Here is a 46,108-nt window from a genome sequence, read left to right as displayed (position 1 = left end):
CTCCTCGGCATCGTCATCGGCGTCGGCTCCGTCGTCGCCATGCTGGCGGTGGGCGAGGGGGCGACCAAGGACGTCATGGCGCGCATCAACGCGATGGGCAGCAATCTGCTGGTCATCCGCCCCGGCATGCCCAACCAGCGCGGTCCATCGGCCGGCGGCATCACCTCGCTGGTAGCCGAGGATGCGGCGGCGATCGAGGGTCTGGGCAATGTGCGGGCGGCCGTCCCGGAACAGAATGGCAGCGTCACGCTGCGTTTCGGCAATACCGACTATCAGACCCAGGTCACCGGTACCACCGACGGGCTGCCGATCATCCGCGACTGGGCCGTGACGCAGGGTTCGTTCTTCACCGATGCCGATACCGACGGCATTTCCGCCGTGATCGTGTTGGGCCAGACGGTGGTGAAGAACCTGTTCCCGACCGGAATCGATCCGGTGGGGCAGGTGATCCTCGTCAGCAACGTGCCGTTCGAGGTGATCGGTGTGATGGGGCCAAAGGGTGCCGCTTCTTTCGGCCAGGATATGGACGACAGCGCCTTCGTGCCCTTGAGCACGGCGAGCCTGCGCCTGTTCGGGCAGCGCAATCTGCGCTCGATCACCGTCTCGGTTGCCGACGAGACCCTGATGAACGATGTGCAGGCCAAGATCTCGGCGCTCCTCATCGAACGCCACCGGCTGGAAGATTTCCAGATCCGCAACATGGCGGCGATCGTCGAGGCGGCGTCGCAGACCGCCGGCACCATGACCATTCTGCTGGGTTCCATTGCCGCCATCTCGCTGGTGGTGGGCGGGATCGGCGTCATGAACATCATGTTGGTCAGCGTCACCGAGCGCACGCGCGAGATCGGCATCCGCATGGCGACGGGTGCCCGCACGCGCAACATCCTGCAGCAATTCCTGGTCGAGGCGGTGATCGTCTCGGCGCTGGGCGGGCTCATCGGCGTCGGCATCGGCATCGTCTCGGCACTCGTCATCGGTGCCTTCGGCATGAGCATCCAGTTTTCCGTTCCCACCATCATCCTCGCTTTCACCTGTGCCGCCGCCGTGGGCCTCATCTTCGGCCTGATGCCGGCGGTGAAGGCCGCTCACCTCAACCCTGTCGCCGCCTTGGCCAGCGACTGAGATCATCCGATGCGCCCATCACCCTTTCTGCTTCTGCTCCTCGCGCTCCTCAGCGGCTGCGATCTTCTCGCCGAGCCGACCGAGCCCAAGATCGTGTCGCCTGCCACCTGGGTATCTCCGCAGCCCAGTGTCACGACTGCCGACATCTGGCCGGCCGCCGATTGGTGGCACGGCTTCAAGAACGCCGAACTCGACAGCCTCATCGCCGCTGCCAAGGCCGACAATCTCGATATCGGGATGGCGGAGGCGCGCATCGAACAGGCCGAGGCGCAAAAGCGATCGGCCAGCTCCGGCTTGTGGCCGCAGCTCGGCCTCGGCTTCGATGCCTCGCGCCGGGGTCCGCTCGATGCCGACGCCGTGGCGGCCGAAAACAGCAGCGGCGGGGGTGGCGCAACCGCGCCGGCGCTCGACAGCAATTCCTTCGGCCTCTCATTGACCGCGTCCTATGAGGTGGATTTCTGGGGCCGGGTCCGCTCGCAGCGCAATGCCGCCGAGGCATCCTTGCTGGCCTCGCGCTTCGACCAACAGACGGTGGCGCTGACGGCCACCACGTCGGTCGCCACCACCTATCTGCAGATCCTGTCGCTGCGCGACCGCATCGCCATCGCCGACAACAATCTCGCCAATGCCCGCGACGTGCTGCGCGTGGTCGAGGCGAAGGCCCGGCTCGGTGCCGTCTCGCCGGCGGACCTTGCCCAGCAGAAGGGCGTGGTGGCGGCCCAGGAAGCGGCCCTCGCCCCCCTGGAACAGCAGGAGCGGGAGAATATCTATGCCCTCGCCTTGCTGCTGGGGCGCAATCCCGAGGACCTCGCCGTGAAAGCGCGCTCGCTGGATGAGGTCGCGGTGCCGCCGCTGGCGACCGGCCTGCCGTCGGAACTGCTCACCCGCCGCCCCGACATCGCCAAGGTCGAGGCGGATCTGGTCGCGGCGGACGCCAATGTGGTTGCGGCGCGGGCGGCGATGCTGCCCAGCGTCAATCTCTCTGGGGCGCTCAGTCTGGAGACCGCCGTGCTCTCGACACTGTTCGGCCCGGCCGGTGCCGCCTACAGCGTCGCCGGCAGCGTCATGCAGACGATCTTCGATGGCGGCAAGCTCGCCGCCGATGCGGATCTCGCCGAGGCTCAGCGCAAGGAACTGATCCTCAACTATCGCAGCGTCATCATCACGGCCTTTTCCGAGGTCGAGAATGCGCTGGCGGCGATCCATGCCCTCGACCGGCAGTTCGCCCTGCAGAAGGTCCAGGTGGACCAGGCCGAGATTGCCTTCCGCATCGTGCGCACCCGCTATCGTGGCGGCAGTGACGATCTCGTCACCCTACTCGATGCCCAGCGCACCCTGTTCGATGCCGAGGACAGCCTGGGGCAGCTGCGGCTCCAGCAGCTGCAGGCAATTGTCACCCTATATAAGGCGCTGGGCGGTGGCTGGCGTCTGCCGACACCGGCCGATGCCGTATGAAGCACGTGTGAGGTTCGGCCGAAAGAGTTGTTGAGAATAATTCTTATTATCGATAGTTTGCGGCGGGATTTGCTCCAAGCGGTGGGGCAAGGGGCTGCAAATGCACGATTTCGAGGCGCTTTTTCGGCGCCACAGCAAGGATTTGCGCAGGTTTCTGCGGCGCCGGCTGGCCTGTTCGGACACGGCCGCCGATCTGGCGCAGGAGGCGTTCTACCGGCTGATGCGCGCCGGTGGTGCCCCGGATTCGGCTGACGCGCGGGCCTATCTCTTCCGCATCGCCGCCAATCTCGCCACCGACCACCAGCGCCAAAGCCGCCGCCATGTGACGGGGGAAGGCGCCGAATTGACCCTGGCTTCCATGCCGGATCCAGGTCCTTCGGCCGAGCGGCGCGCGCTTTCCCGTGAGGAATGGCAGGTGCTGCTCGGCGCCATCAGCCGCTTGCCACCGCGGGGGCGCCAGGTCTTCCTGCTCCACAAAGAGCAGGGGCTCAGCCATGTAGAAATCGCACAAGCTCTTGGAATATCGAAGAATACAGTCATCGTTCACATGATGAGGGGGCTCGCCCAATGTCGCCGCGCCCTGGCCAAGCATCGCACGGTCGGCCTTTCGGAAAATATTCCGCACAGGCGTAAAATTCCCAGTAATGGTCAGCCTCATCCCATTCGTCTTACCAATGTCTGCAAATGCGAATGACTCGCGTTTGCTAGTAAGTGGATGGGGCGGATTTCATGGATCACGGGGCAAAGGTGCCGGCGCCTAGGCGGCGGCGCGCGTTCAATCTCAATGTGGCGTTGCTGGTGGGCGGGGCCGTCGCCGGGGCTGGTGTCGCCCAGGCGGACGAAGCGACGCCGGGCCAGAACTGGCAGCGGCGCCTGTCCGAAATTTCCGCCGGCGATGCCTTGCGCATGGAGACATTCGCCACCCAGATCGCCCAGGCCGGCACTGTTGCCGATTTCAATATCCCGGCGCAGCCGCTGGGCCAGGCGCTCGCCGCCTTTACCGACAAGACCGGTATCGCCGTCATCGCCGACGCGGCTCTGCTCGAGGGGGTCACGTCGGCCCCTGTCACCGGTTCCATGACGTCCGACGACGCGCTGCGCGCGCTGCTGGCGAATACGGGCATCAGCTATGTGCCGACCGGCAACAGTGCGGTGACGCTGCAGAAGGTTGCAGCCGGCGGCACCCAGGATTTGGCGCCGATCGATATCGAAGACCGTGCCGAGGCGGAACCGCTCAGCGACGGCTACAAGCCGCTACGCGCCGGTACCAGCAAAAACACGCAGCCGCTGCTCGACACGCCCAAGACCGTGGTCGTCATTCCCGAAAAGCAGATCGAGGATCGCGGCATCACCGACATGAAGCAGGCGCTGCGCACCGTGCCGGGCGTCACCATGAACCAGGGCGAAGGCGGCACACGCGGCACCAATTTCCGCATCCGCGGCTTCGACGGCAACCGCAGCGACAATTATGTCGATGGTGTACGCGACGCGACCGTGGGCAGCTTCAAGGACACGTTCAATTACGAGCAGATCGAGGTGAACAAGGGGCCGAGTTCGACCGTGGGCGGTCGCGGTTCGGCCTCCGGTGCGATCAATTCCGTTACCAAGGCGCCCAAGGCGGAAACTTTCTACGATCTCGACGGGACGCTCGGCACCGACAACACCAAGCGCGTCACGGTCGATCTCAACCAGGAGATTCCCGAGGAATATTCGGGGCTGGCCGGCACGGCCGTGCGCCTCAACGGCATGTGGCATGATTCCGATGTGGCGGAGCGTGACATCACGACCAGCGAGCGCTGGGGTGTTGCGCCTTCGATTGCCGTGGGTCTTGGCGAGCCCTTCACGGCGACACTCAATTACATGCATGCCGAATCCGACAACATACCGGATTACGGTCTGCCCACATTCCATAACGAAGTGCTCGATGTCGATCGCAGCAACTTCTACCACCAGAAAAATGTCGTTCAGGAAAACAGCAACGTTGACGTCGTGGGCCTCAAGCTGGAATACGAGGCGACAGACTGGCTGAAGCTCACCAACCAGACGCGTGCGCAGTGGAGCGACGTCTTCAGCATCGCCGGCCATGTCCGTGCCGAGCAGGGGACGACCACCTACTATCCTTTCGTCAACGTCAATCACGGCGCGCGCAAATACGAAGACGAATATTACAACAATCAGACCACGGCGGATCTCGACTTCGACACCGGCCCATTCTCGCATGAGATGCTGCTCGGTTTCGACATCAGCCGCGAAAAGCGCCACGTCCAATCTTATGCGATCCGTATGCTGGGCAAGGACGGCGTCTGGTATTCGACCGCGCCCAATGTGAGCGTCACCGATCCGGACAATGACTTTATCGTCGACTATGAACTGTCGGCGACGACCAGCACCTATTATACGGGCGACACAAAGGCGGTTTACGGCTACGACACGATCAGCTTCCTCGACGACATGTTCGAGGTGAATGGCGGCCTGCGCTACGAATGGCTGGATGCGCGGACGGTGCAGACCGTTGGCCCCGATCGGAGCAACAAGGGCGGGTATCTGAGCTGGCAGGCCGGCCTTGTCTTCAAGCCGGTCGAGAATGGCAGCATCTATTTCGGCTATGGCAGTTCGTTCACGCCGCAGGATGCCGACCTCTCGGTCTCGACGACCATCCCGACCGAACAGGCGAAGGCCTTGGAATCCGAAACCTTCGAGTTCGGGACCAAATGGGACCTGCTCAACGAGAAACTCTCGGTCACGGCAGCGATCTTCCAAACCGAAAAGGATGGTCAGCTCGTCAACAATGGCGATTCGACCAACCCGGACTATGCCGTCACCGGCAAGCAGCGCGTGCGCGGGGTTGAGCTCGGTGTCAACGGCGAGGTGATGGAAGGCTGGAACGTCGCCGGCGGCTACACTTACATGAAGGGCAAGATCCTGCAGGAGGCGAGCGCCAACGACGCCGCTGTCTTCCGCAACATGCCCGCTCACGCCTTCTCGTTGTGGACGACATACGATCTGCCTTGGTGGGACCGCGATGTCACCGTCGGCGGCGGCGTCACCTACATGGGTACCCGCAAATATGCCTTTGGCAATGCCGACGAGAAGAACATCGACAGTTACTGGCTGTTCGACCTGATGGCCCAATACCGCCTGACCGAGAACGTCCAGTTCCAGTTCAACCTCTACAACCTGACGAATGAATTCTACGTGGACCAAGTCGGCGGCGGCTTCGTAACGCCGGGCGCTGGGCGCACAGCTCTCTTCACCACCAGCCTGAAGTTCTGAGCGCCGAAAAATCGACTGTCGAGCAATGCCCCGGCCGAGCAATCGGCCGGGGTTAAGCCAGTTTAGGGAAGAAGACAAAATGCTTGTGAGAATACCGAATGTCCTGACACCGGCCGAGGTGGCCCATTGCCGCCAAAGACTCGAAGCGGCCGACTGGGTCGATGGTCGCGTCACGGCGGGTCAGGGCTCGGCCAAGGTCAAGCGCAACACGCAATTGCCGGAAGAAGGCGAGGTGGCTACCGAGCTCGGCGATCTCATCCTGACCGCGCTTGAAGCCAACCCGATGTTCGTCTCCGCGGCTCTGCCGTCGCGCGTCTTCCCGCCGCTCTTCAATCGCTATGGTCCCGGCGACGGGTTCGGCGCCCATGTCGACAATGCGATCCGGCAGGGGCTTGAGGCGGAGACGCGCATCCGCACCGATCTCTCCTGCACGCTCTTTTTCAGTGGGCCCGAGGAATATGACGGTGGCGAGCTCGCCATCGACGATACATATGGCACGCACCGGGTGAAGCTCGCGGCGGGCGACATGGTGCTCTATCCCTCGACCAGCCTTCATGCCGTGACGAATGTGACGCGCGGCTATCGCTATGCCTCCTTCTTCTGGCTGCAGAGCATGGTGCGCGAGGACGCGCAGCGCACGCTCCTGTTCGATCTCGACCGCGCTATCCAGGGCCTTGGCGCCGATCATCCCGAGCATGCCTCGGTCGTGCCCCTGACGGGCATCTATCACAACCTCCTCCGCCGCTGGGCCGAGATCTAACCGGGGACGCGCCGACATGAAACGCATGAGCTTTCGCCAATTGCTGCAGGAAATCCATCTGTGGCTGGCCCTGATCCTGTTCCTGCCGCTGGTGATCCTGGGGTTGACCGGTTCTCTCCTGGTCTATCACGACGATTTCGCGGACTGGTTCGGCAGCGCGGAGCCGCGCTATTCGCTGGCACAAGGGTCACCGGCACCGATCGGCGATCTCATTGCCGCAGCGAGCGCTGCGATGGGCGAAGGCGTGCGCCCATCGGCGGTGACGTTGCCGGCTGGCGGCAATGAACCAGCTACCATCCGCTTCGCCCGCGCCAATACCAACCAGGGTGGCCAGAATCAAGGTGGCCAGAATCAGGGTGGTCAGAATCAGGGTGGACAAAGCCAGGGTGCCCCAAATCAGGGACCGGCCATGATGATGGGTGGCGGCCAGGTGAAGATCGATCCGGTGAGCCTTGTCGTGCTCGAGGTACAGAAGGGCGGCAATCGCGGCGGCGGTGGAGGTGGCTTTTTCGGCGTCATGCATCAATTGCACGGCTCATTGATGATCCCGGGCCTCGGGCGCGACATCGTCGGCTGGCTCGGCGTGGTGATGCTGTTCCTGGGCGTAAGCGGTCTCATCATCTGGTGGCCGCGTCCGGGTCAGTGGCGCCAGCAGCTCACCATCAAGCGCGGCGCGACGACGCTGCGCTTCAACCGCGATCTCCACAACACGTTCGGCTTCTGGGGATTGGCCGTCTTCGTGATCGTCAGTTTCACGGGCCTTTACATCGTCTATCCGCAACCGATCAACGCGGTGGTGGGGCTGGTTTCGCCAGTGCGTGATCTGCGGCCCAATGCCGTGACGGTGAAACCGCTGCCCGGTGCGACGCCCCTCGACCTCACGGCGGCCACAGGCCTCGCCGATGCCGCCGTGCCGGCGGATCTCACGCTGCAAAGCTTTTTCCTGCCGCAGCGGCCGGACCAGCCCTATCGCCTGAGCTATGCGCGGGCCGAGCAGGATTCCGCCCTCTTTAACATCGTTGTCTTCGTCGACCCCTGGGCGGGCCAAGTGATCGAAGTGCGCGATCCGCACGAACTTTCGGCCGGCGATACGTTCGCCTTCTACCAGCGCCCGCTCCATTACGGTTTCGGCTGGGGCCCGGTGTGGCAGTTCCTGGTCTTTCTCTCCGGCCTGTTGCCGCTGCTCTTCTCGATCACGGGCATCACCATGTGGTGGATGAAGCGTCAGCGCCGGAAGCGCGCGGCGATGCCCGTCCGCCAGCCGGCGGAGTAAGGTATTAAATGATATTGAAAATCATTCGCATGTCGGTCATAAAATCCCAGCAGCGGTGCCGAGCTGGGCGCCGGCAACGTAACGTGCTGAAAAATATGAAAATCACCTGCCTTCTCATCGCCTGTGGCCTTAGTCTTGCGGCGCTTCCTGCCACTGCGCAGGAAGTGGCGCCGCCTCAGCCAGCGGCTCCCTTGGAGGCGGCCAGCCCAGCGCCGACGGTCCAAGCCGACGGCACGGCGGCAGCCGTGCCCACTCCGGCGCCGGAGATCGCGCCGAATCAGGCCGGCGAGCCCATCCTCCTCGGGCCGGACGGGCAACCGCTGCCGGCGGAAGCCGCGGCGATCCTGCCTCACGATCTGTCGCCCTGGGGCATGTTCATGCAGGCCGATTGGATCGTGAAGGGGGTCATGATCGGTTTGGCCCTGGCCTCGATCGTGACCTGGACCGTCTGGCTGGTGACGAGCCTTGAACTGATGGCGGCCAAGCGCCGGGCGCGGCATCTGCGCGCGCATCTTGCTGCGGCGCCGTCATTGGTGTCCGCCCTGGGTAACGCCCCGGCCGCCCAGCATGCGGGCGCCGAATTGATGGCGGCCGCCGCCCGCGAGGTTGACCTCTCCGCCGACCTCCCGGCCGACGGCATCAAGGAACGCATCGCCTCGCGCCTCGAGCGGATCGAGGCGGCAGCGGCGCGCTATGCGACGCGCGGCACCGGCATCCTTGCCACCATCGGTTCGACGGCACCCTTTGTCGGCCTCTTCGGCACGGTCTGGGGCATCATGAATGCCTTCATCGGCATCTCGAAGGCGCAGACCACCAACCTCGCCGTGGTGGCACCCGGCATTGCCGAGGCGCTGCTCGCGACCGCCATCGGTCTCGTCGCCGCCATCCCGGCGGTGGTCATCTACAACAAATTCTCGCGCTCGATCTCGGGCTACCGTGCGCTCCTTGCCGATATTTCGGCCGAACTGCTGCGCCTGGTGAGCCGCGATCTCGACCGCGCGCGGGCGGGCCAACCAGCCGCCTATCGCGACGCGGCGGAATAGGGGCGGGCGATGGCGGTCAAGCTCAGCCACGGCGACGACGATCTCGACGTCAATCACGACATCAACGTGACGCCGTTCATCGACGTCATCCTGGTGCTTCTCATCATCTTCATGGTGGCGGCACCGCTTTCGACCGTCGATGTCCAGGTCGATCTGCCTGCCTCGACCGCAACGCCCGCGCCGCGCCCCGACAAGCCGCTCTTCCTCACCATCGATCAGCAATTGGGCTTGAGCCTCGGCAACAACAAAGTGCCGCGCGAAACCTTCGCCGATGCCCTCGAAGCGATCACCAAAGGCGACAAGGAGACGCGCATCTTCCTCCGCGCCGATGAGGAGGTGGCCTATGGCGAGATCATGGTCGTCATGAACATGCTGCGCGAAGTGGGCTATCTGAAGATCGCCCTGGTCGGCCTCGAACAGGCGCCGGCGGCAACGCCGGCACCCTAAGCGGGGGGAATATCGATGTCGCTCGCCGTCCAATCGCTTTCCCCGGCACCCGGTCGCGAGGCACCCCGCTGGGCGCTGGCCGGCATGCTGATGGCCGGCCTCCATGTCGGGGCGGCAGCGGCCGGGATCCTTTATTGGCATCGGCCACCGACCGAGATGATCCTGCCGCCGGCCACGATCATCGCCTTTGAACTGGCCCCGGCCCCCGTGGCACCACCACCCCCGCCGCGCGTCGAAGACATGCCGGAGATCGAACCGGTCATCGATCCGCCGCCGCCCATCACGGAGCTCGACATCATTCCGCCGGCACCGCCCGAGGTGAAAGTGGCTGTCGCCGTGCCGGAGAAGCCGAAGCCGGTGAAGAAAAAGAAGAAGCAGGAAAAAAAGAAAAAGAAGAAGATCGAGAAACCGGTCGAAGCGCCGGTTCCCCCGCAGGAATTCAAAACGGCGAGCGATGCGCCCTCAACCACGCAGGTCGAATCAGCACCCCAGCCGGTGACGGCCGCCGCACCCGTGGCAGCGGGCCCCACACCCGATGATGTCGCGCGCGTAAGCGAAGCCACGAACCGCTGGGAGCTTGCCTTCCGCAAGCATATCGAAAAGTACCGCCGCTATCCCAAATCCGCCCGGCGCAAGCATCAGGAAGGCTCGCCGGTCGTGAACTTCGTCTTCGACCGCTCGGGCGAGGTGATCGAGGTACGCGTCACCCGATCCTCGGGCGTCGACGTGTTGGATGATGAAGCGATCGCCACCTTCCAGCGCGCCTCGCCCCTGCCACCCCTCCCGCCGGAAATCGAAGGCTCTCGCCTGCAGCGCACCATCGCGCTCAATTTCAGTCTGAAGTGAACGTTGGCGCGATGTCGCGATAGCTCGCCTCACTCGGTGGTCCGGCGGCGATGCGGGCACTTGGGTTTGGCGCGTTTCGCCATTGTGCGGAAAAGATGGTGAAGCCGATCGGATCGGTGGGAGATGTGCCGTCGCGGCAAATCGGGCGGGATGACAAAGCGGCCAACGCCTCTCCTTCGGCCAACGCCGTCTCCATCGCCTTCAACCTGTCTGCCGATGAGGGTGAAGCAAGCTGCGGGGCGCGCTTGGGATGGTTGGTGTGGCAGTAGCTGGTGGCGGAACTCTCAATACGGCGCACGCCATCCGCGTCGCATTCGAGCCCGAGCCAACCGCCCGGGTCGGCGACCAGGTAATGCAGACCGGAGGCATGCGCGATGCGGCGCAGGAATCCCTTGCCCCGGGCGAGGTCCGGTTCGTCGAGAAAGCCGCGAATGACGCAGAGCGCCGGCAGGCCATCATTGCGGTGTGGCAACTGCAACAACGTGTTGCAGCAGATGGAAAGGCCCTGGTCGTTGATGCCGGTCATGCCGATGGTCCCGGCGAGCGTCGCCACCAATGCCGATCCGCCCTTCGCCTCTGTCTGTTCGTAGCGCAAAATCACTTGCAGCCCGTCCATCCAGCCGGTGATATCCAGATTCTGTCCGGACCAGACGGCACCCTTGTCGTCGCGGAAAGCGAAGCTGGTGCAGGCTTCGGCCTGCTTCTCGGCGAAGAACCACCATTGCTCGTCGGTGAGATTCAACGCGAAGACGTCGTCGAAATCTTGCGCAGCACCCTCGGCGATCCCGCAGAGTTCCTCCCATAGATGCGGCGTCCAGCGACGGATAGCGGCGGCAAGTTGCGTCTCGCCCAACAGGCGCCGCTGTGCCTCGCGATAGGGCAATTTGGTCTGTTTCTCCGTCTCGCTGCGCCAAAGATCGATATGACGCGCGATGAGGGCGCGTGCGGTCTCTCCATGCGCTTGTCCGCGCGCTCTGGCGCTGCCGCGCAGGTCGAGAATGGGGCAATCTGCTTTCATCGGGTTGTCATTCGGAGGTTGCGCGCGCGTCGTTGCATTTCGGCGGTGAGGGCGAGGACCAGCGCCGAAATGAGGATCAGAACGACCGCTGCGGCCGCGATCGCGGGGCTGATCGATTCACGGACGCCGCTGAAGATCTGGCGCGGCAAAGTGCGCTGCTCGGCGGTCGTGAGAAAGCTCGCGATCACCACCTCGTCGAAGGAGATGAGGAAAGCGACCAGCGCGCCGGTGCAGATGCCGGGCGCCACCAGCGGCACCAGGATGCGGCGGAAGGCATAGATCGGCCCGGCCCCCATCGAGGCGGCGGCGCGCATCAGCCCGCGATCGAAGCTCTTCAGGTTTGCCATCACCGTTGTCACCACGACCGGTGCCGCCAGCCCCGCATGAGCGAGGATGAGCGCCAGGCGCGAACCGATCAATCCCATCGTCGCGTAGAAGCTGAAGCAGGCAACACCCATGATGACAATCGGCAGCACCAGCGGCACGGAAATGAGCGCGAGCATCAGCTGCTTGCCGGGGAACCGTCCCCAAGTGAGGCCGATCGCCGCCAGCGTGCCGAGAAGCGTGGCGATCAATGTCGAGGCGGCGCCGATGATGAGGGAGTTGAGAAAAGCCCCGGTCCAGCGCGGATCGGTGAACACGGTCTCATACCATTGCCCCGACCAACCCGGCACCGGCAGCGTCAGCAACGAGCCGCTGGTGAGCGAGATCGGCACCATGATGGCGATCGGCGCCAGGATGAACAGAAGCACCAATCCGGTGTGGATCGCCGCCAATTGTGCGCGCAGACGCGGCCAGAAATGTATCACGCCTTCCTCCGGCCGACTCTCTGGAACGCGACCCAGGCAAGCATCGCAACGCCGAGAATGAGGAGGAGCTGCACCGCGAGCGCCGCGGCGAGGCCCCAGTTCAACGTCTTGTTGGTGAAGGAGGCCACATAGGAACTGAGCATCTGATCCTGCGGCCCGCCGATCAATGCCGGCGTGATGTAGTAGCCGAGCGCGAAGACGAACACGATGCCGGCCCCGGTGACGATGCCGGGGGCGATGAGCGGCAGCTGGATGCGCCAGTAAGTCTGCCACCAATTGGCACCGAGCGAACCGGCCGCGCGCACCAACTCCTTGGGCAGCTTCACCACCACAGCGAGGATGGAGAGGATCATCAGCGGCAGCAGAACCTGGACCATGGCGATATAGAGGCTGCCGCGCGTATAGACGAGGTGCAGCGGCTGGTCGATGACATGGAGGAACTGCAGCGCCGTATTCACCGGGCCCTCACCCTGCAGAATGATGATCCACGAGACGGTGCGCACCAGCAGCGATGTCCACAGTGGAAAAAGAACCAGCGCCAGCAGGATGCCGGCATAGGGCGGCTTCGCTGCCGCCAGCACATGCGCGACCGGCAAGGCGAGAAGGGCACAGAGCAGCGTGACGTTCAGGCTGATGATGATCGTGCGCCAGATGGCGGCACGAAAGATGGCGCGGTCCGCCGTGACCGAGACGATCGCGCCCGCGCCGTCGCGTTCGAGATCGAGCGATTGCAGCAGATAGAAATCGGTGAATTGGGAATGGCCGGTCTTGAACAGCGACCACAAGCGCGGGTCGGCAAGGCCGGGGAGTTTCGCGAGCAGCGTCGTCTTGACGACCTCCGGCGGCATGTCGGCAGCCATCATCGGCGTTACCGTGCCGCTCTTGATGATGAGATTGCGGCTGCCGGTCAGTTGCTGGTTGAGGCTTTGAGCCAGCTGCCCCAAGGTCTGCCGCTCGGCTGCGGCGCGCGTGTCGGCGGCGAAAGCGGCAAAGGCCGGGCCATCGGGGAGTGTTGCGCCCGGCTGCCATTCCGCGAGGCTTGCCGCTGTCAACGGCAGGTTCTTGGCGATCGCCGAATTATCGATGGCCCGCGCGAGAAACTGTCCCACGGGCAGGACCACGGTGACGAGAACGAAAACCAGGAGCGGCAGCACCAGGATGAAGAGCCGTGCATCGGCGCTGCCGAGCAGCCGAGAGAGAAGCGGGCGCCGTAACCGCGGCGCCCGCCCCAGGCTCTTCAGGGAAGTTGAATAGTCCGACAATGATCGACGAACGGTTTACTGCGCGAGCCAGGCTTGGAAACGCTGCTCGAGCGCTTCCTTGTTCTCTGCCCAGAACTCGGTGTCGTAGACCGCTCCATGCGGGAGGTTTGCGGCCGATGTCGGCAACCGCTGCTGCTCGGCCTCAGTCAGAAATTCGGCCGCTTTCTTGTGTCCGACGCCATAGGCGTAATAGCGCGGAAAGCCCGCCTGATTTTCCGGCTTGGCAAAGAACTCCAGGAATTTCGTGGCCTCGGCCGCGTGCGGGGCACCCTTCACCAGGGCCCACATGTCGGTGCCGTAGAAGAAACCGGCATCCCAGGCGATAACGAAGTTGGTCTTGTTCTTCTCATTTTCGGATGTGACCCGGGCATTGTAGAGGTCGGTCATCACCACCTCGCCCGCCGACAGATTTTGCAGTGCCTTGGTCGAACTGGTCCACCAGACGACATTCGGCTTGATCTTGTCCAGCATGGCGAAGGCCTTGTCGACGCCACCCGGCTTCTTGAGCTCGGTATAGACATCGGCCGGCGCCACGCCTGCCGCCATCATCGCATTCTCCAGCGTGTATTGTGCCTGCCCGAGGAGGCCGCGCTTGCCGGGGAACTTCTCCACGTCCCAGAACTCGGCCCAGCTCTTCGGTCCGTCCTTGATCTTGTTCCCGTCATAGACCATGACCGTCGCCCAGGTATCCGAGGCGATGCCGCACGGGTGGATGGTGCCGGGAAGATACTCGTCCTTCTGCGCATAGATGGCTTCGGGCAGCTTTTCGAAAAGCCCTTCGGCGCAACCGACCTCGAGCCCCGGCGCCTCGGTGCTGACCAGATCATAGACGATGGAATTGCTTTCGATCTGTGCGCGCAGCTTGGCGATCTCGCCTTCCCATTCGTCCAGCACCACCTTGATGCCGGATTCCTTGGTGAAGGGCTGGAACACGCCTTTGTCATAGGCCTCGTTCCAGGAACCGCCCCAGCCGACGGCGGTGAAACTCTCTTCAGCAGCCGCCGTGCCGGTGCCGGCGGCCACGACGGCGACGATTGCGGCCGCTGCCCAGATTGCCTTCTCTGTCATGATAGCCTCCTGCTGTTTGAGTGTTTTGATTATTGATTTGATCAAATGCTATGGCGGTGATATCGCTCTGTCAATGCCCGCTGCATTGGCAATATCTGCGCGCTTGGACAAGATTGTGGTGCAGCCGGCAGATGCGCATGTGAATGTTTGATCAAATAGGTGAGAGATGATTGCTGCTTCCCTCGGCGCCAACATCGAGCTCGACACCGCCATCGCGGACTCGCGCCAGCGCTTCACCGCCGCCAATCCGGCAAGCCTTGCCCGGCATCAGGCGGCCAAGCAGTCGCTGCCCGGCGGCAATACGCGCGCCGTGCTCTATTACGAGCCCTTTCCGCTGGCGATGACGGGCGGCGAGGGGAACCGCCTCACCGATCTCGACGGCCACACCTATGTCGATTTTGTCAGCGAATACACGGCCGGCCTTTACGGCCACCGCAATAGCTTGATTGCCGACGCCATCCGCAAGGTGGCCGATTCAGGCTGGGTGCTCGGCGCCCCCAATCCATACGAGGCGCGCCTTGGCGAGGCGATCGTGGCGCGCTTTCCGGCGATCGAGCGCGTGCGCTTCTGCAATTCGGGAACCGAAGCCAATCTGATGGCGCTGTCCACCGCGCGCGCCGTCACCGGGCGCCCCGGCATCCTCGCTTTCGAGGGCGGCTATCACGGCGGCATCCTCACTTTCGCGCATGGTGGATCGCCGCTCAATGCGCCCTATCCTTTCGTCCTCGGTCATTACAACGATGTGGCCGGTACCGTTGCGCTCATCCGGCAGCATGCGCGCGAGCTCGCCGCCGTGATCCTGGAGCCGATGATGGGCGGGGGCGGCTGCATTCCGGCCCGTCCGGAATTCCTCGCCATGCTGCGCGAGGAGACGGCCAAGGCTGGCATCCTCCTCATTCTCGATGAAGTAATGACCTCGCGCCTTTCTTATCGGGGTTATCACGGCAAGGTCGGGCTGAAGCCGGACCTGGTGTCCCTGGGGAAATATATCGGCGGCGGCTGCTCCTTCGGCGCCTTCGGCGGCCGGGCGGACATTCTCGATCGCTTCGACCCATCGTCGCCCAACGCCTTCGGTCATGGCGGCACCTTTAACAACAACATCTTCAGCATGGCGGCGGGATTTACCGGCTTTACCCAGGTCTTGACCGAATCGGCACTCACGCAAATGAATGAACTCGGCGACCAGCTGCGCGGGACGATGAACGATCTGTTGCGCCAACGTGGCGTCGCCGGCACGGTGACGGGTGTCGGTTCGCTGATGAACCTGCATTTCATCGACGGTGAGGTATCCTCGCCGCACGATGTCGATGCTGCCGACCCGCGTTACCTGCATCTGTGGCAGATGGAGATGCTGTTGCGCGGGCAATATGTGACCCCGCGTGGTATGATGGCACTGTCGCTGCCGTTCACGCGCGGCGACATCGATCGGTTTACAGGTATTTTTGATGATTTCCTCGCCGAACACCGCACTATTCTGCCGATCCGGCGCTAAGTTGCTTTGATCATGCCCCGAAAGCAGGGACCCGCGAAGACATCCAGCTTGCGTGCCAAGGCCACCCTGCGGCCGGCGCGCAAGGATGTTCCGCACGGGTCCACTCATGAAGAGATCTATGGGCGGCTGAAGAGCGCCATCATGTCGGCCCATTACGTGCCGGGCGAACGGCTGGTGGTCGCCAAGCTCGCCAAATATTTCGGCACCAGTCCGATGCCTATTCGGGAAGCCCTGCGCCGGCTGGTGGCGGAGCAGGCGCTGGAGAACACGCCCAATCGCGGCGTCGCCGTGCCGGAAATGACCGCAGCGCGCCTGATGGATCTGCGCCGCATCCGCTGCGAGATCGAGGGCAAGGCGGCGGATTGGGCCGCGCTGACCATCACCAAGAGCGAGTTGAAGCATCTTGAGGCGACGCAGGCGCAAATGAACGACCTGGCGCAGAAGAGCGCGCCGGAAGGCTATCTGGACCTCAATCTCGACTTCCATTTCACCATTTATCGTGCCGCGCGCTCGACGCTGCTGCTGCCGATCATCGAAAGCCTGTGGATGCAGGCTGGTCCCTGCCTTTCCATGATGCGGACCGACGCTGCCATCGGGCTTGGCATGGATCATCACGAAGCCATGATCGCCGCCTTGCGCCGCGGCGACGGCGCCACCGCGCGCGATGCGGTGCAGAAGGATATTTCCGAAGCGGCCGACGTCATTCTCCGGCTGCTGCCGCAATGAAAAATTGAAGACCGGGACCGAAACCAACGAGGATCAGGGGCATGTCGAACGTGGAAACAAGTAAGAAATCAAGCAAGAGCCGTAAGGTCATCATCACCTGTGCCGTTACCGGTTCGGTGCATACGCCGACAATGACGCCCTACCTCCCGATCACGCCGGACGAGATCGCGCGCGAATCGATCGCCGCGGCCGAGGCGGGTGCCTCCGTCATCCATCTCCACGCCCGCGATCCGAAGGATGGTCGGCCGACCCCCAATCCGGACGTCTTCATGCAGTTCCTCCCGCGCATCAAGCAGAATTGCGATGCCGTCATCAACATCACGACCGGCGGATCGCTCGGCATGTCGATGGACGATCGGCTGGCGGCCCCCTTGCGGGCCAAGCCGGAACTCTGCTCGCTCAACATGGGGTCGATGAATTTCGGCATCTTCCATGCCGCGGACAAGATCACCCAGTGGAAGCACGATTGGGAAAAACCCTATGTCGAGAAGACATACGACAACATCGTCAGCAACACCTTCGCCCAGATCGAGCGCGTCATCAGGGAACTCGGCGAAGGCTGCGGCACGCGTTTCGAATGCGAATGCTACGATGTGGGGCATCTCTACACGCTGGCGCATTTCCTCGACCGCAAGCTGTTGACGCCACCGCTCTTCGTGCAAACCATCTTCGGCGTGCTGGGTGGCATCGGTCCGCACCCGGAGGACCTCGCCCATATGCGCCGCACGGCTGACCGCTTGTTCGGGTCGGACTATCAATGGTCGATCCTCGCGGCCGGCAAGCACCAGATGGGCCTTGCCACGATGGGCGCCACGATGGGTGCCAACGTCCGCGTGGGGCTGGAAGACAGCATCTATCTGGGGCCGGGGGAACTGGCCAAGAGCAATGCCGACCAGGTCCGCAAGATCCGGGCAATCCTCGAAAACCTCTCGCTCGAGGTGGCGACCCCGGCCGAGGCGCGGTTGATGCTGAAACTGAAGGGTGGCGATCAGGTCGCGTTCTAGAAACGTTGGTTTTTAGGAACATTGACCGGCAGCTGTGAAAATTCATCGCCCCTGCTGTTGAAAATCCGCAAATTGCGCGGGCGGCGTTCATGTTGTTAGCTGTGCCTCACAGAAAGCAGCCGGAACGACCGCCCATGCCGCCACGCAATGATCGCCACATGGCGCTGACCGCCGACATGGTCGCGTGCTGCGAGCGCTTCGTGCCCGAACCCGGCCCGCGCGAGAATTTCGTCTATTTCAGCGACACCGATTACGCCCGGGCGGCGGCCGATCTCGCGGCGCAAGCCGGGTCCGGGCCGCTCTGGATCTTCGCCTATGGCTCGCTCATCTGGAAACCGGCCTTCACCGTGGCTGAGGAACGGCACGGTACGGCCTTGGGCTGGCACCGGCGCTTTTCCATGAAGCTCACGCGCTGGCGGGGAACACCCGAGCAGCCGGGCCTCATGCTGGCCTTGGAGCCCGGTGGTTCATGTGCCGGCATGTTGCTGCGGCTCCCCGATAGAGGGCTGGTCGACGAACTGACTCTGGCCCTGAAGCGCGAGATCGACGGCCCGGACGACCTCACCTATACGCGCTGGGTCTCGGTGCGCAGCGGGACGGAAACGGTGCGGGCACTCACCTTCTGGGCGCAGCCGAAGTACTTCCATTTCCCGCAACACCCGACACTGGAAGAAACGGCCTATCTGCTGGCCCGCGCCTGCGGGCATATCGGCTCCGGCGCCGCCTATCTCTACAACACGGTCCGCATCCTCTCCGAACACGGGATCCACGATCGCAATCTGTGGCGTCTCCAGGAGCTGGTGGCCGAGGAAATCGCGGCGCGAAGTCCCGGATGATCGTCCGCGCGCACGGCCCCGCATTGTAACCGTCGCCGTCATTGGCTAAGACTCAGGGGCACACTCTGGAGAGAAGCCCAATGAATGCGCCGGTCCCGCAGCCCTTTCCCTTCGTCGCCGTCAGCGGCACGCCCTTTGAGCGGGGCCAGCAATATGGCAAGGCCGTGCCGGACCGGGTGAAGCGCAGCATCGGCCTCTATGCCGGAACGCTCGATGAACTGGGACTCACCGCCGACGAAAAAGCGCGTCTCATCGGTCAATTCGCGCGCGAGATCTCGGCCTTCGGCCAACATTATCTCGACGAGATGCGTGGGATCGCCGATGGTGCCGGCGTGGCGCTCGACGACATCATTCTCGTCAATGCTCGGACCGAGATCGTGGCCGAGGCGCGGCGCCTCAAGAACCGCCCGGAGGCCGAGGACGACGCGGTCGACGGCTGTACCGGTGCCATCATCCTGCCCGAACGCAGCGCCACCGGGCGTCTTATCCACGGCCAGAATTGGGACTGGCGCGCCGAATGCGCCGAGACCGCCATCGTCCTGCGGGTGAGCCGCGAGGATGGCCCCGATTTCATGACCTTCGTCGAAGCGGGTGGCCTCGCGCGCTGCGGCATGAATGCGGCTGGCATCGCCATCACCGCGAACTATCTGGAATCGGAGCGCGACTACAAGCAATCCGGCATTCCGCTCGTCCTCATCCGCCGCAAGGTGCTGGAGCAGCGCCATTACGCGATGGCGCTGCGCATTGTGGCGGCGACGCCCAAGGCCTGTTCCAACAACATGATGGTCAGCACGGCGGAAGGGTGGGGCATCGATTTCGAATGCGCGCCGGATGAAGTCTTCCCGCTCTATCCTGACAACGGGCTCATCGTGCATGCCAATCATTGGCTGAGCCCCGTGGCGCTTGCCAAGCTGAAGGATGTCGGGTTGCTCGGCGACAGCTTCTATCGCGACAAGCGCGTGGCCCAGTTGCTGGGTGGCGGCAAGATCTCACCGGACGATCTCAAGGCCGCTTTCTTCGACGATTTCGCCACCCCCTTTGCCGTCTGCCGCCCGGTCCTGCCCAACTCGGCTGGCGATCTTTCCGCCACCGTGGCAATGATCATCATGGATCCGGTCGCCGGCAGCATGGACGTGGCACCGCTGCCTGCTCATTGCCGCGACTTCACCCGCTACAGCCTCAAGGACGCGCCGGTGACCCTGGCGCGGGCCGCAGAATGAGCGAGCGTAAGCCGGCACCGACAGGCCCACGCCTGCGCGTGGTGATCGAACCCGAAGTCGCCATCGGTCCGGGCAAGGCCGATCTTCTCGAAGCCGTCCGCGACACCGGATCGATCTCAGCGGCGGGCCGCAAGCTCGGCATGAGCTATCGCCGCGCCTGGCTCCTCATCGACGAACTCAACCAGCATCTGGGGGCGCCCGTGGTCGAAGCCCAGACCGGCGGCGCCAAGGGTGGTGGTGCCTCGCTCACCGCAACCGGCGCCGAAGTGCTGACGCGCTATCGCAACATGGAAGCGGTCTGCCGCCAGGCCATCGCCGCCGACATGCAGGCCCTGCGCAACCTCATCCGCCGCAACCAGCGCCAGAAATAGGTATTGCAGCCTGCGGTCGCGCGATTTTTTCCCGTGCATTTTTCGGAGCGAATTTTCCGGGTGAATTTCCCGTCGACCCAGGTCTAAGCTTGCAACCGGCGGGAGACTTGACCGGGAAACGAGGTCGACATGCCGGCACGAACAGCGCGTGCACTCAATGTGCGGCAGTATGGGGACGGTCCCGATGTCCTTGTCCTCGCGCATGGCTTCGGCTGGAACCAATCGGTATGGGACCGCTATGTCGACATGCTCGCGCAAAGATACCGCGTCATCACTTACGACCTGGCCTGTGCCTACAGTGCGGATCCGTCCTTCTTCGACATGTCGCGACACCGCGAAATCGGCGGCTATATCGAGGATCTGATGCAGATCCTCGATCATCAGGCAGTGAAATCCTGCCGGTTCATCGGCCACTCGGTCAGCGGCATGATCGGGCTGCTCGCCTCGATCCGCCATCATGCCCGGTTCGATCAGGTCATCACCATCGCCGCATCGCCCTGCTATCTCAATCGCGAGGGATATCACGGCGGCTTCAGTGATGACGATTTGCGCAACCTACTCATCGCCGTGGACATGGATTATCGCAGCTGGGCCGAAGGCTATGCGCCCTATGCCGTGGATCGGCCGATGGGCGATGATGCAACCAGCAGTTTCCTGGATTGCCTTCTGGCCATGCGCAAGGATGTGACGTTGGCGACCGCGCAGATGATCCTCTATTGCGACTATCGCGATGCGATGGCCAGCGTCAGTGTGCCGACCGTGATCCTGCAGACGCAGATCGACCCTGCCGTGCCGCTGCCGGTCGCCATGTTTCTGCGCGACCATATCCGCGGCAGCCGGCTGGAGATCATCGAGGCAACCGGCCACATGCCTCATCTGACCTCCTACGAGATGGTGCGCGAGGCCCTCTGCCGGCATCTCGACATGGCGCCCGTACCGTAAAAACGTCAAATCACATGGAATAAACCGCAGGGCCGAATCAGGAAATTCACTGACGCTTATGGATGCTCCGGGCCGGGCAGCCATGCTAAGTTCCGCCCATGACTGGAATTCTCGTTCATGAACTGCCGACCGACGCGCTCGATGCCTTGCGCTGGGCGGCGGCGCTGCGGCCGGCGGGCGGGCTGTGTTTCCTCGACAGCGCTTTGTCGCATCGGGAGCTCGGCCGCTATTCGTTCGTCATGGCGGATCCGTTCCACCGTCTGGTTGCCAACGGCACGGCGCTTGCGCTGGACGGGCGCGAGGTCACGGGCGATCCCTTCGATCTCCTTGCCGACCTCATGGCGCGCTATGCACAGCAGAATTTGACGGGCCTGCCGCCATTCCAGGGTGGGCTTGCCGGTTCCTTCGGCTATGGGCTGCGCCATCATCTGGAAAAGCTGCCGCGCCACCGCCTCGATGATCAGCCGATCCCGGATCTCATTCTGGGTGCCTATGATCTTGTCGTCGCCATCGACCATGTGGCCGGGAAAGGCTGGCTCATCTCCAGCGGCCTGCCGGCCGAAGGTGCGGCCCGCGCGGCACGGGCGCGGGCGCGGATCGATTGGGCGCTGGCACTCTTCGCTTCCTCGTCCACGCCGTCGATTCAGTCGCATTGGGCGATCGCCGCCAGGCCCGATCTTGCCGGCGATGATTACAAAAGCATGGTTCGCCGCACGATCGAGTATATCGAGGCCGGCGACATCTATCAGGCCAACATCACGCAGCGTTTCCGCGCGCGGCTGCATGCCGGCATCGATCGTTTCGATCTCTATCAATCCTTGCGCCGTCGCAATCCTGCGACATTCGCGGCGTTTCTCGAGCATGGCGATACCGCTATCCTTTCCTCATCGCCCGAGCGTTTCCTCAGCTTGCGCGACGGCAAGGTCGAGACGCGGCCGATCAAGGGCACGCGCCCGCGCGGTCGCACCAGTGCCGAAGATGCCGCTTTGGCCGTGGAACTGCGCGCCAGTGAAAAGGACCGCGCCGAGAATTTGATGATCGTCGATCTCCTGCGCAACGATATCAGCCGTGTCTGCCACCCGGGCTCCGTGAAAGTGCCGGTGCTCTGGGGGCTGGAGAGCTACGCCACCGTCCATCATCTGGTCTCGGTTGTGACGGGCGAGATGTTGCAGGATCGGAATGCGGTCGACCTGTTGCGCGCGACTTTCCCCGGTGGGTCCGTCACGGGTGCCCCGAAGATTCGCGCGATGGAGATCATCGCCGAACTCGAACCCACCGCGCGCGGTCCCTATTGCGGCGCCATCGGCTATCTCGGCTTCGATGGCAGTCTCGATACCAACATCGTCATCCGCACTTACTGTGTGAAGGGCGATGACCTCACCTTCCAGGTCGGCGGCGGCATCGTCGCCGACAGCGACCCCGCGCTGGAACTTGAGGAAAGCCTCACCAAGGCGAAGGCCTTGATCGAGACCCTTGCTTCGGGTGGGGCGGTGAAGGAAGAGGTCGGGGGGTCGGCGGCATGATGCTCTGGATGAACGGCGCGCTGCTCCCTGCCGATCAGGCCCGGATCGATCCGCGGGATCGCGGTTTCACGCTGGGTGATGGGCTCTTCGAGACTCTGGTCGCACTCGATGGGCATCCCATTGATCTGCCGCAGCATTTGGAGCGCCTCGCACATGGGGCGATGGTGCTGGAATTGCCGCTTCCCGTCGAGGCCACCGAGATTGCGACAGCTATCGGCCAAGTGCTTGAGGCGAATGGGTTTTCAAGCGGGCGCGCAGCCTTGCGGGTGACCGTCTCACGCGGTGTTGGCTCGCGCGGGCTGCTGATGCCGCTCGACCCAAGGCCCAATATCGTCATCACGGCGGGCGCCTTCCCACCGGTCCCAACCCATCTCGATGCCGCGACGGTGCCGATCCGGCGCAATGAAGGCTCGCCGCTCTCGCGCATCAAGTCATTGAACTATCTGGATAATGTGTTGGCGCAGCAGCAGGCGCAGGCAGCTGGTGCCCATGAAGCCCTGATGCTCAACAACCGCGACCGGGTGGCCGGCTTCGCCCGCGGCAACCTCTTCGCGCTCATCGGGGAGAAGTGGGTGACACCGCCGCTGGTGGATGGGGTCCTCGACGGCATTACCCGGGCCCGGATCCTCAAAAACGGCAAAAAAGCGGGTTTGGACGTCTCCGAAAGCACCCTGGAAAGGGCCGATTTGGACACCGTTTCCGCCCTCTTTATTTCCAACTCCCTGCTCGGATGCGTGCCGATCGCCCGTCTGGACGGGGCGGAGATGCGCCTTGACCCCCAGATCATCGATCAGATCGGCGCTCTACTGATCGACTAGATTAATCGATCTCGCGCCACTAATCGACCCAGTCGATCATTAGAATTGGAATTTGCCACTGGCATCCGAGCGCCAACCGCCTCATATTTTGCACATGAGAATGATTTGCAATTGGAGGCCGAGATGCTCCGTGACCTGATCAAGACCGCAACCTTCGCCAGCCTGCATTTCACCGTCGGCTTCGGCGTCGCCTACCTGATCTCCGGCTCGCTGCCGGTGGCACTCGGCGTCGCCATGATCGAGCCGGCGGTCAACACGGTGGTCTTCTTCCTGCACGAACGCGTGTGGCAGCGCATCGGCAACCCGGAACCGGGTCGCAGCGGCGGCCCCCGGGTCGAGGACCATCATGATTTCAGCATGCTGCGCAGGCTGGTGCAGGCGGGCTGACCTCGACTAGCATGCCGCCCGCATAACAAGGGGCGGCATGATGGGCGATGTGATGAGCGAATTGCGCGCGGCACTGGGTGCCGGCGCGGTGTTGAGCGGCAGTGAGATCGGGGCGAAGCATCGTTCCGACATGAGCATGACGGGAACGGAGCTGCCGCGGGCGCTCATCCGCCCCCGCAACACGGAAGAGGTCGCGGCCGCCCTGCGCATCTGCAATGCGCACGGTGCCAGCGTCGTGCCGCAGGGTGGCCTTACCGGGCTTGCCGGCGGCGCCAATGCACGGGCAGGAGACATTGCTTTGTCGCTCGATCTCCTCAATGGTGTCGAAGAGCTGGATGCGGAAGCGGGCACGCTCACCGTGCTGGCCGGGACGCCGCTTGAACGCGCGCAGGCGGCCGCAGCGGAAGCGGGCTTCCTGCTGCCGCTCGATCTGGGGAGCCGCGGCACGGCGCAAGTGGGCGGGAATCTCTCGACAAATGCCGGCGGCAACCGCGTCATCCGCTATGGCATGGCGCGGGCGCAGGTGCTGGGACTTGAGGCAGTGCTGGCCGACGGCACGATCCTCACCAACCTCAACAAGATGCTGAAGAACAATGCCGGCTTCGATCTGAAGCAGCTCTTCATCGGCAGCGAGGGGACGCTGGGCATCATCACGCGGATCGTCTTCCGCCTGCGACCGCTGCCGCAAAGCACCAATTCGGCCTTCTGCGCGCTGCCGAGCTTCGCGGCCGTTCTCGACCTGCTGCGCCGCGCGGAAAGGGACCTCGGCGGTGCCGCTGCGTTCGAGGCGATGTGGCCCGATTTCTATCGCTTCGTGAGCGCGCATCCGATGACCAAGTCGCAGCCGCTGTCACCCGATCATCCTTTCTATGTCCTCATTGAACAACAGGGGCTCGATGCGGCCGGCGATGCGGCACGCTTTGAGGCTTTCCTGGGCGAAGCCCTCGAAGCGGAAACCCTGGTCGATGCCGTCATCGCGCAGAACGAAAAGGAAGCGCAGAGCTTCTGGCGGGTGCGCGAAGGCTATGCGCTCGACACACTCAAGGACATCGTCAATTTCGACGTCAGCCTGCCCATCGGCCGCATCGGCGCTTTCGCGGAAACTTGCCGCGCGCGCCTTGAGGCAAAATGGCCGGGCGGGCACTTCTTCTTCTATGGCCATATCGGCGACAGCAATTTGCACATCACAACCTGCGTCGAGTACCGGCCCAGCGAAGGAATGCACGATGTCGACGAACTGATCTATGCGACAGTGCGCGACTTCAACGGCTCGGTCTCGGCCGAGCATGGCATCGGGACACTGAAGAAGGATTATCTGGGCTATTCGCGGTCGCCGGAGGAAATCGAGATCATGCGGCGGATCAAGGGCGCGCTCGATCCCAAGGGGATTCTCAATCCGGGGAAGGTCATCTAAATCGTTCGGCGTTGCAGGTCGGTCCGAAACCGCGGCAGCAAGCGCCCTTGATAGCCGGTCGGTTCCGAGCCGGTGCGGATGGCGCCCATCGCGGCGTAGAAGGCGGCGGCGTGGGGATCGGAATCGATGACGAGGTGGTGGGCGCCGAGACCAGCGGCGAGGGCGAGGGCCTTGGTGTAGAGGGCGCGACCGATGCCGCTGCGCATATGCGCGGGATCGACAAAGAGCAGGGTCAAATCGGCGACGGTGGCGTCGAGCGGGTCCACTTCGACGATGCCGCAAGGCCGGTCCGTGGCATCGACGGCGACCCAGACGCGGCCGGCCGAAACAGAGTCCGGATTCACGCGGATCTGGTCGCGGACCTGAGCCATGAAGTCGGCATCGTAGCCCCAATGCGCTTTGGCGCGGAAGCAGATGTCGTCGAGCGTGGTGCGCTCGTCAGATCGTGCTGGGCGGAGAGTGAAGGCGTGTTGCGTCAAATCATCTCCAACGGGACCGGCCGTCCAGGCACCGGGAAGGCGGCGTCGATCTCGGACAGATCTGCCGGTGTCAGCGCAATGTCGCCAGCGGCCGCATTTTCCTTGAGGCGCGTGATATTGCTGCTTTTCGGCACGGCGAAGGAGAGCGGGTTGCGGGTGCTCCACGCCAGCATGATCTGCGCCACCGTCGCATTGTGGCGCCGGGCGATCGGTTCGAGCTTTTTGAAGCCGGTCAGATCGCCCTGGGCCAGCGGGCAATATGCCATCAACGCGACCTTCGCCCGCGCCATCGCGGGGGCAAGATCGAGTTCCGGGCCGCGCACGCCGACATTGTAGAGGATCTGGTTGGCGACGGTCGCCTCGGCGCCGGGGAGGGCCATCCATTCCCGCATGTCATTGACGTCGAGATTGCTGACGCCAAAGGCGCGGATCTTGCCCTGTGCCTTCAAGTCGAGGAGCGCCTGCAACGTGTCTGCGAGCGGGTAGCTGCCGCGCCAATGCAACAGATAGAGATCCATATGATCGGTGCCGAGGCGCTTCAGGCTCTGCTCGCAGGCCTTGACGGTTCCGGCACGGCTGGCATTGCTGGGGAGGACCTTGCTGACCAGATAGACGCGGTCGCGCCGGCCCTTGAGGGCCTCGCCCACCACTTCCTCGGCGCCGCCGCTGCCATACATTTCGGCGGTGTCGATGAGGGTGAGGCCGAGATCTACCCCTGCCTGGAGCGCCTTGACCTCGGTCGCGCGCTCGCCGCCCCGCTCACCCATCCGCCAGGTTCCCTGGCCAATGACCGGAATTTCTGTACCGTCATTGAGGACGATCCGCCGCATGGTGCTTTTCCTTGTCGTTTTCGTAAGGTTCGCGGCGCTTTCGGGCAACCCGGAAGACCGTTTCCGCTTCACTCTAGCGCGCGTTCCCTCCCACAGCTATCATCCGGTCATGCCAAACATCTTTCTCATCTCCCTCATAATCTTCATGGGCCTTACCCTGGTCTCGCTGCTGGTCGGCGTGTTCTCGATGGGCAAAGGCGGCGATTTCAACAAGCGCAACGCCAACAAGCTGATGCGCCTGCGCGTCATCTTCCAGGCCGGCGCCGTGGTGAGCTTCGTGCTCTATCTACTGACCCGCAACGGTTAGAGCCGGCATGGTCCAACTGACCCGCATCTACACCAAGGGCGGCGACAAGGGGTCGACGTCGCTGGGCTCGGGCAAACGGGTCAAGAAGCACGATCTGCGCGTGGCCGCCTATGGCACCGTGGACGAAGCCAATGCCGCGATCGGCGTGGCGCGCCTGCATACCAGTGGCGACCTGGATGCGATGCTGAACCGCATCCAGAACGATCTCTTCGATCTCGGGGCAGATCTCTGCCAACCGGAAGACCCTACCGACTATCCGCCCTTGCGCGTGGTCGAGGCGCAGGTCGAGCGGCTGGAGCAGGAGATCGACCGGCTGAATGCAGAACTGGAGCCACTGAAAAGCTTCGTATTGTCCGGGGGTACGCCGGCGGCGGCCTATCTGCACCTTGCCCGCACGGTGGCACGCCGCGCCGAGCGCGACATCACCGCGCTGATGGATCACGAGAGCATCAACCCGGCGGCCCTCCGTTACATCAATCGACTGTCCGACCTGCTTTTCGTCATGGCCCGCCATGCCAACGACAAGGGACAGGCCGATGTTCTGTGGGTGCCGGGGAAGAACCGGTAGCCCGAATTTGGGGCGATGTGCCGGTGCGGTATGACTCGGCCCTTGCCCAAATTCTTCGCAGCGTTTGCCTATCCAAGCTGCATCCAGCTCGGTCAATTGGCTTCATGGAACGGTTAATGCGGCTCATCCATGCGTCCCCGAAGTCATTGATATTTCGCACTTAAGCGCAAGTTTGCCGTTTACGGACGAGTTCCCTGGCCTCGTTGACACAAAGATGCCATGCCCCTATTTTGCGCATGCGAAATTTCTGCCTCGCCATCGCTTCATTATGTGGTGTTCGCGGGCAGGGGGTGTCGCGCCGGGCGCGGGTCCGAAATGGATCGCGCGCCGCGGGCATCGACCGTTGTAACCACAGTCTCATCCGGGTCCTTGAAGATGAAAGTCCTCGTCGCTGTTAAGCGGGTGATCGACGCCAATGTGAAGGTCCGCGTCAAAGCGGACGGCACGGGTGTCGAAACCCAGAACGTCAAGATGTCCATGAACCCCTTCTGCGAAATCGCGACCGAGGAGGCCGTGCGCCTCAAGGAAGCCGGCAAGGCGACGGAGATCGTTGCCGTGTCGCTCGGCAACGCGCAGTGCGCCGAAACCATCCGCACGGCGCTGGCCATGGGTGCCGATCGCGGCGTCCATGTGCAGACCGATGTCGAGTTGCAGCCGCTCGCCGTGGCGAAACTCCTCAAGGCCGTGATCGACAAGGAGCAGCCGGGCCTGGTGATCGTCGGCAAGCAGGCGATCGACGATGACAGCAACCAGACCGGCCAGATGCTCTCGGCGCTGCTGGGCTGGCCGCAGGCGACCTTCGCCTCGAAGCTGGTGATCAACGACAACGGCACCGCCAATGTGACGCGCGAAGTCGATGGCGGCCTCGAGACCGTCGAGGTCAAGACGCCCTTCGTCATGACCACCGATCTGCGCCTCAACGAGCCGCGCTATGCGTCGCTGCCGAACATCATGAAGGCGAAGAAGAAGCCCATTGATGTGCTGACCCCTGAGCAGCTCAGCGTCGATCCGACCCCGCGTCTAAAGACCGTCAAGGTCACCGAGCCGCCGAAGCGTTCGGCCGGCATCAAGGTGGCTTCGGTCGCCGAGCTGGTCGACAAGCTGAAGAACGAAGCCAAAGTCATCTAAGGGGTCATGTCCATGAGCATTCTTGTCCTTGCCGAGCATGACAACGCGTCGCTGAAGTCGGCGACCCTCCATGCCGTCACCGCTGCCCAGAAGATCGGCGGCGAAATCCATATCCTCGTCGCCGGTGCCGGTGCCCAGGGTGCCGCCGATGCCGCCGCCAAGGTTGCCGGCGTCGCCAAAGTGCTGCTGGCCGATGACGCTATCTATGGCCATGCCTTGGCCGAGAACGTCGCCAAGCTGATCGTCAGCCTGGCCCCGTCCTACAGCCACATCCTGGCGGCTGCGACCGTCAACGGGAAGAACATCCTGCCGCGCGCTTCGGCTCTCCTCGACGTGCAGCAGATTTCGGAAATCTCGGCCGTCGACAGCGCCGATACCTTCACGCGTCCGACCTATGCCGGCAACGCGCTGACCACGGTGCAGTCCTCGGACAAGATCAAGGTGATCACGGTCCGTGCGACCGCGTTCGACGCCGTTGCCGCCGAAGGCGGTTCTGCCGCGATCGAAAAGGTGGCTTCGGCCGGCGATGCGGGCTTGTCCAAGTTCCTCGGCCAGGAAGTGCAGAAGACGGAACGCCCCGAGCTCACCTCGGCGCGCATCGTCGTCTCGGGTGGCCGCGGCATGCAGTCGGGCGACAATTTCAAGATGCTCGAGGAAGTGGCCGACAAGCTCGGCGCCGCCGTCGGTGCGTCGCGCGCCGCCGTCGATGCGGGCTTCGTGCCGAACGATTACCAGGTCGGGCAGACCGGCAAGATCGTGGCGCCGGAGCTTTATGTCGCCGTCGGTATCTCGGGCGCCATCCAGCATCTGGCCGGCATGAAGGACAGCAAGGTCATCGTCGCCATCAACAAGGACGAAGACGCGCCGATCTTCCAGGTGGCCGATTACGGTCTGGTCGCCGACCTGTTCCAGGCAGTGCCGGAACTGGCCAAAGAACTCGGTAAGTAAGCCCAAGGACAAACCGGACACGCGGCCCGCTGCACCAAAACAGCGGGCCGCAATGTTCCGGGAGACAGAAAAAGAAGAGGTCAGAACGTGACGATCGAAACAGTCGGCATCATCGGTGCAGGTCAAATGGGCAACGGCATCGCCCATGTGAGTTCGCTGGCAAAGCTCGACGTCATCCTGGTCGACAACAATCCGGCGCAGCTCGATAAAGCGCTGGCGACGATCCGCAACAATATGAACCGCCAGGTCAAGCGCGGTCTTATCACGCAGGCCGACGAAGACAGCGCAATCAAGCGCATCAAGACGTCGCAGAATCTCGCCGATCTCAACCCCGCCGATATCGTGATCGAAGCGGCGACGGAAAAGGAAGAGATCAAGAAGGAAATCATGCGGGCCGTCTGCCCGCATCTCAAGGCCGAGACGCTGCTGGCTTCCAACACCTCGTCGATCTCCATCACGCGCCTTGCAGCCGCCACCGACCGGCCGCAGAAGTTCATCGGCATGCACTTCATGAACCCGGTGCCGCTGATGAAGCTGGTCGAGCTCATCCGGGGTCTCGCCACCGATGACGAGACGTTCAACCGGGTGCGCGACCTTGCCGAGAAGCTCGGCAAGACGACGGCCACCTCGGAAGATTTCCCGGCCTTCATCGTCAACCGCATCCTGCTGCCGATGATCAACGAGGCGGTCTATACGCTTTATGAAGGTGTCGGCAATGTCGAGGCGATCGACGTTGCGATGCGGCTTGGCGCCAATCATCCGATGGGCCCGCTGGAACTTGCGGACTTCATCGGCCTCGACGTGTGCCTTGCGGTCATGCAGGTGCTCTATGAGGGGCTCGCCGACAGCAAGTATCGCCCGTGCCCGCTGCTGGTGAAGTATGTCGAAGCCGGCTGGTACGGACGCAAGGCCGGGCGCGGCTTCTACGATTACAGCGGCGAGACGCCGGTTCCGACGCGCTGACCGCATGACGGCCGCGGAGCGGTCCCACGATGGCTGACGGCGCCGGGCGCGCTGAAACGGCCGGGTCGGACCGCCGCGCGCCGCTCTTCATCCTCAGTCTTCTGGTTGTGGTGAGCTGGAGCATCCTGCTCTATCGCCAGAGCCTCTCGATCCTCAACGAAGATGTGGTCTGGTTCCTGACGGCCGCCGGCCGCCTCCTCGACGGCGGCCGCTTCGGTGCCGATGTGGTCGAGGTCAACACGCCCATCGCCGTTCTCATTCACGCCCCGGCCGTGCTCATGACACGCTGGTTCGGCCTCTCCATGGCGGGCGGGCACATGGCGGCCGTGACGCTGATGGCTGCTGCTGTCGCCTTGCTGTGCGGCGCCATGCTGCGGCCGCACCTCGGCGGTCGCGCCGTTCTGTGGCTGGGGCCGCTCGCGCAGGCGCTGTTTGCCGCCTTCATGCTGCAGATCTTCCAATTCGGGCAGCGCGACTGCCTGGCCGGATTGTTTTTGCTGCCGGCGATTGTTCTTGAAGCCGCGCGCGCGGGGCGGCAGCCACCCTGCCGCCTTGGATCGATCGCCACCGGTTTGGCGACTGCCTTGGCGCTCGGCATCAAGCCGCATTACCTGTTGGTGCCGGGGGTGCTGTGGTTGTGGCGCTGTGGGCGCGAGGGGTGGGGCACGGCGCTGCGCGCCCCGGATATCTGGGCGGCCATCCTCTTTGCATTGCTGCTGGGCGGCGGGGCGCTGCTCCTCTGCCCCGAATGGCTCGGGGTCGCCGCCGAGGCCTGGCGCTATTACGCCTATCTCAATCTCAGCTACGGCACGCTCATTGCCGATCTGATGCGGGAGCGCTGGCCGCTTCTTGCCCTGTCGGTCTTGGTACTGATGGGTTGGTGGCGCCTGCCCAAGGATGCACTGTTCAGTCCGCTGCTCGCGGCGCTGCTGCTGGCATGGCCCGGGCTTCTCGCCGGGTATCTTCTGCAGGCGAAGGGCTTTGCCTATCATCTGGTGCCGTTCGAGATGAGCGTGGAACTGGCGGCCCTGGTCATTGCCATCATGATCCTGCGGCGCGGACGGGAGCCGGGCGTTGCTGTGGTCGTGTCGATCGTGCTGGCACTGGCGGCGGGCCTCATGGCCTGGTCGGCGCGGGGGCCGATGCAGTTCTTCAATGCGGATACCATGCGCCGCAACGAAGTGGTCATGACCATCCTTGCCGAGGATCGGGGCGGCGGCATGGCGGTCCTGGATACCGGCACCATGCCGGCGATCTATGCCACGCAATTCTTCGGCACGCGCATCGCCTATCGGGCGCAATGCCCGTGGCTGCTGCGGCCGATGTCGCGGGCCGCCCTCCAGGGCGATGCGGCACTCAAGGCGGCGGCGCAGGCCGACATGGCATCGCTCACCCAAGGGCTGGTCGCGGATCTGGCGCAATTCAAGCCCGATGTCGTGCTGGTCAATCCGGCGCCGCAGCTCGCCGATGGCAGCAGCATCCTCGGCTTCCTCGCGCGCGACGCGGAATTCGCGGCACTATGGTCGCACTATCGGGAAATCGGCCAGGCACCCTGGGGCGGCAAGGCGCTCGTCATCTACGCGCGGGCGAGCCGATAGGGGTGCCGTCAGCCTGCGGGCTTGGCGTCGAGATATTTCCGCAGTTCCGCCTTGATGTCGTCTGTCACCCAATTGGTGGCGCCGATATAGGCCGCGACCACCTTGCCGTCGCGGTCGAGCACATAGGTGGTGGGCAGGGCCGAGCCTTTGAGCGCCTGAAACAGGTCGCTCATGCGGTCGGTATAGACTTTGAGATGCTTGATCCCGGCCTTGCGGAAGAAGGGCGCCGCCTTCTTGATGCCGTCTCGGTCGAGGCTCACCGCCACCACGTCGAGCCCCTCGGACCCAAGTTCGGCCTGCAGCGCGTCGAGGGTCGGCATTTCGGCGATGCAGGGGGCGCACCAGGACGCCCAGAAATTGAGCACCACGACGCGGCCCTTGAAATCGGCCAGCGTCACCTTGGTCCCGAGGGCGTCCTCGAAACCCTCATTGGGCGTTGGCAGGGGCGGATCGAACCGGCTAAAGTCGCCCAGTTTCGGGGAAACGCTGTCGGCAAGGGCGGCATTTCCCAGAACCAGCGCGCACAGCAAGCCCAAAAAGGCGGTCTTTTTCAATAACATGAGTACCCAGAGCAAAAAATCCGCCAGCCCGGCGACCGAGGTTGATGCCAACGCCATGTGGGGCGGCCGCTTTGCCGCCGGCCCGGCAGCGATCATGCAGCAGATTAATGCCTCCATCGGCGTCGACAAGCGCCTATATGGCGAGGATATCCAGGGCTCGCTCGCCCATGCCGCGATGCTGGCGAAGCAGGGCATCATTGCCGAGGCGGACGCCGCGGCGATCGTCCAGGGTCTCGGCCAGGTGAAAGCCGAGATCGAGGCCGGGACCTTCGAATTCAAGGTGGCGCTTGAGGACATTCACATGAATGTCGAGCAGCGCCTCAAGGAACTGATCGGCGAGCCGGCCGGGCGCCTCCATACCGCGCGCTCGCGCAACGACCAGGTGGCGACCGATTTCAAGCTGTGGGTGCGCCGCGCCTGCGACGAGGTCGCCGCCGAGACGCGCGCGCTGGTCGCGGCCCTCATCGACCGCGCCGAGCAAGAAGCGGCGACGGTGATGCCGGGCTATACGCATCTGCAGCCGGCCCAGCCCGTGACCTTCGGCCACCATCTCCTTGCCTATGTCGAGATGTTCGGCCGCGACATGGGGCGCCTAGCGGACGCCAGGAAGCGCCTCAACGAATGTCCGCTGGGGGCAGCGGCCCTCGCCGGCACGACCTTTCCGATCGACCGGCAGATGACGGCAAAGGCTTTGGGCTTCGACCGGCCGACGGCGAACTCGCTCGACTCCGTCTCCGACCGCGATTTCGCGCTGGAATATCTCTCGGCCCTTTCCATTCTGTCGGTCCATCTCTCGCGCCTCGCTGAGGAGATCGTCATCTGGATGAGCGAAGGCTTCCGCTTCATCACGCTTTCCGACGCCTTCACCACCGGCTCCTCGATCATGCCGCAGAAGAAGAACCCGGATGCGGCCGAGCTGGTGCGCGCCAAGGCCGGCGAGGTGATCGGCCTCATGGTGCAGCTGCTCATCATCCTGAAGGGCCTGGCGCTCACCTACGGCAAGGACATGCAGGACGACAAGGCGCCGACCTTTGCCGCCACCGACACGGTGCTGCTGTCGCTCGCTGCCATGACCGGCATGATCCGCGACTTGAAAGCCAACCACGAAAAGATGCGCGCGGCCTGCGAGCGCGGCTTCCTGACGGCGACGGATCTGGCCGACTGGCTGGTGAAGGAACTGGGTCTGCCCTTCCGCGAGGCGCATCACGTCACCGGTACGCTGGTGAAGCGCGCCGAGGACCAGGGGAAGGGTCTCGGCGACCTCAGCCTTGCTGAGATGCAGGCGGTGGAGCCGCGCATCAACGACAAGGTCTATCCGGTCCTCAAGGTCGAAAATTCCGTGGCCGGCCGCAAAAGCGAGGGCGGCACCGCGCCGGACAATGTCCGCGCCGCCGCCAAGGCCGCGCGGGCGCGTTTTCTGGGAGAGCGTTGATATGAAGATGTCGAAAATTTCGGTCCTGGCCCTGGCTGCGGCCTTGACGCTGATGGCGGGCGTTTCCGCCTGCGGGCGCAACGGTGTCCCGCAATTGCCCAAGGAGGTCCACAAGGACCAGTATCCATCCCAGTATCCGCAGACGCCCAAGACACAGACCGGCGTCTTCAGCGGCTGACCGCCTTTCTCCAGAAAGCAGATTATGAGCCATTTCCACTATGAGAACGGCGAGTTTTATGCCGAAGGCGTGCCCTTGAGCCGCATCGCGGCCGCCGTCGGCACCCCGTTCTATTGCTATTCAACCGCCAAGCTCACCGACAATTTCCGCAACTTCGAGGCGGCCTTGGGCGGCCTCAACGCCAAGCTCTATTATTCGTGCAAGGCCAATTCCAACCAGGCCGTGATCCGCACCCTGGCCGCACTCGGCGCCGGCGCCGACGTCGTGTCGGTGGGCGAGATGTACCGCGCGCTCAAGGCCGGCATCCCGGCGGGTGAGATCGTGTTTGCGGGTGTCGGCAAGACCAAGCATGAAATGGCCGAGGCGCTGAAGGCCGGCATCTATCAGTTCAATGTCGAATCTCCCGGCGAACTCCGTTTCCTCAACGAGGTGGCGCTGTCGCTCGGCAAGCGCGCCCCCGTGGCGCTTCGCATCAACCCGGACGTCGATGCCAAGACCCATGCCAAGATCTCGACCGGCAAGTCGGAGAACAAGTTCGGCATCGACATCGACCACGCGCCGGACATCTATGCGGAAGCAGCAAACCTGCCGGGTATCGAGGTGAAGGGGCTGGCTTGCCATATCGGCTCGCAGCTCACCGACATTGCGCCATTCAAGCATGCCTTCCAGAAGATGGCTGATCTGGTGAAGGCGCTGCGCCTCAAAGGGCACAAGGTTGAGCGCGTCGATTTGGGCGGCGGTGTCGGCATCACCTATCGTGACGAGCAGATCATCGGCTTTGCCGACTATACCAATGCCGTGGCCGAGAATTTCGGCAATCTCGGCCTGAAGCTCGAAGCGGAGCCGGGCCGCGCCATCGTCGGCAATGCCGGCATCCTGGTGACGCGGGTGATCAACGTGAAGGAAGGGGTGAGCCGCAATTTCGTCATCGTCGATGCCGCGATGAACGATCTCATCCGCCCGACGCTCTATGACGCCTATCACCAGATCCAGCCCGTGCGCCAGCCGGCGGATGATGCGCCGGTGACGCGCGTCGACGTGGTGGGGCCGATCTGCGAGACCGGCGACCAGTTCGCCGAGCAGCGGCCGCTGCCGCCGCTGTTGCCCGACGATCTCGTCGTCTTCCGCGAAGCCGGTGCCTATGGCGCCGTCATGTCCTCGACCTACAATACGAGGCCGCTGCTGCCCGAAGTGCTGGTGAAAGGCGATCAATTCGAGGTGGTTAGGGAGCGTCAAACTTATGACGCAATCATCGGTCAAGACAGGATCCCCAACTGGCTGTAAAATCGGCCGGGTACAGACGGAGGATTGATGGCGCGACGCCCGGTTCTCGGTGACGACAAGGTGCCGGTGGTGAAGCTGCCCGACGGCCTGCCGCTCCGTGTCCGGGCGATGGGCGTCGCCGCTTGGCTGGTGCTGTTGGCCGAGCGCGTCTGGGCGGCGCTGACGCCGGCACTCATTGTCTTCGCCCTGGCCTTGGCGCTGGCTTGGTCCGGCTTCCCGCGGGCGGCTGGGGTCTGGGCCCATGTCGCCTTGCTGATCCTTGCCGCCGGTTCCTTCCTCTATGCCGTGTGGGTTGGCTGGCGGCCGTTCCGTTTGCCCAATTGGCGGGAGGCCCTGCGCCGCCTGGAGCGCGACAGCGGATTGGCGCACCGCCCGCTCAGCCATATCGACGATGCCCAGGTCAGCAACCTCATCGACCCGGCATCGAGCAGCCTGTGGCAGCGCCACCGCGCGCGCCTGCTGCAATCGATCGGCAATCTCGACCTCAAGTTCCCGGACAGCGGCCTCACGGCGCGCGATCCGTTCGCGCTGCGCCAGCTGGCGCTCCTGCTCGCCATCGTCGCCTTTTTCGGCGCAAGCGAGGCTTGGCTGCGGCGCCTCGATCAGGCGTTGGTCCCCAATTTTTCCGGCGTCAGCGATGCCGACCAGGTGACAATCGAAGCATGGATTACGCCGCCTGACTATACCGGCCTGCCGCCGGCGAGCCTCAGCCGGGCACAAGCTCCATCTGGCGAGGGCGCGCTCAAAGTGCCGATGGGATCGCGGTTGCTGGTCCAGGCGCAGGGCCTGCCGACGAGCGGTTTCGGCGGCCCGGCAAGCCTTGTCGCCAATGACGACCAGCAGGCGTTCGAGGCGCTGGACGCGACGACCCAGCGGGCGGAAACGGTCCTCAAGATCGGCGATCGGATCGCGGTGAAGTCGGGCCTGTCGACGGAAGCCGAATGGCCGATCGAAATCGTCCCCGATATGGCGCCGAGTGCGACCTTCGGCGGCAATCCCGGCGTCACCGATCGCGGCGTGTTGCGCCTCGGCTACAGTGCCAGCGACGATTATGGCGTCAACGATTTGCGCCTCGTGATGAGCCGCAATGGGCAGGATTTCGAGTTCAAGCTGCCCTTGGCGCAAGCAGGTGTCGATGAGAGCGGTCAGCACATCGCACAAGGCGGCAGCTTCCAGGATTTCACGGCGCATGCCTGGGCGGGGCTCGATGTCGAGCTGCGCCTGGTTGCCCGCGATGCCATGGGACAGATCGGCGCTTCGGCGCCGCTCGCCCTCACGCTGCCGGAGCGGAAGTTTTACCATCCGATCGCACGGGCCATCATCGAGCTTCGGAAGCGCGTCGCCTCCGACTGGCAATTCCACGGCTCGGTCGCGCGCGAGTTGATGGCGCTGAAGGCCCAGCCGGAGACCTATGAGGATCGCATCGTTGCCTTCATGGGCATGGATTTTGCGGCCAGGCGCCTGATGGCCGACGGTTTTGCGCCGTCCGATCTGCCGCCGGTCCTGCAGCTGATGTGGGACACGGCGGTCGATCTGGAAGACGGCGGCACGTCATTGGCGTTGAGCGAGTTCCGCCGACTGCAGCAGGAGTTGCAGGCGGCCATCGATCGCGGCGCCTCGGACGAGGAGATCGAGCAGCTGATGAATCAGCTGCAGGAGGCGATGAACCGCTACATGCAGGAGCTGCAGCAGCAGGTGCAGCGGGCGATGGAAAGCGGACAGCCGATGCGCCAGCTTTCCCAGAACGGCATCAAGCTGTCGCAGCGCGATCTCAACCAGATGCTGGAAGACGCCCGCAACATGATGCGGTCGGGCGCCAAGGATTCGGCCAAGCAGATGCTGGAAAACCTGCAGCGCATGATGGAAAACCTGCAGGCAGGCGTCATGCCGCCGGTGAGCCCGGAAGGCCGCGCGCAACAGGAACTCAGCAGTGAGCTTGGCCGCCTGATGCAGCGCCAACAGAAGCTGCTGGAGGAAAGCTATAACGCCCAGCGCGGGCAGCAGCCCGGTGAAGAAGGCATGGGCGAGGGCGAGATGCAGCAGGGCCAGGGCCAAGACGGGGGCCAAGGCGACGGCATGCCGGGCGATGGCGGCAACGGGCAGGCGGCCGGTTCAGGGGCGATGGGGCAGGAACAACTGCGCCGCGACCTCGGCAATCTCATGCAGCGCTTTGGGAACCTGCTGGGCGACCTGCCGCAAGGGTTGGGCGAGGCGGAGCAATCGATGCGCGGTGCCGTCGACAATCTGAAGGATCAGGATTTCGGCGGCGCCGCTGAAAACCAGAACAACGCATTGAGCCAATTGCAGCAGGGTCTGCAGGCCGCGCAAGAAATGATGCAACGTCAAGCCGGGCAGTTGCCGGGGCGCGGCTCGCGCGACCGCATGGACCCGATGGGCCGACCGGTCGATGATGATGGCCCCGGCGCCAATGCCGTCGACAGTTCAAGGTTGGATCTGGGCATCGACAAGGATGCCCAACAGCGCGCGCGTGAAATCTTCGACGAGCTGCGCCAGCGTCGCAACGACCCCAGCCGCCCCAAGCCGGAACGCGACTATCTCGACCGCCTGCTGAAGCAGTTCTGAGTCGGGCGCTATCTGGTGCCGCCACCCGCGGTGTCGCGCTTTTCCCGGGCCTTTGCGCGGCTCTCCTTGCGCAATGGCCGCCCGACGGGACAGATCTCCTGGACGAAACCGGCGAGAGTGTTGACCAAATTGTCACTGACAAGGCTGTAGTGGATGAACTGGCCTTGTCGTTCGGACCGGATGAGTCCGGCATTCTCGAGAATGCTGAGATGCTTCGAGATGGATGGCTTTGAAATGTCGAAGCGTTCCGCGATCTCGCCAGCGGTGAGATCAGTCGCCGAAAGATAGGCTAGCACCTTGCGCCGGACCTGCGAGGAAAGCGCTTCGAAGACCTTGTCCATACTCACCGCCAATCTTTTTTGATTTAGCTAGTTGACTAAATAACGAAGTGTCGTTAGCTTCATATTTAGCTCATTGACTAATTAACGAAATATCTAGCATGGTGGAATGGAGGAAGCAATGATGATCGTGACCTATGCCGTCTATATTGCTGTCAGTTTGGCGATCACCGTCTGGGTGGGCCGCACTTTGAACCGCAACGGCCGAGTCTTTCTGTTGGAAAATTTCGAGGGGCGCGAGGCGCTGGCCGATTCCATCAATCATTTGCTGCTTATCGGCTTCTATCTGGTCAATATCGGCTTCGTCTCGCTGGCGTTGCGATACGGCAAGAAGCCCGATGACGTCGTCGGCGCTGTCGAGTTTCTGAGCACGAAGATCGGTCTGGTTGTTGTGGTGCTTGGCGGGATGCACTTCTTCAACATGCATATGCTCGTCAAATTTCGCCATTCGCGACTGTTCTTGGCAGTGGCAGGATCATCGCGCGAGGCGGCGGATGTCGGCGAGCCGCAACTGCAACCCCAGCTTTGGGCCTGAGAATGTCCCCGAATGCCCTGCAGTCTTGCCTCGGTGTTGATTTCACGCGCCTGCTGCCTTTGGTGCAGCAGGCACATCTTGGCCACATCGAGCTTCGTGGTCATGTCGACGTCGCGCGCGGTAACGGGCTGGGTGGGTTCCTAGCCGGAATTCTAGGCATGCCTGCTACCAACCCAGTATGCCCGATGACCGTTCAGGGTGATCATCTCAATGATCGGATGATCTGGCGGCGTTCATTCGACGGCAGATGTCTAGAGAGCCAGTTTGTTCTGGAAGGCAACCATCTGATCGAGATGATGGGGCCCCTCAAGCTCAAATTGCGGCCGAGTGCCGTGGCGGGCAGGCTTCACTATGAACTTGATGCCACCCATGTCGGGCCATTGCGCCTGCCGCGTGGCCTCGGGCCAACGCTCAGGGCCTGGGAGGGCGAGGCTGATGGATTGTATGAGTTCGAGGTGGATATCGGCCTACCACTTATCGGCCGCCTAGTCCGCTACGCGGGGCGGCTTCAACTCGTCAAAGGCGGATAATTACATCCGCTGTGACGAGAGGGCGTCGTCGACGGCGCTGCATATCTGCTGCAGGCTGAACGGCTTGGTGATGATCTCGGTGACGGGCCCCTGTTGATTGCGCACGCCGTCGGCGCGTTCACGCGCCTCTGCAAAGCCGGTCATCATGAGGACGGTCATGCGCGGGTTGATACGCGATGCGGTTTCGGCGAGGGCCAGGCCATCAAGGCCGGGCATCACGATATCGGTCAGCATCAAATCGTAGGTCTGGGCCTTCAGCGCGGCAATTGCCGCATCGCCGTCGCCGACGGCAGTCACTTCATGGCCACGATGGGTGAGGGCACGGGTTACGAAGGCGCGGACCGATTCATCATCTTCGGCCAACAGGATTGCGGACACAGTGTTTTCAACCCTTCTGGTTCTCAAGGAAGCGCGCGCCGACATGCCAGACATCAATCACCAAAATTGTTCACTCTTGCCCACAATCGGTCCGGCCATTCTGGCGTCCCGTCGATCCTGCGCCGCTTCAACGTTTGTTGCCGATCCGGGTTCCCAAGATCGATCGCGCGCGCAGTGCAATGTTCTCGTCTCCGGGTAAGGCTAGGTGAAAACAGTTAAGATTTGGTATGACAGGCAGCGTTCCGTTCGACCTGATTTCAGCCCTGGATCGTGGCTAAATTATGGCTGTTTATCAGCCGGATAAGGGCGTCTTGCCACACCGCCGCAAGAGCGCGCGCGGTGGGCAAAATCGTTCATGAACCCTTACCGTCCCGTATGATCCGTCTGGCTCAATCGGCCTGAAACTCGATTCGCAGGGTCTTGGTGCCCTTGGGCAGCGAATCCATGAAGGTGCGGAACGTGATGGTCTCGCCCGGTTCGATCGTTTCCTGCTCCAGCTGGAACGGGAAGGCGCCACCCACCTGCTGGCGGTCCTTGTCGAGGGCCTTGATCACAAAGATCGGCAGCTTGACGGGGAATTCGGACTTGTTGAAGACGTCCGCCTGAACCGAATAGACGGTCTTGCCGTCCTCGTCGCGACGGTTGAAGACCAGATTGGCGGTTTCAAGGTCTTCAGCCGGGCTGCTGGTCGATATGCCCATGAGACCATAGACCATGTCGAGTGCCGGCACGGCGCGGGCGATTTCGGCCCGGAAGACGAAAGCACCGCCGAGGCCCAGCAACATGCCGGCAAGCACGATATAGATCGGGCGGATGCTGATGCGGCGCTTTGGCATCATGGGGCGCAGCTTCGGCGGCACCGTGATCGGCCCCGTCGGGCGTTGTGGCGACCTGGGGCGCGGTGGCGCCGACGGAATCTCGATGGCCGGTGCGTCGGTCGCAGCCGCCGGGGCAGCGGGCGGTGCTTCGGGCGCCGAAGGGGACGGTTCAGGTTGGGGTGCCGCGTCGAACCGTTCGGCTATTTCCGCCGGTGTTCCTTCGGGATTCTCAAGCTTAGGCGGCAATTGCTTCCATTTGTGGCCGCATTTCGCACAGCGCACACTGCGCCCGGCTTCGCCGAGCAAAGCTGCGTCCAATGAGAACCGGGTGGCACAGGCCGGGCAGGAGACAATCACTGATTCGTCCGCTCGATCGATATCCTCAATCCTTATAGGTCACCGGGATGCGGCCCGACAAGTAGATGCGACCCCAAAGGCTGCGCTGGGGCCCCGGCAAGGGACTGAAAAAACGATCTTCTTTCCCCGAGTCGCGGCCTGCCCATCAGCTTTACGAAGCCGAAGCCGGTGTGCCATGTTAACCCTCGTCTTGCGCTGCGGTCGGGCAGCGCCTGTCTGACGGGCGCTGCGGGCCAATCGGGGCCAGCTGGGATTTAGTCACGTGGTATTATTCGATCAGGTCTCGGTCCAGTACGGTACCGGCCCGCAGGTCCTCAAGGACATCAGCTTCACCCTGGCGCCGGGCTCGTTCCATTTCCTGGTCGGCCGGTCGGGTGCGGGGAAATCGTCACTCCTGAAGCTCATGTATCTGGGACTCCGGCCGACGAGCGGCATCGTCAACCTGTTCGGTCGCGACGTCGCCACCTTGGCGCGGGCCGACTATCCGTCGATCCGGCGCCGGGTCGGCGTGGTGTTCCAGGATTTCCGCCTCATCGAGCATCTTTCGGCCCTCGACAATGTGGCTCTGCCGCTGCGTGTCGCCGGGGTGCGGGAAGCCGATATCCGGCGCCATTGCAGCGAACTGCTGAGCTGGGTGGGATTGGCCGATCAGCTCAATGCGCTGCCCGCCACCTTGTCAGGAGGGCAGCAGCAGCGCGTCGCCATCGCCCGCGCCGTGATCGCGCGACCCAATCTGCTCTTGGCCGACGAGCCCACGGGCAATGTCGATGATGTGATCGGCCTCAGGCTGATGTACCTCTTTGAAGAGCTCAACAAGCTCGGCACCACCGTGGTCGTCGCCACGCACAATGACGCGCTGGTGAGCCGCTTCACGCACCGGCAGTTGCGGCTTGAACAAGGAACCGTCCGGATTTTCGATCCTGCCGCCGCTCAAGTGGCACCGCTGGGCGGGGTGCAGTGATGCTGGGCTTGCGCACGGACCTGCCGCTCGACCGCGATGCCGCGGCCCGATTTCTGCCTTGGATTCTGGGCTTCATGGTCTATCTGGCGGCCCTTGCCGTCGGCAGCGCCCTGGTCGTCGACCGGCTGTCGGCCGAATGGCAGAGCGGCCTCACCGGCAATCTGACGGTCGAGGTGCCGTTCACGGACGATGTCGGGGTCGCTGCCCGGTCGGAGATCCTCGACAAGGTCATCGACATCTTGAGCGCGACGCCGGGCGTGGCAGGAACCACCCTGCTTGACGACCGTGAGATCGCGCGCCTTTTGGAGCCGTGGCTGGGACCCGAAGCGAGCGAGCTCGATATTCCGCTACCGGCCATGATCGCCGTAACACTGCGTGACGATGCGGCGATCGATTCCGCGCAACTGCAGGCCGATCTGGCCGCGGCGGCGCCGGGGGCCAGGGTCGACACGCATGCCGACTGGATCGACGATGCGCTGGGTTTCCTGCGCGGGCTGAAATTGCTGGCGCTGCTGCTGACGCTGCTCGTCCTCGGCGCCACGGCACTGACCATCGTCTTCGTGACGCGGACGGGCCTCTCCATCCACCGCAACGTCATTGAGATCGTGCATCTTATCGGGGCGCCGGACGCCTATATCGCCGGGCAGTTCCAGGCACAATCGCTGCGGCTGGGGCTCATCGGTGGGATTGTCGGCACGCTGCTGGCGGCGGGTACGCTGATCGGTGCCGACCATCTGCTGGGCCTCGCATCGCCGAGTCTCGAATCGTCGGGCCTTGCCAATGCTGAAGGGGCTGCCGGCAGCCTCGTGCTGGATCTGCGGCTCCTTCCCTGGCAATGGGCGGTCCTTGCCCTGTTGCCGGTTGCCACTGCCCTCATCGCCATGGTGACGGCCCGCTGGACCGTTTTGCGGTCGCTGGCGCGCTTCCTCTGAAACTGCTAGATAGGGCGCGCCATGGGGGTTAACCGTATCAATTTCCGCGATCCGCAAGCGCAGCGCGAAGGGCTGGGGCGCAAGCTCGTGCACCTGTTGCTGCTGGCTGCCTTTTTGTGGCTGGTGGGATTCCTCGGCTTCATCGGCTTCATTCCGCGTGTCGTGACGGACGGGGAGACCAAGACCGATGCCATCGTCGTGCTGACTGGTGGCGGCGACCGCTTGGCGGAAGGCTTCCGCCTCCTTGATGCTGGCGTGAGCCCGCGCATGCTGATCACCGGCGTCGCCCAGGGTGTCAGCCTGCAGCAGGTGATCGCCGGGATGAGCAGCGACAAGAGCGTCATCCCGTCGGCTGAAAACCTCGCTTGCTGTGTGACGCTCGGCTATGAGGCGGGGAACACGGTCGGCAACGCGGTCGAGACGGCGCAATGGGTGCGTGACAACAAGGTAAGCTCGGTTCGCCTCGTCACGGCCAATTACCACATGAAGCGCAGCCAGCTTGAATTCCACCGCGCTCTGCCCGGCATCGCGATTATCCCGCACCCGGTCTTCCCGAAAGAAGTCCAGGATAATTGGTGGTTCGTGAAGCCGCGCATTTTGATCCTGCTCGGCGGCGAGTATCATAAATTCGTCGGTGCCTGGGGACGGGCCGTGATCCAGGACGGCGTGCGCTGGCTGAGCGGCGTCGGCGAGCGGCCCGATTGGTGGCCGCAGATCGATTGGCCGGATATCAGCTGGCCAGATCTTCATCTGCCAGACTGGAAATGGCCCGACTGGTTGCCAAAGCCCTGACGGAGCGGGCCCATGATTGCGATCCGCGCGCTGATCTTCAACATTCTCTACCTGGCCTGGTCGACGGCCATGCACATCATTTGCCTGCCGCTGCTGCTGGCACCGGCATCGGCCATCCTGTGTGCCGCACGCATCTGGATCGGCGGGGCGCTGTGGCTGCTCAAGGTCTGCGTCGGACTGGGCGCGCGTGAGGTCGGGGCGGAAAACCTGCCCCATGAACCGGTACTCTTTGCGGTCAAGCACCAATCGGCGTGGGAGACGCTCTATCTCTCGAAAAGACTGGGCAATCCAGCCTTCATCCTCAAGAAGGAATTGCTGCTGATCCCGGTCTTTGGCTGGTTTCTGGCACGCAGCGGTATGATCGCCATCGACCGCAGCGGCAAGGCCGCCGCCTTGAAGAAGATGGTGGCAGACGCCAAGGCGACCTTCGCCAAAGGCCGGCCCGTGGTGATCTTTCCCGAAGGGACCCGCGTCGCGCCGGGCCAAGCCAAGCCCTATCAGCCGGGCATTGCCGCGCTCTATGCGCAGCTCGGCGTGCCGGTCGTGCCCGTGGCACTCAATTCCGGCCTCTTCTGGGGGCGCAAAGCGGTGCTGAAGAAGCCCGGCACCATCACCATCGAATACCTGCCGCCCATTCAACCGGGCCTCGACCGCAAGACGTTCATGCGGGAGTTGGAAAGCCGTATCGAGGGTGCCGCGAACAGGCTTGCCGCTCAGTCCTAACTGCCCTTGCGCATCACCAGGCGGGACCAGCTGATATCGCTGCGGTTGAGTTCATCGCGCGTGCCGTCGCGGCGGAAGACTTCCATGAGGCCGAACGGTGCCGCCAGGGCCAGCGTTTCATCGATGCTGATATCGAACATGCGCCGGCCGGGCGGGACGGGGCCGTGGCGCAGGGAGATCGAAAGATAGCCGCCGGGTGCCACGAGTGCTGCAACATTCGGCATTGCCGCCCGGCGTTCACCCTCATCGAGATGCATCCAGACGGCGGTCAGCATGACGATGGCGAACGTCTCGCCCCGCGCACGGACGCGGGCGAGGTCAGGCAGGGCATCGTCCATCCATTCGATGCGCGCATCGGGATGAAGCCGTTCGCCATGCGCGCGCATCTCCGGCGTGGGTTCGACCGCCAGAACATCGTGGCCGCGCGCGGCAAAGCCACCGGCGTCTCGCCCTGTGCCGGCGCCGATGTCGAGCACCTTGCCGGAAGTCGGCAGCAGCTTCAGAACACCCTTGTGCGCGTCCTCGAAGGTGAAGCTCGCATAGCGGACCGCAAGCTCGTCCGCCTCGGCGGCGTATCCTTGCGTGCCGGGAACCTTGTTCATCGCTGGTCCAGTTTGAACTCGATGCGGCGGTTCTTGGTGTAGGCTTCGTCATTGTCCGCCGGATCGAGCGGGCGGAACTCGGCATAGCCTGCCGTTACCATCCGCTCGGCGGGAAGGCCACGGCTGATGAGATACTTGGCGACGGCGACGGCGCGCGCGGTGGAGAGCTCCCAGTTCGACGGGAATTGTGCCGTGGCGATGGGGCGCTTGTCGGTATGGCCATCGATGCGCAGCACCCAGTCGAGATCCTTCGGGATATCCATCGAGAGCAGGATGAGCGTCGTCGCCAGATCGTCGAGCTGCGCCTTGCCGGCATCGCCCAGAACGGCGGAGCCGCTGTCGAACAGCACTTCCGATTGGAAGACGAAACGGTCGCCGACGATGCGGATATCCTCGCGATTCCCCAGAACCTCGCGCAGGCGGCCGAAGAATTCGGAACGATAGCGCGCCAGTTCCTCGACCTTGGAGGCAAGGGCCGCATTGAGCCGGTTGCCGAGGTCGACGATCTGGACTTCCTGGTCCTTGGCCTTCTGCTCCGAAGCGTCGAGCGCCTGGGTGATGCGCGACAGTTCCTCACGCAAGGCCAGCATTTGTTTGTTCAGCAGCTCGACCTGCATCTGCGCTTCGTCGGTGATCTTCTTCTTCTCGGCATCCGAGCCCAGGACTTTCTGCTGCAGATCGTCCTTGAGGCTCTCAAGGGCCGCGATATCGGAAAGGAGGGCCGTGATGCGCTGGCGATCGGCGTCGATGGTTTGATAGGCCTCGGCAAGCTTCTTGGCCTGATCCTCGTTGAGGGCCGCCTGCTTGTTCGCAGCGTCGCGCTCGCCGATCACCACATTGAGCTGGTTCTTCAGTTCGTCGCGCTCGGCCGTCGAACTCGACAGCTCGACCGACATCTGCGACAGCTGGCTTTTGAGGTCCTCGGCGTTCTTCTTTTCCATCGCCAGCATGTTGGCGATTTCGGAGATTTGCGCGCTGAGCTTGGCGAGTGCGTCGTCCTTGCCGGAGAGAGCGAGGCTCAGGAACATCTGCGAGGTGACGAACACCAACAGCACGAAGACGATGACCATGAGCAGGGTCGACAGAACGTCGACATAGCCCGGCCATGCCTCCATCGGGCGTTGGCGGCGGCGTGCCACGGATCAGCGCTCCGTGCCGGCGGCGACGGCGATGGT

The 46,108-nt window shown here is 63.5% G+C and carries 48 protein-coding genes; 36 read left to right on the top strand and 12 right to left on the bottom strand.

The features are described from left to right. The 9 genes from ACE3PP_RS06180 to ACE3PP_RS06140 form a co-directional block, all read left to right on the top strand. Positions 1-1,122 (top strand): ABC transporter permease (locus ACE3PP_RS06180; RefSeq protein ID WP_374379250.1); only part of this gene is annotated, 1,122 nt, incomplete at its 5' end. A 9-nt stretch (positions 1,123-1,131) separates the two neighbouring features. Beyond that, a complete protein-coding gene (locus tag ACE3PP_RS06175; protein WP_374379248.1) occupies positions 1,132-2,577 on the top strand; it encodes an efflux transporter outer membrane subunit in 1,446 nt (481 codons plus the stop codon). Positions 2,578-2,677: 100 nt separating this feature from the next. Further along, positions 2,678-3,271, top strand: a complete 594-nt coding sequence (locus ACE3PP_RS06170; protein ID WP_374379245.1) for an RNA polymerase sigma factor — start codon at positions 2,678-2,680, stop codon at positions 3,269-3,271. Positions 3,272-3,306: 35 nt separating this feature from the next. Further along, positions 3,307-5,850, top strand: coding sequence for a TonB-dependent siderophore receptor (locus ACE3PP_RS06165; RefSeq protein WP_374379242.1), 2,544 nt, complete (start codon positions 3,307-3,309; stop codon positions 5,848-5,850). Positions 5,851-5,929: 79 nt separating this feature from the next. After that, entirely contained in the window at positions 5,930-6,610 is a 681-nt protein-coding gene (locus ACE3PP_RS06160; protein WP_374379239.1) for a Fe2+-dependent dioxygenase, read from the top strand. Between the two features lie 16 nt (positions 6,611-6,626). Further along, entirely contained in the window at positions 6,627-7,883 is a 1,257-nt protein-coding gene (locus ACE3PP_RS06155; RefSeq protein ID WP_374379236.1) for a PepSY-associated TM helix domain-containing protein, read from the top strand. Between the two features lie 95 nt (positions 7,884-7,978). Next, complete coding sequence (gene exbB / locus ACE3PP_RS06150; RefSeq protein WP_374379233.1) at positions 7,979-8,926, top strand: tonB-system energizer ExbB; 948 nt, start codon at positions 7,979-7,981, stop codon at positions 8,924-8,926. 9 nt (positions 8,927-8,935) lie between these two features. Beyond that, positions 8,936-9,373 carry a TonB system transport protein ExbD gene (gene exbD / locus ACE3PP_RS06145; protein ID WP_374379231.1) on the top strand — a complete coding sequence of 146 codons (438 nt, stop codon included), beginning with the start codon at positions 8,936-8,938 and terminating at the stop codon, positions 9,371-9,373. Positions 9,374-9,388: 15 nt separating this feature from the next. Continuing rightward, positions 9,389-10,219, top strand: a complete 831-nt coding sequence (locus tag ACE3PP_RS06140) for an energy transducer TonB (RefSeq protein WP_374379228.1) — start codon at positions 9,389-9,391, stop codon at positions 10,217-10,219. On the opposite strand, the gene ACE3PP_RS06135 is transcribed toward ACE3PP_RS06140, so the two are convergent. From ACE3PP_RS06135 to ACE3PP_RS06120, 4 genes are read right to left on the bottom strand one after another with little or no spacing between them, the layout of a single operon-like run. Next, positions 10,206-11,237, bottom strand: coding sequence for a C45 family autoproteolytic acyltransferase/hydolase (locus ACE3PP_RS06135; protein WP_374379225.1), 1,032 nt, complete (start codon positions 11,235-11,237; stop codon positions 10,206-10,208). The two genes, ACE3PP_RS06140 and ACE3PP_RS06135, sit on opposite strands and share 14 nt — an antisense overlap. Beyond that, positions 11,234-12,046: an ABC transporter permease gene (locus tag ACE3PP_RS06130; protein WP_374379222.1), complete on the bottom strand. Its 813-nt coding sequence runs from the start codon at positions 12,044-12,046 to the stop codon at positions 11,234-11,236. Before ACE3PP_RS06130 ends, ACE3PP_RS06135 begins: the two co-directional genes overlap by 4 nt. After that, positions 12,043-13,308, bottom strand: coding sequence for an ABC transporter permease (locus tag ACE3PP_RS06125; RefSeq protein WP_374379219.1), 1,266 nt, complete (start codon positions 13,306-13,308; stop codon positions 12,043-12,045). Before ACE3PP_RS06125 ends, ACE3PP_RS06130 begins: the two co-directional genes overlap by 4 nt. Before the next feature lie 15 nt (positions 13,309-13,323). After that, the gene (locus ACE3PP_RS06120) at positions 13,324-14,376 is read right to left on the bottom strand and encodes an ABC transporter substrate-binding protein (protein WP_374379216.1); all 1,053 of its coding nucleotides are present in this window, start codon (positions 14,374-14,376) and stop codon (positions 13,324-13,326) included. Between the two features lie 166 nt (positions 14,377-14,542). Between ACE3PP_RS06120 and ACE3PP_RS06115 the strand changes: the two genes are divergently transcribed. The 11 genes from ACE3PP_RS06115 (at position 14,543) to ACE3PP_RS06065 (ending at position 25,109) form a co-directional block, all read left to right on the top strand. Then, positions 14,543-15,868, top strand: coding sequence for an aspartate aminotransferase family protein (locus tag ACE3PP_RS06115; RefSeq protein ID WP_374379213.1), 1,326 nt, complete (start codon positions 14,543-14,545; stop codon positions 15,866-15,868). Positions 15,869-15,916: 48 nt separating this feature from the next. After that, positions 15,917-16,594 carry a GntR family transcriptional regulator gene (locus tag ACE3PP_RS06110; protein ID WP_374379212.1) on the top strand — a complete coding sequence of 226 codons (678 nt, stop codon included), beginning with the start codon at positions 15,917-15,919 and terminating at the stop codon, positions 16,592-16,594. 41 nt (positions 16,595-16,635) lie between these two features. Continuing rightward, positions 16,636-17,598: a 3-keto-5-aminohexanoate cleavage protein gene (locus ACE3PP_RS06105; RefSeq protein ID WP_374379209.1), complete on the top strand. Its 963-nt coding sequence runs from the start codon at positions 16,636-16,638 to the stop codon at positions 17,596-17,598. 134 nt (positions 17,599-17,732) lie between these two features. Continuing rightward, positions 17,733-18,434 (top strand): gamma-glutamylcyclotransferase, encoded by a 702-nt coding sequence (locus ACE3PP_RS06100; protein WP_374379206.1) that lies wholly within the window; start codon positions 17,733-17,735, stop codon positions 18,432-18,434. 80 nt (positions 18,435-18,514) lie between these two features. Then, complete coding sequence (locus tag ACE3PP_RS06095) at positions 18,515-19,654, top strand: C45 family autoproteolytic acyltransferase/hydolase (protein WP_374379204.1); 1,140 nt, start codon at positions 18,515-18,517, stop codon at positions 19,652-19,654. After that, complete coding sequence (locus ACE3PP_RS06090) at positions 19,651-20,025, top strand: winged helix-turn-helix domain-containing protein (protein WP_374379201.1); 375 nt, start codon at positions 19,651-19,653, stop codon at positions 20,023-20,025. Before ACE3PP_RS06095 ends, ACE3PP_RS06090 begins: the two co-directional genes overlap by 4 nt. A gap of 129 nt (positions 20,026-20,154) precedes the next feature. Continuing rightward, positions 20,155-20,967: an alpha/beta fold hydrolase gene (locus ACE3PP_RS06085; RefSeq protein ID WP_374379199.1), complete on the top strand. Its 813-nt coding sequence runs from the start codon at positions 20,155-20,157 to the stop codon at positions 20,965-20,967. 98 nt (positions 20,968-21,065) lie between these two features. Further along, the gene (pabB, locus tag ACE3PP_RS06080; protein ID WP_374379196.1) at positions 21,066-22,490 is read left to right on the top strand and encodes an aminodeoxychorismate synthase component I; all 1,425 of its coding nucleotides are present in this window, start codon (positions 21,066-21,068) and stop codon (positions 22,488-22,490) included. Further along, positions 22,487-23,308, top strand: coding sequence for an aminotransferase class IV (locus tag ACE3PP_RS06075; RefSeq protein WP_374379193.1), 822 nt, complete (start codon positions 22,487-22,489; stop codon positions 23,306-23,308). Before pabB ends, ACE3PP_RS06075 begins: the two co-directional genes overlap by 4 nt. A gap of 123 nt (positions 23,309-23,431) precedes the next feature. Beyond that, positions 23,432-23,695, top strand: a complete 264-nt coding sequence (locus ACE3PP_RS06070; RefSeq protein WP_374379190.1) for a DUF2061 domain-containing protein — start codon at positions 23,432-23,434, stop codon at positions 23,693-23,695. Between the two features lie 52 nt (positions 23,696-23,747). Then, positions 23,748-25,109 carry an FAD-binding oxidoreductase gene (locus ACE3PP_RS06065; RefSeq protein WP_374379187.1) on the top strand — a complete coding sequence of 454 codons (1,362 nt, stop codon included), beginning with the start codon at positions 23,748-23,750 and terminating at the stop codon, positions 25,107-25,109. Here the strand turns inward: ACE3PP_RS06065 and ACE3PP_RS06060 are convergent. Next, on the bottom strand, positions 25,106-25,588 hold the full coding sequence (locus ACE3PP_RS06060; protein ID WP_374379184.1) for a GNAT family N-acetyltransferase: 483 nt from the start codon (positions 25,586-25,588) through the stop codon (positions 25,106-25,108). The genes ACE3PP_RS06065 and ACE3PP_RS06060 overlap by 4 nt on opposite strands. Next, positions 25,585-26,418, bottom strand: a complete 834-nt coding sequence (locus ACE3PP_RS06055; RefSeq protein WP_374379181.1) for an aldo/keto reductase — start codon at positions 26,416-26,418, stop codon at positions 25,585-25,587. The genes ACE3PP_RS06060 and ACE3PP_RS06055 overlap by 4 nt, the downstream gene beginning before the upstream one ends. On the opposite strand from ACE3PP_RS06055, the gene ACE3PP_RS06050 reads away from it, so the two are divergent. The 6 genes from ACE3PP_RS06050 to ACE3PP_RS06025 all read left to right on the top strand — a co-directional run bounded on the left by ACE3PP_RS06050 (position 26,417) and on the right by ACE3PP_RS06025 (position 31,930). Then, positions 26,417-26,725 carry a twin transmembrane helix small protein gene (locus tag ACE3PP_RS06050; RefSeq protein WP_374379179.1) on the top strand — a complete coding sequence of 103 codons (309 nt, stop codon included), beginning with the start codon at positions 26,417-26,419 and terminating at the stop codon, positions 26,723-26,725. The two genes, ACE3PP_RS06055 and ACE3PP_RS06050, sit on opposite strands and share 2 nt — an antisense overlap. Before the next feature lie 7 nt (positions 26,726-26,732). Continuing rightward, complete coding sequence (locus ACE3PP_RS06045; protein WP_374379176.1) at positions 26,733-27,293, top strand: cob(I)yrinic acid a,c-diamide adenosyltransferase; 561 nt, start codon at positions 26,733-26,735, stop codon at positions 27,291-27,293. Positions 27,294-27,668: 375 nt separating this feature from the next. Further along, entirely contained in the window at positions 27,669-28,421 is a 753-nt protein-coding gene (locus ACE3PP_RS06040) for an electron transfer flavoprotein subunit beta/FixA family protein (RefSeq protein WP_374379173.1), read from the top strand. Positions 28,422-28,433: 12 nt separating this feature from the next. After that, a complete protein-coding gene (locus tag ACE3PP_RS06035) occupies positions 28,434-29,369 on the top strand; it encodes an FAD-binding protein (protein WP_374379171.1) in 936 nt (311 codons plus the stop codon). An 87-nt stretch (positions 29,370-29,456) separates the two neighbouring features. Continuing rightward, positions 29,457-30,332, top strand: a complete 876-nt coding sequence (locus ACE3PP_RS06030) for a 3-hydroxybutyryl-CoA dehydrogenase (protein WP_374379169.1) — start codon at positions 29,457-29,459, stop codon at positions 30,330-30,332. A gap of 29 nt (positions 30,333-30,361) precedes the next feature. Then, positions 30,362-31,930: a hypothetical protein gene (locus tag ACE3PP_RS06025; RefSeq protein ID WP_374379166.1), complete on the top strand. Its 1,569-nt coding sequence runs from the start codon at positions 30,362-30,364 to the stop codon at positions 31,928-31,930. 8 nt (positions 31,931-31,938) lie between these two features. Here the strand turns inward: ACE3PP_RS06025 and ACE3PP_RS06020 are convergent, their stop codons facing one another. Continuing rightward, positions 31,939-32,490 (bottom strand): TlpA family protein disulfide reductase, encoded by a 552-nt coding sequence (locus ACE3PP_RS06020; protein ID WP_374379163.1) that lies wholly within the window; start codon positions 32,488-32,490, stop codon positions 31,939-31,941. Here ACE3PP_RS06020 and argH point away from each other — a divergent pair. The 4 genes from argH to ACE3PP_RS06000 are packed head-to-tail and all read left to right on the top strand — an operon-like array spanning position 32,489 to position 37,967. Continuing rightward, complete coding sequence (gene argH, locus ACE3PP_RS06015; RefSeq protein WP_374379160.1) at positions 32,489-33,922, top strand: argininosuccinate lyase; 1,434 nt, start codon at positions 32,489-32,491, stop codon at positions 33,920-33,922. The two genes, ACE3PP_RS06020 and argH, sit on opposite strands and share 2 nt — an antisense overlap. A gap of 1 nt (position 33,923) precedes the next feature. Further along, entirely contained in the window at positions 33,924-34,100 is a 177-nt protein-coding gene (locus ACE3PP_RS06010; protein ID WP_374379157.1) for a hypothetical protein, read from the top strand. Between the two features lie 24 nt (positions 34,101-34,124). Then, positions 34,125-35,384, top strand: coding sequence for a diaminopimelate decarboxylase (gene lysA, locus ACE3PP_RS06005; protein ID WP_374379154.1), 1,260 nt, complete (start codon positions 34,125-34,127; stop codon positions 35,382-35,384). 27 nt (positions 35,385-35,411) lie between these two features. Further along, positions 35,412-37,967, top strand: a complete 2,556-nt coding sequence (locus tag ACE3PP_RS06000) for a TIGR02302 family protein (protein WP_374379151.1) — start codon at positions 35,412-35,414, stop codon at positions 37,965-37,967. A gap of 8 nt (positions 37,968-37,975) precedes the next feature. On the opposite strand, the gene ACE3PP_RS05995 is transcribed toward ACE3PP_RS06000, so the two are convergent. Next, a complete protein-coding gene (locus ACE3PP_RS05995; protein ID WP_374379253.1) occupies positions 37,976-38,308 on the bottom strand; it encodes a metalloregulator ArsR/SmtB family transcription factor in 333 nt (110 codons plus the stop codon). 127 nt (positions 38,309-38,435) lie between these two features. Between ACE3PP_RS05995 and ACE3PP_RS05990 the strand changes: the two genes are divergently transcribed. Together ACE3PP_RS05990 and ACE3PP_RS05985 are read left to right on the top strand one after the other, a co-directional pair. Next, on the top strand, positions 38,436-38,840 hold the full coding sequence (locus ACE3PP_RS05990; protein ID WP_374379149.1) for a hypothetical protein: 405 nt from the start codon (positions 38,436-38,438) through the stop codon (positions 38,838-38,840). A gap of 2 nt (positions 38,841-38,842) precedes the next feature. Next, complete coding sequence (locus ACE3PP_RS05985; RefSeq protein WP_374379146.1) at positions 38,843-39,370, top strand: DUF4166 domain-containing protein; 528 nt, start codon at positions 38,843-38,845, stop codon at positions 39,368-39,370. Here ACE3PP_RS05985 and ACE3PP_RS05980 read toward each other — a convergent pair whose 3' ends face one another. Next, positions 39,371-39,748: a response regulator gene (locus tag ACE3PP_RS05980; protein WP_374379143.1), complete on the bottom strand. Its 378-nt coding sequence runs from the start codon at positions 39,746-39,748 to the stop codon at positions 39,371-39,373. It lies immediately after the preceding gene. Between the two features lie 389 nt (positions 39,749-40,137). Further along, a complete protein-coding gene (locus ACE3PP_RS05975) occupies positions 40,138-40,923 on the bottom strand; it encodes a zinc-ribbon domain-containing protein (RefSeq protein WP_374379140.1) in 786 nt (261 codons plus the stop codon). Between the two features lie 262 nt (positions 40,924-41,185). Here ACE3PP_RS05975 and ftsE point away from each other — a divergent pair, with 262 nt between their 5' ends. From ftsE to ACE3PP_RS05955, 4 genes are read left to right on the top strand one after another with little or no spacing between them, the layout of a single operon-like run. Further along, positions 41,186-41,884, top strand: coding sequence for a cell division ATP-binding protein FtsE (ftsE, locus tag ACE3PP_RS05970; protein ID WP_374379137.1), 699 nt, complete (start codon positions 41,186-41,188; stop codon positions 41,882-41,884). After that, positions 41,884-42,816 (top strand): cell division protein FtsX, encoded by a 933-nt coding sequence (locus ACE3PP_RS05965; protein ID WP_374379134.1) that lies wholly within the window; start codon positions 41,884-41,886, stop codon positions 42,814-42,816. Before ftsE ends, ACE3PP_RS05965 begins: the two co-directional genes overlap by 1 nt. 21 nt (positions 42,817-42,837) lie before the next feature. Beyond that, positions 42,838-43,608: a YdcF family protein gene (locus tag ACE3PP_RS05960; protein ID WP_374379131.1), complete on the top strand. Its 771-nt coding sequence runs from the start codon at positions 42,838-42,840 to the stop codon at positions 43,606-43,608. 12 nt (positions 43,609-43,620) lie between these two features. After that, positions 43,621-44,331 carry a lysophospholipid acyltransferase family protein gene (locus tag ACE3PP_RS05955; RefSeq protein ID WP_374379128.1) on the top strand — a complete coding sequence of 237 codons (711 nt, stop codon included), beginning with the start codon at positions 43,621-43,623 and terminating at the stop codon, positions 44,329-44,331. On the opposite strand, the gene ACE3PP_RS05950 is transcribed toward ACE3PP_RS05955, so the two are convergent. Together ACE3PP_RS05950 and ACE3PP_RS05945 are read right to left on the bottom strand one after the other, a co-directional pair. Continuing rightward, on the bottom strand, positions 44,328-44,933 hold the full coding sequence (locus ACE3PP_RS05950) for a class I SAM-dependent methyltransferase (RefSeq protein WP_374379125.1): 606 nt from the start codon (positions 44,931-44,933) through the stop codon (positions 44,328-44,330). The genes ACE3PP_RS05955 and ACE3PP_RS05950 overlap by 4 nt on opposite strands. Beyond that, entirely contained in the window at positions 44,930-46,072 is a 1,143-nt protein-coding gene (locus tag ACE3PP_RS05945; RefSeq protein WP_374379122.1) for a peptidoglycan -binding protein, read from the bottom strand. The genes ACE3PP_RS05950 and ACE3PP_RS05945 overlap by 4 nt, the downstream gene beginning before the upstream one ends. Between the last annotated feature and the right edge of the window lie 36 nt (positions 46,073-46,108).

Origin of the sequence: Dongia sp., from assembly GCF_041910485.1 — a bacterium.
Classification (GTDB): domain Bacteria; phylum Pseudomonadota; class Alphaproteobacteria; order Dongiales; family Dongiaceae; genus Dongia.
This window is presented reverse-complemented; position numbering and strand designations above follow the sequence as displayed.

Coding starts and splice junctions, on each gene's coding strand:
- ACE3PP_RS06175 (WP_374379248.1), top strand. CDS start 1,132: ATGCGCCCATCACCCTTTCTGCTTCTGCTCCTCGCGCTCCTCAGCGGC.
- ACE3PP_RS06170 (WP_374379245.1), top strand. CDS start 2,678: ATGCACGATTTCGAGGCGCTTTTTCGGCGCCACAGCAAGGATTTGCGC.
- ACE3PP_RS06165 (WP_374379242.1), top strand. CDS start 3,307: ATGGATCACGGGGCAAAGGTGCCGGCGCCTAGGCGGCGGCGCGCGTTC.
- ACE3PP_RS06160 (WP_374379239.1), top strand. CDS start 5,930: ATGCTTGTGAGAATACCGAATGTCCTGACACCGGCCGAGGTGGCCCAT.
- ACE3PP_RS06155 (WP_374379236.1), top strand. CDS start 6,627: ATGAAACGCATGAGCTTTCGCCAATTGCTGCAGGAAATCCATCTGTGG.
- exbB (WP_374379233.1), top strand. CDS start 7,979: ATGAAAATCACCTGCCTTCTCATCGCCTGTGGCCTTAGTCTTGCGGCG.
- exbD (WP_374379231.1), top strand. CDS start 8,936: ATGGCGGTCAAGCTCAGCCACGGCGACGACGATCTCGACGTCAATCAC.
- ACE3PP_RS06140 (WP_374379228.1), top strand. CDS start 9,389: ATGTCGCTCGCCGTCCAATCGCTTTCCCCGGCACCCGGTCGCGAGGCA.
- ACE3PP_RS06135 (WP_374379225.1), bottom strand. CDS start 11,237: ATGAAAGCAGATTGCCCCATTCTCGACCTGCGCGGCAGCGCCAGAGCG.
- ACE3PP_RS06120 (WP_374379216.1), bottom strand. CDS start 14,376: ATGACAGAGAAGGCAATCTGGGCAGCGGCCGCAATCGTCGCCGTCGTG.
- ACE3PP_RS06115 (WP_374379213.1), top strand. CDS start 14,543: ATGATTGCTGCTTCCCTCGGCGCCAACATCGAGCTCGACACCGCCATC.
- ACE3PP_RS06105 (WP_374379209.1), top strand. CDS start 16,636: ATGTCGAACGTGGAAACAAGTAAGAAATCAAGCAAGAGCCGTAAGGTC.
- ACE3PP_RS06100 (WP_374379206.1), top strand. CDS start 17,733: ATGCCGCCACGCAATGATCGCCACATGGCGCTGACCGCCGACATGGTC.
- ACE3PP_RS06095 (WP_374379204.1), top strand. CDS start 18,515: ATGAATGCGCCGGTCCCGCAGCCCTTTCCCTTCGTCGCCGTCAGCGGC.
- ACE3PP_RS06090 (WP_374379201.1), top strand. CDS start 19,651: ATGAGCGAGCGTAAGCCGGCACCGACAGGCCCACGCCTGCGCGTGGTG.
- ACE3PP_RS06085 (WP_374379199.1), top strand. CDS start 20,155: ATGCCGGCACGAACAGCGCGTGCACTCAATGTGCGGCAGTATGGGGAC.
- pabB (WP_374379196.1), top strand. CDS start 21,066: ATGACTGGAATTCTCGTTCATGAACTGCCGACCGACGCGCTCGATGCC.
- ACE3PP_RS06075 (WP_374379193.1), top strand. CDS start 22,487: ATGATGCTCTGGATGAACGGCGCGCTGCTCCCTGCCGATCAGGCCCGG.
- ACE3PP_RS06070 (WP_374379190.1), top strand. CDS start 23,432: ATGCTCCGTGACCTGATCAAGACCGCAACCTTCGCCAGCCTGCATTTC.
- ACE3PP_RS06065 (WP_374379187.1), top strand. CDS start 23,748: ATGAGCGAATTGCGCGCGGCACTGGGTGCCGGCGCGGTGTTGAGCGGC.
- ACE3PP_RS06050 (WP_374379179.1), top strand. CDS start 26,417: ATGGTGCTTTTCCTTGTCGTTTTCGTAAGGTTCGCGGCGCTTTCGGGC.
- ACE3PP_RS06055 (WP_374379181.1), bottom strand. CDS start 26,418: ATGCGGCGGATCGTCCTCAATGACGGTACAGAAATTCCGGTCATTGGC.
- ACE3PP_RS06045 (WP_374379176.1), top strand. CDS start 26,733: ATGGTCCAACTGACCCGCATCTACACCAAGGGCGGCGACAAGGGGTCG.
- ACE3PP_RS06040 (WP_374379173.1), top strand. CDS start 27,669: ATGAAAGTCCTCGTCGCTGTTAAGCGGGTGATCGACGCCAATGTGAAG.
- ACE3PP_RS06035 (WP_374379171.1), top strand. CDS start 28,434: ATGAGCATTCTTGTCCTTGCCGAGCATGACAACGCGTCGCTGAAGTCG.
- ACE3PP_RS06025 (WP_374379166.1), top strand. CDS start 30,362: ATGGCTGACGGCGCCGGGCGCGCTGAAACGGCCGGGTCGGACCGCCGC.
- argH (WP_374379160.1), top strand. CDS start 32,489: ATGAGTACCCAGAGCAAAAAATCCGCCAGCCCGGCGACCGAGGTTGAT.
- ACE3PP_RS06020 (WP_374379163.1), bottom strand. CDS start 32,490: ATGTTATTGAAAAAGACCGCCTTTTTGGGCTTGCTGTGCGCGCTGGTT.
- ACE3PP_RS06010 (WP_374379157.1), top strand. CDS start 33,924: ATGAAGATGTCGAAAATTTCGGTCCTGGCCCTGGCTGCGGCCTTGACG.
- lysA (WP_374379154.1), top strand. CDS start 34,125: ATGAGCCATTTCCACTATGAGAACGGCGAGTTTTATGCCGAAGGCGTG.
- ACE3PP_RS06000 (WP_374379151.1), top strand. CDS start 35,412: ATGGCGCGACGCCCGGTTCTCGGTGACGACAAGGTGCCGGTGGTGAAG.
- ACE3PP_RS05995 (WP_374379253.1), bottom strand. CDS start 38,308: ATGGACAAGGTCTTCGAAGCGCTTTCCTCGCAGGTCCGGCGCAAGGTG.
- ACE3PP_RS05985 (WP_374379146.1), top strand. CDS start 38,843: ATGTCCCCGAATGCCCTGCAGTCTTGCCTCGGTGTTGATTTCACGCGC.
- ACE3PP_RS05965 (WP_374379134.1), top strand. CDS start 41,884: ATGCTGGGCTTGCGCACGGACCTGCCGCTCGACCGCGATGCCGCGGCC.
- ACE3PP_RS05960 (WP_374379131.1), top strand. CDS start 42,838: ATGGGGGTTAACCGTATCAATTTCCGCGATCCGCAAGCGCAGCGCGAA.
- ACE3PP_RS05955 (WP_374379128.1), top strand. CDS start 43,621: ATGATTGCGATCCGCGCGCTGATCTTCAACATTCTCTACCTGGCCTGG.
- ACE3PP_RS05950 (WP_374379125.1), bottom strand. CDS start 44,933: ATGAACAAGGTTCCCGGCACGCAAGGATACGCCGCCGAGGCGGACGAG.